Source organism: Nostoc spongiaeforme FACHB-130 (genome assembly GCF_014698475.1).
GTDB lineage: Bacteria > Cyanobacteriota > Cyanobacteriia > Cyanobacteriales > Nostocaceae > Nostoc_B > Nostoc_B spongiaeforme.
In genome coordinates, this window is the sequence record NZ_JACJTB010000004.1 from 115,343 (window position 1) to 173,013 (window position 57,671).

41 protein-coding genes and 1 tRNA gene (2 of these 42 running past the window's edge) are annotated in these 57,671 nt (G+C 38.8%); 17 read left to right on the forward strand and 25 right to left on the reverse strand.

Features of this window, described 5'->3' with window-relative positions:
* Together hpnH and H6G74_RS05860 are read left to right on the forward strand one after the other, a co-directional pair.
* Positions 1 to 630 carry the 3' portion of an adenosyl-hopene transferase HpnH gene (gene hpnH, locus H6G74_RS05855; RefSeq protein WP_190966784.1) on the forward strand. It extends 390 nt beyond the left edge of the window, so only the last 630 of its 1,020 coding nucleotides appear in the window; its start codon lies off the left edge, out of view; its stop codon occupies positions 628 to 630.
* Positions 631 to 738: 108 nt separating this feature from the next.
* On the forward strand, positions 739 to 1,110 hold the full coding sequence (locus H6G74_RS05860; RefSeq protein WP_190966785.1) for a DUF2237 family protein: 372 nt from the start codon (positions 739 to 741) through the stop codon (positions 1,108 to 1,110).
* A 207-nt stretch (positions 1,111 to 1,317) separates the two neighbouring features.
* On the opposite strand, the gene H6G74_RS05865 is transcribed toward H6G74_RS05860, so the two are convergent.
* From H6G74_RS05865 to H6G74_RS05880, 4 genes are all read right to left on the reverse strand, one after another.
* Complete coding sequence (locus H6G74_RS05865) at positions 1,318 to 2,148, reverse strand: squalene/phytoene synthase family protein (protein ID WP_190966786.1); 831 nt, start codon at positions 2,146 to 2,148, stop codon at positions 1,318 to 1,320.
* 670 nt (positions 2,149 to 2,818) lie between these two features.
* Positions 2,819 to 4,030 (reverse strand): aspartate aminotransferase, encoded by a 1,212-nt coding sequence (locus H6G74_RS05870; RefSeq protein ID WP_190587970.1) that lies wholly within the window; start codon positions 4,028 to 4,030, stop codon positions 2,819 to 2,821.
* Positions 4,031 to 4,191: 161 nt separating this feature from the next.
* Positions 4,192 to 5,379 (reverse strand): iron-containing alcohol dehydrogenase family protein, encoded by a 1,188-nt coding sequence (locus tag H6G74_RS05875; protein WP_190966787.1) that lies wholly within the window; start codon positions 5,377 to 5,379, stop codon positions 4,192 to 4,194.
* A gap of 794 nt (positions 5,380 to 6,173) precedes the next feature.
* The gene (locus H6G74_RS05880; RefSeq protein ID WP_190966788.1) at positions 6,174 to 6,695 is read right to left on the reverse strand and encodes a Ycf51 family protein; all 522 of its coding nucleotides are present in this window, start codon (positions 6,693 to 6,695) and stop codon (positions 6,174 to 6,176) included.
* A 1,430-nt stretch (positions 6,696 to 8,125) separates the two neighbouring features.
* Here H6G74_RS05880 and H6G74_RS05885 point away from each other — a divergent pair.
* Together H6G74_RS05885 and H6G74_RS05890 are read left to right on the forward strand one after the other, a co-directional pair.
* Positions 8,126 to 9,094, forward strand: coding sequence for a terpene synthase family protein (locus tag H6G74_RS05885; RefSeq protein WP_190966789.1), 969 nt, complete (start codon positions 8,126 to 8,128; stop codon positions 9,092 to 9,094).
* 105 nt (positions 9,095 to 9,199) lie between these two features.
* The gene (locus H6G74_RS05890) at positions 9,200 to 10,591 is read left to right on the forward strand and encodes a cytochrome P450 (RefSeq protein ID WP_190966790.1); all 1,392 of its coding nucleotides are present in this window, start codon (positions 9,200 to 9,202) and stop codon (positions 10,589 to 10,591) included.
* A gap of 10 nt (positions 10,592 to 10,601) precedes the next feature.
* Here H6G74_RS05890 and H6G74_RS05895 read toward each other — a convergent pair whose 3' ends face one another.
* Positions 10,602 to 16,265, reverse strand: a complete 5,664-nt coding sequence (locus H6G74_RS05895; RefSeq protein ID WP_190966791.1) for a trifunctional serine/threonine-protein kinase/ATP-binding protein/sensor histidine kinase — start codon at positions 16,263 to 16,265, stop codon at positions 10,602 to 10,604.
* A 446-nt stretch (positions 16,266 to 16,711) separates the two neighbouring features.
* On the reverse strand, positions 16,712 to 17,104 hold the full coding sequence (locus H6G74_RS05900; RefSeq protein WP_190966792.1) for an MAPEG family protein: 393 nt from the start codon (positions 17,102 to 17,104) through the stop codon (positions 16,712 to 16,714).
* Between the two features lie 191 nt (positions 17,105 to 17,295).
* Between H6G74_RS05900 and H6G74_RS05905 the strand changes: the two genes are divergently transcribed.
* The gene (locus H6G74_RS05905) at positions 17,296 to 17,697 is read left to right on the forward strand and encodes a nuclease A inhibitor family protein (RefSeq protein ID WP_190966793.1); all 402 of its coding nucleotides are present in this window, start codon (positions 17,296 to 17,298) and stop codon (positions 17,695 to 17,697) included.
* A gap of 158 nt (positions 17,698 to 17,855) precedes the next feature.
* Here H6G74_RS05905 and H6G74_RS05910 read toward each other — a convergent pair whose 3' ends face one another.
* From H6G74_RS05910 to H6G74_RS05920, 3 genes are all read right to left on the reverse strand, one after another.
* Positions 17,856 to 18,719 carry a DNA/RNA non-specific endonuclease gene (locus H6G74_RS05910; RefSeq protein WP_190966794.1) on the reverse strand — a complete coding sequence of 288 codons (864 nt, stop codon included), beginning with the start codon at positions 18,717 to 18,719 and terminating at the stop codon, positions 17,856 to 17,858.
* Positions 18,720 to 19,134: 415 nt separating this feature from the next.
* Positions 19,135 to 22,998, reverse strand: a complete 3,864-nt coding sequence (locus tag H6G74_RS05915) for a hybrid sensor histidine kinase/response regulator (RefSeq protein ID WP_190966795.1) — start codon at positions 22,996 to 22,998, stop codon at positions 19,135 to 19,137.
* A 345-nt stretch (positions 22,999 to 23,343) separates the two neighbouring features.
* Positions 23,344 to 23,562, reverse strand: coding sequence for a helix-turn-helix domain-containing protein (locus H6G74_RS05920; RefSeq protein WP_190966796.1), 219 nt, complete (start codon positions 23,560 to 23,562; stop codon positions 23,344 to 23,346).
* Between the two features lie 163 nt (positions 23,563 to 23,725).
* Between H6G74_RS05920 and H6G74_RS05925 the strand changes: the two genes are divergently transcribed.
* On the forward strand, positions 23,726 to 23,962 hold the full coding sequence (locus H6G74_RS05925) for a hypothetical protein (RefSeq protein ID WP_190966797.1): 237 nt from the start codon (positions 23,726 to 23,728) through the stop codon (positions 23,960 to 23,962).
* A 70-nt stretch (positions 23,963 to 24,032) separates the two neighbouring features.
* On the opposite strand, the gene H6G74_RS05930 is transcribed toward H6G74_RS05925, so the two are convergent.
* Both H6G74_RS05930 and H6G74_RS05935 read right to left on the reverse strand, forming a co-directional pair.
* The gene (locus H6G74_RS05930; protein WP_190966798.1) at positions 24,033 to 27,800 is read right to left on the reverse strand and encodes a hydantoinase B/oxoprolinase family protein; all 3,768 of its coding nucleotides are present in this window, start codon (positions 27,798 to 27,800) and stop codon (positions 24,033 to 24,035) included.
* Positions 27,801 to 27,919: 119 nt separating this feature from the next.
* On the reverse strand, positions 27,920 to 29,734 hold the full coding sequence (locus H6G74_RS05935) for a DUF1565 domain-containing protein (protein ID WP_190966799.1): 1,815 nt from the start codon (positions 29,732 to 29,734) through the stop codon (positions 27,920 to 27,922).
* Positions 29,735 to 29,976: 242 nt separating this feature from the next.
* On the opposite strand from H6G74_RS05935, the gene H6G74_RS05940 reads away from it, so the two are divergent.
* Positions 29,977 to 31,092: a thiamine phosphate synthase gene (locus H6G74_RS05940; RefSeq protein ID WP_190966800.1), complete on the forward strand. Its 1,116-nt coding sequence runs from the start codon at positions 29,977 to 29,979 to the stop codon at positions 31,090 to 31,092.
* A gap of 94 nt (positions 31,093 to 31,186) precedes the next feature.
* Positions 31,187 to 31,399, forward strand: a complete 213-nt coding sequence (thiS, locus tag H6G74_RS05945; protein ID WP_190966801.1) for a sulfur carrier protein ThiS — start codon at positions 31,187 to 31,189, stop codon at positions 31,397 to 31,399.
* Here thiS and H6G74_RS05950 read toward each other — a convergent pair.
* Positions 31,396 to 32,607 (reverse strand): glycosyltransferase family 4 protein, encoded by a 1,212-nt coding sequence (locus H6G74_RS05950; protein ID WP_190966802.1) that lies wholly within the window; start codon positions 32,605 to 32,607, stop codon positions 31,396 to 31,398. The two genes, thiS and H6G74_RS05950, sit on opposite strands and share 4 nt — an antisense overlap.
* 1,247 nt (positions 32,608 to 33,854) lie before the next feature.
* Here H6G74_RS05950 and H6G74_RS05955 point away from each other — a divergent pair.
* A complete protein-coding gene (locus H6G74_RS05955) occupies positions 33,855 to 34,832 on the forward strand; it encodes a DUF1517 domain-containing protein (protein ID WP_190966803.1) in 978 nt (325 codons plus the stop codon).
* A gap of 84 nt (positions 34,833 to 34,916) precedes the next feature.
* Here the strand turns inward: H6G74_RS05955 and H6G74_RS05960 are convergent, their stop codons facing one another.
* Positions 34,917 to 36,563 carry a mechanosensitive ion channel gene (locus H6G74_RS05960; protein WP_190966804.1) on the reverse strand — a complete coding sequence of 549 codons (1,647 nt, stop codon included), beginning with the start codon at positions 36,561 to 36,563 and terminating at the stop codon, positions 34,917 to 34,919.
* A 342-nt stretch (positions 36,564 to 36,905) separates the two neighbouring features.
* Here H6G74_RS05960 and H6G74_RS05965 point away from each other — a divergent pair, with 342 nt between their 5' ends.
* From H6G74_RS05965 to H6G74_RS05980, 4 genes are all read left to right on the forward strand, one after another.
* Positions 36,906 to 37,358 carry an SRPBCC family protein gene (locus tag H6G74_RS05965; protein WP_190966805.1) on the forward strand — a complete coding sequence of 151 codons (453 nt, stop codon included), beginning with the start codon at positions 36,906 to 36,908 and terminating at the stop codon, positions 37,356 to 37,358.
* A gap of 219 nt (positions 37,359 to 37,577) precedes the next feature.
* Positions 37,578 to 37,823, forward strand: coding sequence for a hypothetical protein (locus H6G74_RS05970; RefSeq protein ID WP_062297687.1), 246 nt, complete (start codon positions 37,578 to 37,580; stop codon positions 37,821 to 37,823).
* Positions 37,804 to 38,076 (forward strand): hypothetical protein, encoded by a 273-nt coding sequence (locus H6G74_RS05975; protein WP_190966806.1) that lies wholly within the window; start codon positions 37,804 to 37,806, stop codon positions 38,074 to 38,076. The genes H6G74_RS05970 and H6G74_RS05975 overlap by 20 nt, the downstream gene beginning before the upstream one ends.
* A 208-nt stretch (positions 38,077 to 38,284) precedes the next feature.
* A complete protein-coding gene (locus tag H6G74_RS05980; RefSeq protein ID WP_190966807.1) occupies positions 38,285 to 39,355 on the forward strand; it encodes an LOG family protein in 1,071 nt (356 codons plus the stop codon).
* 601 nt (positions 39,356 to 39,956) lie between these two features.
* Here H6G74_RS05980 and H6G74_RS05985 read toward each other — a convergent pair.
* The 5 genes from H6G74_RS05985 to H6G74_RS06005 all read right to left on the reverse strand — a co-directional run bounded on the left by H6G74_RS05985 (position 39,957) and on the right by H6G74_RS06005 (position 44,105).
* On the reverse strand, positions 39,957 to 40,640 hold the full coding sequence (locus H6G74_RS05985) for a DevA family ABC transporter ATP-binding protein (protein WP_190966808.1): 684 nt from the start codon (positions 40,638 to 40,640) through the stop codon (positions 39,957 to 39,959).
* A 33-nt stretch (positions 40,641 to 40,673) separates the two neighbouring features.
* A complete protein-coding gene (gene devC, locus H6G74_RS05990; RefSeq protein ID WP_190966809.1) occupies positions 40,674 to 41,846 on the reverse strand; it encodes an ABC transporter permease DevC in 1,173 nt (390 codons plus the stop codon).
* A gap of 128 nt (positions 41,847 to 41,974) precedes the next feature.
* The gene (locus tag H6G74_RS05995; RefSeq protein WP_190966810.1) at positions 41,975 to 43,162 is read right to left on the reverse strand and encodes an ABC exporter membrane fusion protein; all 1,188 of its coding nucleotides are present in this window, start codon (positions 43,160 to 43,162) and stop codon (positions 41,975 to 41,977) included.
* Positions 43,163 to 43,236: 74 nt separating this feature from the next.
* Positions 43,237 to 43,500: a hypothetical protein gene (locus tag H6G74_RS06000; RefSeq protein WP_190966811.1), complete on the reverse strand. Its 264-nt coding sequence runs from the start codon at positions 43,498 to 43,500 to the stop codon at positions 43,237 to 43,239.
* Positions 43,501 to 43,874: 374 nt separating this feature from the next.
* Positions 43,875 to 44,105: a hypothetical protein gene (locus tag H6G74_RS06005; protein ID WP_190966812.1), complete on the reverse strand. Its 231-nt coding sequence runs from the start codon at positions 44,103 to 44,105 to the stop codon at positions 43,875 to 43,877.
* Between the two features lie 789 nt (positions 44,106 to 44,894).
* On the opposite strand from H6G74_RS06005, the gene H6G74_RS06010 reads away from it, so the two are divergent.
* Complete coding sequence (locus tag H6G74_RS06010; RefSeq protein ID WP_190966813.1) at positions 44,895 to 45,191, forward strand: hypothetical protein; 297 nt, start codon at positions 44,895 to 44,897, stop codon at positions 45,189 to 45,191.
* A gap of 349 nt (positions 45,192 to 45,540) precedes the next feature.
* Here H6G74_RS06010 and H6G74_RS06015 read toward each other — a convergent pair whose 3' ends face one another.
* On the reverse strand, positions 45,541 to 45,807 hold the full coding sequence (locus H6G74_RS06015) for a hypothetical protein (protein ID WP_190966814.1): 267 nt from the start codon (positions 45,805 to 45,807) through the stop codon (positions 45,541 to 45,543).
* Between the two features lie 119 nt (positions 45,808 to 45,926).
* Positions 45,927 to 46,184 (reverse strand): hypothetical protein, encoded by a 258-nt coding sequence (locus H6G74_RS06020; protein ID WP_190966815.1) that lies wholly within the window; start codon positions 46,182 to 46,184, stop codon positions 45,927 to 45,929.
* 760 nt (positions 46,185 to 46,944) lie between these two features.
* Between H6G74_RS06020 and H6G74_RS06025 the strand changes: the two genes are divergently transcribed.
* Positions 46,945 to 47,592 carry a sigma-70 family RNA polymerase sigma factor gene (locus H6G74_RS06025; protein ID WP_190966816.1) on the forward strand — a complete coding sequence of 216 codons (648 nt, stop codon included), beginning with the start codon at positions 46,945 to 46,947 and terminating at the stop codon, positions 47,590 to 47,592.
* 196 nt (positions 47,593 to 47,788) lie between these two features.
* Positions 47,789 to 48,451, forward strand: a complete 663-nt coding sequence (locus H6G74_RS06030) for a hypothetical protein (protein WP_242051161.1) — start codon at positions 47,789 to 47,791, stop codon at positions 48,449 to 48,451.
* A 329-nt stretch (positions 48,452 to 48,780) separates the two neighbouring features.
* Here H6G74_RS06030 and H6G74_RS31065 read toward each other — a convergent pair whose 3' ends face one another.
* Positions 48,781 to 51,123, reverse strand: coding sequence for a sensor domain-containing diguanylate cyclase (locus H6G74_RS31065; RefSeq protein ID WP_313888459.1), 2,343 nt, complete (start codon positions 51,121 to 51,123; stop codon positions 48,781 to 48,783).
* Positions 51,124 to 51,542: 419 nt separating this feature from the next.
* Positions 51,543 to 53,381 (reverse strand): HEAT repeat domain-containing protein, encoded by a 1,839-nt coding sequence (locus H6G74_RS06040; protein ID WP_190966818.1) that lies wholly within the window; start codon positions 53,379 to 53,381, stop codon positions 51,543 to 51,545.
* 512 nt (positions 53,382 to 53,893) lie between these two features.
* On the opposite strand from H6G74_RS06040, the gene H6G74_RS06045 reads away from it, so the two are divergent.
* Positions 53,894 to 55,213 carry a D-alanyl-D-alanine carboxypeptidase gene (locus tag H6G74_RS06045; protein WP_190966819.1) on the forward strand — a complete coding sequence of 440 codons (1,320 nt, stop codon included), beginning with the start codon at positions 53,894 to 53,896 and terminating at the stop codon, positions 55,211 to 55,213.
* Positions 55,214 to 55,489: 276 nt separating this feature from the next.
* Here the strand turns inward: H6G74_RS06045 and H6G74_RS06050 are convergent, their stop codons facing one another.
* From H6G74_RS06050 to H6G74_RS06060, 3 genes are all read right to left on the reverse strand, one after another.
* Positions 55,490 to 57,199, reverse strand: coding sequence for an eCIS core domain-containing protein (locus H6G74_RS06050; protein ID WP_190966820.1), 1,710 nt, complete (start codon positions 57,197 to 57,199; stop codon positions 55,490 to 55,492).
* A 306-nt stretch (positions 57,200 to 57,505) separates the two neighbouring features.
* Positions 57,506 to 57,589, reverse strand: a tRNA-Leu gene (locus tag H6G74_RS06055).
* 60 nt (positions 57,590 to 57,649) lie between these two features.
* Positions 57,650 to 57,671, reverse strand: the final stretch of a protein-coding gene (locus tag H6G74_RS06060) for an alpha-hydroxy acid oxidase (protein WP_190966821.1). Its footprint extends 1,079 nt past the window's final position; 22 of the gene's 1,101 nt are visible here — the last part of the coding sequence; its start codon lies off the right edge, out of view; the stop codon is at positions 57,650 to 57,652.

Sequence of the window (57,671 nt, forward strand, 5' to 3'; positions counted from 1 at the left end):
TTAGATGGAATGCGCGAGTGGCATGATAAATGTGTTGATCGCAAAGGCGTGTTTGATACTGCCGTACAAGCCATTCGTGCAGCCAAAGCCAGAGGTTTCCGCGTCACCACCAACACCACCATCTTTGAAGGTGCAAATGTCAAAGAAATGCAAGAATTCTTTGATTTTCTCGAAAGTTTGAATGTTGATGGGATGATGATTTCCCCTGGTTACAGCTACGAATGGGCTCCAGATCAAGATCATTTCCTCAAACGCGAACAAACCCGCGCCCTCTTCCGGGAAATTCTCACACCCTACACATCAGGTAAGAAAAACTGGAACTTCAATCACAATCCCTTGTTCCTAGACTTTCTCATTGGTGAAAAAGACTACGAATGTACACCTTGGGGAAGTCCGAGTTATAGCGTTCTTGGTTGGCAAAAACCCTGTTATTTGTTGAATGAAGGACATTACACCAGCTTCAAAGAATTGCTAGACAACACAGACTGGAGTAAATACGGCCGCGCTAGTGGTAATCCCCAATGTGCTGATTGTATGGTTCACTGCGGCTACGAACCAACCGCCGCGATGGATGCAATGCAACCACAAAACATCGCCCGTTCCCTGAGTACGGTGTTTGGTAAGAGTTAGGTAAGAAGAAAAGGGTGTAAGGTTGTAAGGGTGTAGGGGTTAAAAGTGGGTTGGAACACCTTAACTCTTATACCCTTAAATATTTATTGAAATATTAAGGAATAGAAAATGGCAGAAGCTAAAAATGTACTCGGCACAAATTTAGAAGTTTGCTGTACTTCACCGATGACTGGTTATTACCGTGATGGTTACTGTAACACTGGTGGGCAAGATTTTGGAATGCACGTTGTTTGCGCCCAGGTGACAGCCGAATTTTTGGAGTTTACCAAATCACAGGGTAATGATTTGAGTACACCATTTCCTGAATATAATTTTCCCGGATTACGCCCTGGCGATCGCTGGTGTTTATGTGCAGCCCGTTGGCAAGAAGCAATGGAAGCTGGTTACGCACCCCCGGTAGTTCTAGAAGCCACCCACGCTAGAGCATTGGAAGTCTGTTCGTTGGCAGATTTAAAAAAATACGCCTTTTCTGCGCCTTAAGGGACTGTCATTCAGAGACAAGGGAGTTAGCAAAAAAGCTGAATTTAACATACAGACGCGATCGCTCACGTCTGTATTGTATGGTTACTTGCTTTTGAGATTTACGACGTAGTTAAAAATTTGGGTTAATAACCAAAATACACCACAGTCTAAAAATCAGCACTATTAAACTTGAACTTACTTAATCAACCGTATTGAAAAAAGTTATTAACTAGCTTTGACGTTAACAGCATTCAATTGCTCAAGCAAGGCGATAACTTCACTGCGACTGAGTTTCTCCTTACCATTGGCAAGAGCATCAATCGTACCATGTGCCAAAGTCAACGGAATTTGACAAAAGTTTAAAGCTGGGCCAGCAGGTAAAGCTTGAGTATAAGCATCGGCTAACGCTAAGTTGCGTAGGGCATACTCTTGCATTTCTGTTACTGTCCAACCATCTGGAAAGAAGTTGACACCGCGTCCCATATCTTCAATATGGTTGCGAAGGATGTTGACAGCTTGCAAGCCACGACCAAAACCAATTGCTAAAGTACGGTTGGTTTGCGTGCCATCATACCAAGTCCATAAATCTGAAAGTAACAACCCAACTGCGCCAGCAACCCCAAAGGTGTAACGATCTAAATCAGACTCGGTTTCAATTTTCCAGTTTTTTTCTGCCCAATCAGCCATCCGGTCAGCCATTGCTGCGGTTGCATCCCAAATCCGTGGTGCAATAGTCTCAGGGGCTAATAAAGACCATTCTCTGACTCTCAGAGTTACTTCTGCCAAAACATCCTCGTAGCCGCTAAACCCTACGGAGAAAGCGTCAACTGCAAAGCCATCTACTCCTGTTTGTAATGTCAAACTTATCTTGTGTAACAGTTGTGCCTTTGTTGAATTATCCAGGTCTGGATGATCTTCAATTTCATCAATGGCACGCATACACAAATATGCTGATGCGACGGCTTCTTGCAATCCTGACGGTAAAATACTAATTGGAATATAAAAAGTTCGACTAGTTTCTTTGAGGATTTGCAAGGCATCACCACGTAAATCCATGTTGTCACTCCCCTCTGAGTTTTTACACCACATGCAGTTGAAAGTTGTTTGATGATCTGGGATATACTTTTTACCTTGAGATGGGTTAGTATTTCATCTCAAGATTAATAGTCTTTGTATCATAATTAACGACAAATTCAAACCGATTAAATTCATGTCTAGTATATAAGACTTTGGTTACTGAAATTTGTTCTGTGTGATTTGATATCTGGAGTAAGCGCAATTTTTTGCGGTAAATATAAACAACTATGCTAAAATTCCGCAGTTTATCTAATTTGGCTTTTCAGTAGTGATGAGCGAATTGATACGGGCATATAGCCTCTAGTTCGGAAGATAGCGTAAAATTCCCAACCAGATTTCTGTATTGTAAAAATATTATGAAAAACCCAATAAAATTTCTCAAAAAATGCTTCTAACTATAAATATCAGCAATTAGCTCATTGCAAAGTAGGAAAAAACTTTAGCTATTGACCAATTAGCTTCGCAAATACAATATTGCAGCCTAGACAACAATTTTCGCAGCAAATTCACGCGATGAATCTCATTCGGCAAAGCACAATCTTTTTCACTAACTTGCCCAATTAAAACAGTAGTAATCAAATAATTTTCAAAGTTAACCCCCCACTGTAATGTAGCGGGGGCGTTAATAGTTAAAATCTCATGTCACTTATTAAAGTGGCACAGAAACTAATTTTTCCGATTGATAGGAGATGCCGGCTTGTTTAAAGCGGTGTAAAGCTTCACCCAAGCGATCGCAATCTGCAATTAAACTAATCCGCACATAGCCTTCACCCGCAACCCCAAAGGCATTCCCAGGAGTCACCACCACGCCTGTTTGTTGCAAGACATTCAAGGCAAAATCGGTGGAAGTTGTACCCACAGGACATTTAACCCAAAGATACATAGTGGCTTTGGTTTTAGGAATATCCCAACCCAACTCTCCTAACCCTTGAATCAAAAAGTCGCGGCGGGTGCGGTAACGCTGTTGGACTTCGTGTAAATAAACATCTGGCAATTGCAGGGCGGTTTCGGCGGCTGTTTGCAAGGCGGCAAAAATCCCGTAATCCAAGTTGGTTTTCAGCGTCCGTAAACCTTGGATAATTTGGCTGTTACCAACAACAAAACCTACCCGCCAACCAGCCATATTATAAGTTTTGGATAAGGTATGAAACTCTACGCCAATTTCTTTAGCGCCAGGAATTTCTAACAAGCTGGTGGGTTGATAGCCATCAAAAGCTAACTCGGCATAACACAAGTCATGCACCAACAGAATTTCGTATTTTCGAGCAAAGGCGACAATTTCCTCAAAAAATTCTCGTGGTGCAGTGGCAGCAGTGGGATTGCTGGGATAATTGAAATAGAGAATTTTGGCTTTTTGGGCAACTTCTTCGGGAATTGCGGCTAAATCAATCAACCAATCATTTTCCGGCTTGAGAATCAAATTATGGACTTGCGCCCCAGCAATTACAGGCCCGCGAAAATGGGCGGGATAAGCTGGTGAAGGTACTAAAACCACATCACCAGGGTTAATATAGGCCATTGCCAAATGCCCTAATCCCTCTTTAGAACCGAGTAGCGGTAAGGCTTCGCTATCGGGATCAAGCACCACACCATAGCGGCGATTGTACCAGTTGGTAATCGCACGACGAAAACTCGCAGTTCCTTCAAAGGGCGGATAACCGTGATTGGCGGGATTTTGCAAAGCGGCGATCGCGGCTTCTACGACTGGTTGGGGTGTGGGGCCATCCGGGTTCCCCATCCCCAAATCAATCAAATCCAATCCTTGTTCCCTTGCCTTAGCTTTGAGTTCATCCAGACGGGCAAATACATAAGCTGGCAGTTTCTGTATACGTTCTGCTGGGGCAATCCAATTCAGTGTCATTGATGTACCACTTCTTGATACAGTTGATTTGTGAGTAAAATTTCTCTCATACATCACAGTTGGCGGCTGTGGATCAATTTGAGAAGTTTATAAAGTGAGCAAAATCTGAGTTTGGTAATCTGGGCAAAAAATCAAGCGTTATTTTGCCAGCCGGAAGTTTTTTACTCTTCAATTGGCTGATCAATTGCCTTTACTGCCACCCGACTGCTTGAGTCTCGGCTGTCTGTAGGTGCAGTGGTGGAAACCATCGCCGCCATCAGTTGTTCTAGTCCTACCTTGAAAGGTAAACGGTGAATATCCGAATTTGGCGCGAGGGAAATTTCGGCGGCGGTTTTTAACTCGCTCAATTTAATGTTGCCTAATCCCAAATCATCTAATTGTTGGGGCAAGCCAATCTCTGCATAAAACTTCAACAACTGTTGCCTAGCAGTGCTGGCTAACTGATTACCCAGAATCATTTCTTCTAAACGCAGTTGCACCAAAATACCAAATGCGACTTTTTCGCCGTGGATGCTGGTGTGTCCGGCAATGTGAGTTAAGCCGTTGTGTACAGCGTGGGCAGCAACGGTGCGACACTGCGCCCCACCCAAGCCGCCAATGACTCCGGCTAGTAAAACGGTTGCATCCACAACTTCTTGCCAAACTTCACTGCCCGGTTTTTCTAAAGCGGCGGCTGATTTTTGGAATAAAATATCGCGTAAAACTCTGGCCTGTTGGACTGCGGCAATAATTAAAGTCTGTTGTAAATGTCCGCTACTCACCGAGGCTTCGTACCATTTAGCGATCGCATCCCCAATACCAGCTACTAAGGTGTGTTTTGGCGCTGTGGCAATCAAATCATAGTCCAGAATCAATAAATCAGGACAGCGAGACAGCGCCACATCATACAAAAAAGCCCCTGTCTCAGAATACACATTAGAAAGGGCTGTCCAAGCTGCACAAGTAGCGGCGGAAGTGGGAATTGTCACCACTGGTAACTGCAACTGAAAAGCAACTAGTTTTGCTGTATCCAATGCTTTACCGCCACCAACACCAATAATCATGTCGGCTTTGTGTTCTTTTGCCGCCTTCCTTAAAGATTTCAAAGTGGCTTCTGAACAATCTGCACCATAAGAAGCTTGAGCAGTATGCAACTGTTGTTGCTCTAAAATTGGTTGTAAAGTATTTTGAGTCAGGGCTAGAGTTTGATTGCCTGCGACTATTAAAGGACGACTGCCTAACAAGGCAATCTCCTCTGGTGCTGCTGACAATATTCCAGATCCACGGATGACTTTTGCCGGAGCGATCGCCAGTGCCGATAATGAACTAGATGTTTGAGTAGAAAGCGTAGTAGCTGATTGATGGGGCATATAATAACTAGTTAGGCAAAACCTGAATTTGTATTGATGCTAGTAGGATTACATAATATTTATAGAAGGCAGTCGCCTATCAACAAAACTCACCATCACTTACGAGCAGCACCCACTAAACATTTTTCCATTGATGAAATTAGTAAGTAATATCTTAATCTAAAAATAATCTCTATTGTATAGTCAAATACAAAAAAAAATCATGTCTTCCCTAACACCAAAATTAAAGTTTGCTGTTAGGGAATATACGTATAAATTAGCAGAAAACTGAAATAATCTAGTATAGGTCGGCGTAAATAAACAGACTATAAGAAATTACTAAAAAGCTTGTGGTACCAATATTCTTTACTTTTGCCTTTTTCCTTTTTACTTTTTCCTTGTTGTACTAGATAATTGCGATCGCTCCACACTCACCGTTAGAACTTACATAGTGAAAAGTTTTGGAAGAGGGTGTAGGAGTGAGTGAATGTGTTCAAAAGAGGATATTCACATATTGCACCTAGCTCCGACGAATTGAATTCGCGGCTATACAAATAAAGTCCGCGCAGGCGGACTAACAGAAAATCAAGGTTTTTAACCCAATACGGTTCAGTTAGTACTTTTTTCTTATCTTCGCGCTCTTTGCGCCCTTTGTGGTTCGTTAAAAAAATGACTTTAACAAAGAGTTTTAGTCTTAACTAAACTGTATTGGTTTTTAACCCGCGCAGGCGGGTTTAGTTTGTATAGCCCCAGACTTCAGTCTGAGGGCTATGTGCTGAAAGTGGATGCACTATTCCTTTTTGCGTTGGAAGTCCCTAAGCCGTAGGCTTTGGCAATTGAGCAAATTTATCTGTATAAATCTCAATTGACATATTCGCATCTTCCCGTGAAACCAAATTGCGTTTAATTTGACCAAGGTAAAGCGGTACAGAAACTCCAGGTTCAGGATGTACCAGAGTACGAGCGCGAATTATTAGATAATTGTCGCTTTGCTTACCTAAACGACCATAGGAATATAAATTACTGGCGGCTTGACGCAAAGTTGCTTCTAAAGCTGAAGGGGAAATTTTGGGATTAATGGAAATTACTGTTTGGGTGGAACCATTATCATAAACCAGCGTATATTTTTCGGCTCCCGGAATCACTGTGCGACTTAAAGGTACTAAAGATAGAGCAAATAACCCGCCTGTTAGCACCAGCATAAAGCCAGTTGTACCTACCAGCCGAAAGCGAATGCCCCATTTAAAAATAAAAGCCAGTATTGCTAAGGCAGCAAATACTAAGGTAGCAATACCCGACCACTGGGTGTATTGAAGAAAATCAGCTGTTGAGAACATACAGATTGGCTACTTCGGTGTCTTAACACGATTTACAGACACACCCATTTTACCGATTACTTACACCCTAAATAGCAGAAGGCAGGAGGCAGTGGTTCGGCTTCGCTCACCAACCAGGCAAAAGGGAAAATTTTGAATTAAGAATAAAGCCTTTTTGACTCGCCTATTTGGGTTTAATTCCCCCGCCATAAGAGGAGTGATTTGGTGGTCTACGATTAGAGGTGGGTTTAAATCCCCCTCTAATCAGCCTCCTGCCTTTCAACTCCTGCCTCCATTAATGTGCTTATTTGCTTGATGTTTATCGTTATATCTTATACTGCTAATAAGAATTTCTTTGATGTTGACCTTGATCAGCCAATGTTGGCGTTTAAAGAGAATCTTTTCTGCTAGATAATAGACCTATTCTATCAAGCTAAAATCAAAACCCTTGTAAACTGCAACTTTGAGCCATAAAAACTGACCTAGCCCATACTGCAACCTAGTAAATAAGACATACATAAAAGCTTAGATTTTTCAACTATCCTTTGAAGGAAAATAACTAATACTGAATGTATCTTTTTTAGCAGGTATTAATTAAAACTTTGTGTATTTATTTACCCTCATATTTACTATAAGCAAGAAAAATGTATAAAGATTAAGATATTTCATGATTTTTTGATACTTTTTAAGTAAGTATTACTTATTTCAATTAGTAATATGTCAGAGAATTATGACAATATCGTAATAATATTGAAAATATAAGTAACTTAAAATGCTGGTATTACTTGTACAAAAATAAAATTTTTATCAAGAAAATATATTTAATCAATTTATTTAAGCAATTCAGTAAATCAATTTAGAAATACTTAGATTAATACAGTGTTTTATCTTACGCTGTATCAAAAATACATAATTTGACTTAACTAATTACACAAAATTACTGTTATCTTTTATTTAAAAATATTAAAAAATGATGAAACAAGTTAAGTCTTGAGTTTAAAACTTCGTTAAACAAAGTCTCAAGATGGGTTCGATATAGTGTCATAGATTAACAAAAATAAGCTTTATACTGTGTTTTATACAGTATAAAAACCAAGGTGCTGTTCATTAAAGTTTCGACAATACTCTAGCAAATCTAATTAATTTGTGAGTTTATTTTGGTAGCTATTGCTGAATATTTAGCTACCTATCGCTCATAGCTAAAAGCTGGGTCTGCGTGAGACTATCTTTATATACGCAGATATCAAATATTTCTCTGCAAAATAAACCTTTATTTTGCAGCTATTTTGTTATAGCTGCAAAGTAAATCAAGCATCAATAAGAGTTAAATATCTGGTTTCTAGCTGCATAAATTAGATGCTGCAAGTATTGTGAGTGCAAGTGTCAATCTCCGAATTAGCCACTGTCTAAAGTTTCAGAAGCTGAGAATTGATTATAATTGCCGAGGACTTATGGAAAAGTTTGTTTTCCCCGATTTATACTGCCCATTTCCTTCTCAAACGAATAAATATGTAGATGTTCTAGAAAATTATTCTTTTGAATGGTTACAACACTTCGATTTACTAGCAAATAACTCCGCTTATCAACGTTTCTCCAACTCAAAATTTTTTTTACTAGCAGCAGGTACTTATCCCTATTGTGAACTTGAAGATATCAAGATTACCAGTGATTGGCACTCTTGGCTATTTATTTGGGATGATCAATGTGATATGTCTGATCTAGGCAAAAAGCCTGAAGCTCTAAAAACTTATCACCAGAGATTTATGGAAATACTGTGTGGTTCAGAACTCAGCAGCAAAGATATATCTTTAAGCTATGCCTTAAGAGATTTAAGACAAAGAATATTACAGAGGGGAAATACAAAATGGTTTGATTACTTTGTTCGCTGTTGTCAAGATTACTTTGATGGATGCGTGCTACAGGCTGAATATCGCGCTCAGGGAATTGTCCCTAACATTCATACGTATATCATGATCCGTAACTTATGTTCAGCCGTAGACAGTTGTCTTGCTTTAATTGAACTCGGATATAAAATGAATGTTTTTGAATCTATCCGAGAACATCAAATTATTAAGCAAATTAATATAACAACTAACAATATTATCTCTTGGTGCAATGATATTTTTTCAGCTCCTAGAGAGATAGGAAGTGGAGATGTTCATAATTTAGTTTTTGTCCTACACTACCAATATAAAATCACTCTTGAGAAAGCAATGCTTATGGCAGCAGAAATGCACGATCAAAAAGTAAAAGAATTAATTGCATTAGAAGAATTACTGCGATTTTTTGATAGAAAAATGAATCAAGAAATTATAGAATATATAGCAGGATTGCATTCATGGATACGCGGAAATCTAGATTGGTATTTTCAATCTAATCGTTATCAGAGCTTAATAAAACTTGAACTATCTCAAATCTAAGCTTTAGATAACAATTTGAAATAAAGTAATAATAGTGTCAAAAACAGCCAATTGACGGTATTTCTCTAGCAAAACGTTAAAAGGTGATGAAGGAAAAATAATAATATGCCATTACCAAATATTCTAACGACTCCTTCTTTGATTCAAAAGCTACAATGGATAGTTGATCCAGTGAGATATCTAGAAAATGCAGCAGAAAAATATCCTGATATTTTTACTGCTAATATAGTTGGTTATGGATGTCCAGTAGTATTTGTCAACCATCCCCAAGCAATTCAGGAAATATTCACCAATGATAGAAATAAATTTGCAGCTCTTGGTGAAGCCAATAAGATTTTTCAACCATTAATAGGCAATACATCAACAATTATGTTAGATGGCGATCGCCACAAAAAACGGCGACAACTATTGATACCTCCATTTCACGGGGAACGAATGAGGGCTTATGGTTCTTTAATTTGTGATCTTACTAAACAAGTCTTCAGTAAGTTACCCATAAATCAATCTTTTTCTGCTCGCACCATAGTACAAGAGATATCCCTATTAATTATCTTAGAGGCTGTTTTTGGTTTACATAAGGGAGAACGTTATGATCAACTCCGGCATTTATTAGGTTTGTTGATGGATGTCTTTCAGTCACCACTTACTTCTAGTTTTCTCTTATTACCTTTTTTGCAAAAAGATTTAGGCCATTGGAGTCCCTGGGGAAAGTTTTTACACCAACGCCAGCAGATTGATCAATTACTTTATGCTGAAATTGCTGAACGTCGAGAAAAGCCTGATCTCAACCGTATTGATATTCTTTCGTTATTGATGTCAGCTAGGGATGAAGCAGGTAATTCAATGACAGATCAAGAGTTGCGTGATGAGTTAATGACCCTATTATTAGCAGGACATGAAACATCTGCGACAGGAATGGCTTGGGCATTGTATTGGATTCATTACCAGCCGGAGATTCGTGAAACCTTGCTCCAAGAACTTGATAATCTGGGTAATAACCCAGATCCTATGAGTATTTTTCGTCTACCTTATTTAACTAATGTCGTCAATGAAACTCTGCGGATGTACCCTTTGTTAATAAATACCTTGCCCAGAGTAGCACAGGAACCAGTCGAATTACTGGGACATTCTATAGAAGCTGGAACTGTGGTAGTTGGTGGAATTTACCTCACTCATCACCGAGAGAGTTTATATGCAGAGCCTGATAAGTTTCGTCCAGAGCGATTTCTAGAATCCCAATTTTCTCCCTATGAATATATGCCCTTTGGCGCTGGCGCTCGTCGTTGCGTTGGCGAAGCTTTGGCATTATTTGAAATGAAATTAGTAGTAGCAACAATTTTATCTAAGTATCAACTAGATTTAGAAAGTAAGCAACCAGAGAAAGCTCAACGCCGAAGTGTTACTCTTGGGCCAGCTAATGGAGTCAGGATGTTAATAAAAGGGCAACGTATACGCCAAACTTCTCTAGTATCTGTGGTAAATACCTCTGCTTTATAGTCTAATAATCTCACTGCTTAATTGGTATTTCAATCACAAACTCAGTTCCTTTACCAAGAATAGAATTACAAGTTAACTGACCCTTGTGTTTATCTACAATCACCTGATAACTAATAGATAACCCCAATCCTGTACCGCTACCAACTGGTTTTGTAGTAAAAAATGGGTCAAAGATTTTCTTCTTAACTGCTTCAGTCATCCCACAACCATTATCAGCAATACGAACTTGCAAAGTATTTGAATCTTTTAGAGCAGTAAAAATCCGAATTTGAGGTCTATAAATATTAGCTCTTGAATCATTCACAGCATCGATCGCATTACTCAAAATATTCATAAATACCTGATTCAATTGACCGGCATAACAACTGATTTCAGGTATTTTTGCATATTCTTTAATCACTTCTATTTCTAAAGCATCACTTTTTGCTTTGAGTCTGTGCTGTAAAATCATCAAGGTGTTATCAATACCTTCATGAACATCAACAGTCTTCATTTCTGACTCATCTAGGCGTGAGAAGTTACGCAAACCTAAAACTATATTGCGAATACGAGAACTACCCACTTCCATAGAATCAAGAATTTTTAGCAAATCTTCAGATAAGAACTCCACATCAATTTCTGCGACTTTTGCTGTTAATACATCAGAAGGATGAGAACATTCTTGCTGATAAATAGCTACTAAATCTAGCAAATCTTTGACATATTCACTAGCATGAGCAATATTACCATGAATAAAGTTAATTGGGTTATTAATTTCATGAGCAATTCCCGCTACCATTTGACCCAATGAAGACATTTTTTCGCTTTGAATTAATTGGGTTTGCGTGCGTTGTAATTCTTGCAATGCCTCTTGTAGATGTTGATTTTTATTGTTTAGCTCTTGGGTTCTAGCTTCTACTTTTACTTCTAAGCTATGGTTATATTCCTCTAAGTTTTGATTTGCCTGGGCTAGATTATTGTAGAGTATGGCATTTTCTAAGGAAATAGCCGCTTGAGTGGTAAGTAGTTTTAAAACTTCAATGCGATCGCGGGTGAATGCTCCAGTAGTTAGACTATTTTCCAGGTAAAGAATGCCCAGCAATTTACCTTGATTTATAATCGGAATGCACAAAAGGCTTTTAGGCTTTTCACTGATAATGTAGCGGTCTTCAGCTAAGAAATCAACAGTCTTTGCATCATCAACTACAAACACTTCTTTGATCCGGTTAACATATTTAATCAAAGTAATCGGAATATCATTGCTAGACTCTGCATAAATTGATGGTAATTGTGTACAAATAGATGCAAGATTTTCACTAGAACTGAGAGCTACGACTCTTAATTCTGAGTTATGATTTCCAATTAAAATCAAAGCAGATTTAGATGCTCCCGCATTTTCCATCACAACTTGCATTAATTTAGACAGCAGTTGATCCATCTCAATTTCTCCAGAGAGTGTTTGAGAAGCTTTGATCACAGAAGCTAAATCTAGTGATTCCGAAATACTTGTTTTAGAACCAATGAATGTTGGATAATTACTTTGCGTTGATAGAGATTGATAAGTAGGAACAGTTATTCTTTCTGCTACTTGAAAACTCAGCTTTTCTTGCTGAAGTATGGGCATAAGTAATTGAGGATAGCGTGTTGTCAAATCATCTACTTTTGCTTTTGCTCCCCAACGAACATAGCAATAATAAGCATCAGTAAGATAGGTTTGAGCAATTTTCTCTTTACCCCATTCTAAATAGAATCTAGCTGCTAGTTCATTAGCCAGAGCTTCTTCATTGATGTACTCGTTTTCTTTAGCGAGAGAAATAGCACGTTCGTAAGATTCTATCGCTTCGAGATATTGATCTGTAACACGACATTTCTCTGCCTCCACTAAATAAAATTTATGCAGATAATTCATTGGGGCGTGATGCGCCCATTTCCGAATTTTTTCTTGATTGTAAATTATTATGTCAATAATAGACTTCTGCTCATGGTGTAATGCTCCGGGATAAGTGGCCAATCTTGTTAAGGAATCATAAAAATAGAAAATTGGAATAACTATTTGTCCTGTACCACCTGCTAAATAGTTACTTGCCAATATACTATTTTCAATTGCTTGAGTATAATTTTGGAATAAATAACACAGGTGTAGCTTACCTAAAAATAAAGCTAACAAACTGCCACCATCATTACTTTCCCTATGAATTGGCAACATGTTATCTTCATTGTAAGCTTCACCAACTAAATAACAGGAATTTTCAGCAGAACCCAACAAGTTAAGGACTATCTGCCTATAAATTTTACTCCAGTAAAATATTGTTTCTTGATTCATTTGGTGAATGGCATGATTATAGGCTACCATTTCACGTTCCAGTCCAGTTAGTTCCTTAGCAGTAAAATATGAGGCACAGCAATAATTATAAAGAGAATAAGCTGCAAATTCTAAATCTCCAGTTTCTAACCCTATGGAGTAAGTCTCTAGTAATGGAGCTAACATTTCTCTAGCGTGTTGCCGCCAATGCCTGATAACTGAATTAAACGCATTTATAATTTTAGCTTGAATTGCTTTAGTACTGAACTTATCTAATAAACTCAAAGCTAAATTACCAAATTTGTAGCCAGACTCTATGTCTTCTGTTACACAACAGAGAATCACTCCGTAATTAATATAGGCAAAGGGAGACAAGCAAGAATTACCATACTGAAGTGATAACTTAATTTGCCTAAATACTAACAACGGGAAAAGTGCAGGATGACTTTGATATGCAGGAGCAATTGTACTAACAATGATACGCATAACAGCAAGTGGTTGATCTGCCGTCATTTCTGGTAGGTTAATTAACTCTTCACTACATTTGCCACTTAAATCTGATGCTATTTCTGCCATTGCGATCTGAAAATCAGACTGACTAGGATTCTCAGGAAATTCTACTCCTAATAACTTTAAAAATGATAGAGCAATTTTGAGGGCTTCTAATGCTTTGTTTTGTGCGCCGTAAGCTTGAATTTTGACTTCATAGACTTTTACTTGCTCTAGAAGAGTTTTAGCTTGTGCTAATACAACATCAATTAATTGCTCCATCTGCTCAAATTCACCAGCTAGGTATGCTGCTTCTGCTGCGGTTTCATACAAAGCTAAAGAAAGTTCATATTGTGTTTGCCAGCTATCAGATGAGAGGAGTGTGATTCCTGTTGTTAAATACTTAATTGCTGCTGCATAAGCTGTTGCGGTTAAAGCTTTGCGTCCAGCCAAAAAATTCATTTGGGCTAGTTCATCACGCTGTTCCTGTTCGGTAATGAGTTCTAATGCAATATTAAATTGATTGACAATCTGAAAAATCTTATCTTCGCGCTCTGCTACTGGAATGCTATTGAAGAGTAACAAGCCAATTTTTAAATGAGTTTCCTGCTTTTGATTTTCCGAAATTAAAGAATAAGCAGCTTGTTGCACCCTATCGTGAATAAATTTGTATTTCGGAACTGCAAAACTATTGTTGAAAAGTTCTGGAGAGTTAGAACCTGAAGTATTTTCTCCTAATTTAGAATCAGTTTGAAACAACTTATAAACATCAGTTTGAGGCAAAATGATGCCTTCATGTAAGGCTATCCATAAATCTGAGGCTGTGTCTACTACAGATTTTTCATTGACGATCGCCAGAGTTTTTAAGTCAAATTCATGTCCAATACAAGCTGCCATTTTTAATATATTCTGTGTCAATGGTGGCAATTTTGCGATTTGCTGTGCCATAAAATCGACAACATCATCAGTCAGAACTAATGCCTGTATTGCTGCTAAATCATAGTCCCAATAACCCAAATCAAAGTTAAATTTAATTATGCTATCTTGATGCAGTGACTTCAAAAATTGAGTCGTAAAGAAGGGATTACCTTTGGTTTTAGCAAACACCATTTGACCCAGAGTTATAGACATTGCTTGAGGGCAATGTAAAGTATCACTAATCAAGGTATTTAAGTGAGTTTGATGGAGAGGATCTAGAGTAATCCGATTAATTTTTGCTCCTGCTTGTTCAATTTGTTGCAATGTTAAATAAAAAGGATGTGCTGGATAAACTTCGTTATCACGATATGCACCAATTAATAAAAAGTTTCCTTCTGTTGGGATAACTTTCTGGTCAGTATTATCTTCCCAAACTTCTTCCTCAAATACAGGCTTCCATAAGTTATTTGTGAGTTCTGATGTAACTAAATTCGACTCTTTATTACTGCTTGGAGTTTGACTCATTAAGAGTTGGATAAACTTCAAAGAAGCTGAGTCTGCCCATTGTAAATCATCCAAGAAAATCACTAAAGGATATTCTTTAGTGCTGAATACCTGAATAAACCTTTGAAATAACAAATTAAATCGATTCTGAGCAGCAGTTCCAGAAAGTTCTGTAACGGCTGGCTGTTTACCAATAATCTGTTCTAGAGCCGGAATTACATCGATAATTACCTGGGCTTGTTCACCCAAGACTGAAATAATTTTGTCTTTCCATTGACGAATTTGAACATCAGTTTCTACTAAGATTTGTCCTATCAAATCTTGAAAAGCTTGGACTAATGCTGATAAGGGAACATCTCGTTGGAATTGATCAAATTTACCTTTGATGAAATAACTACGTTGTCTAGCGATTGGTTTATGTACTTCATTGACTACGGCGGTTTTACCAATTCCAGAAAAACCAGCAACGAGAATCATTTCTGTAGTACCTTTAGCAACTCGCTCAAAAGCTGCAAGTAAGGTAGCAACTTCTTTCTCACGTCCATAGAGTTTTTCGGGGATGAGAAAACGGTCAGAAACATCTTTAGTTGCTAACTCAAAAGTGGCTATCTTACCGCTTGTTTGCCATTGCTGATAGCAAAGTTCTAAGTCATACTTGAGTCCGTACGCACTTTGATAGCGGTCTTCAGCATTTTTAGCCATTAATTTATTGACAATGGCTGATAAAATTGGCGGATGATTGGGCTTAATTTGATGTAAGCTTGGTGGTTGTTTCGCAATATGGGCGTGAACTAACTCCATCGGTTCAGTGTTGTTGAAGGGTAACTGTCCGGTGAGAAGTTCAAAAAAGGTGACACCTAAAGAGTAAAAATCACTGCGGTAATCAATGCCACGATTCATTCTACCTGTTTGTTCAGGAGAGATATAAGCTAGTGTTCCTTCTAAGACGTTGGGGTTTGTCAGGTATTGAACTTCTCTTGGTAGGAGGGTAGCAATACTGAAGTCAATAACTTTGATTTCTAAAGTCTGAGGATGAATCAGTATATTTGCGGGCTTGATGTCTTTATGAATAATCCGATGACGATGTAAACTTTCTAAAATAGATGCGATCGCAATAGCAATAGGAAAAAATTCTTGTAGTGTAATCCCAGACTCTTGTGCAGCTTTATTATACCTACCCCAATCTTTGAGCGATAGGCCGCCAAAGTCCTCCATAATTAAAGCGTAGCGATTGCGATAGTTTTCTAAACAAAGATGCTTGACTATTCCTGGTAAATTGAGATCCTTAGTAATTGTATACTGATTCCGAAATTGAGCAATTTCACTGAAGGTAGGATATTCATTTCGGATGAGTTTAATTACTACTGGTTGTTGGTTTTGTTCTTGAATTCCTCGATAAACTAGGGTTTTGCTACCACAATAGATTTGTTCTGAAATTCGATAACCAATTAAAGAGAACACCTTATCAGATAATGCTAACATCGCAGTAATAGTCTAAGTATTTTAACTGCGCTTAGTATTCCCTTAAACTTGCCTCGTTTAACATCAAAATATTTTTTTAACAATTGTAAGGCGCTTCTTTTTTTCCAGGATTAGAAGTTTCATTTAACTGGATTATGAGAATACTTATCAAGTACGAAGTTGTGTAAAGCTTTAGGTAAATACTTTAACGTAAAGAGACTTTACTGAATCTAGTACCTAATTTTCCTTAAGGGCAGAACCTAAAACTATTTGATAAATTTAGCGCAATTTTTAAATAGTCCATCATATCAGTTTTGTCCAGTATTAATATTTGATTTTTGCAAAAATTCAGTATCTTTAAGGTGAGCATTCACTAATATATTTTAGGTTTATCGAGATTTTTACTGAAAATGCCCACCCTAATTATAGTTCAGAAATTCAATCGGCTGATTACGCACTACAGTAGTTTATGACTTCATTAAAGTGAGAATGATGCCAATTAGCGAACCTAAAAGCAGTACCATCCCACTCATCGTAGTAATAGCAAAACCAATCATTCGTTTTTCTGCGGCCTGATAGTATCCCCAAGCGTAGACAATGCGACCTATTAGCCAAATAGCACCAATTACTGCCCCCCACAATGGGTTGACATAAAAAGAAAACAACCATAAGCCAGGGAGGAACAAAATAGTTTGTTCTAGAGTATTTTGCTGAACTCTTAGCACTCTTTCAAAGTTGGGGTCACCTGTCATTTGGGGAGGCATAACTTTATATTTTGCTCTAGCTCGACCAACGTTAATTGTGATAACTGAGTACAGCAGTAGTGTTAAAGCAGTGATCAGACTAGTCCAAGGTGACATATTCAAATCCTCGTTGATTATCAAAGTATAATTCTTACGTATGCTTTAGGGAGAGTCCCCAGGAAACTCAATATGCTGACATAAAAATTGAGCGATCGCCCCAGTTCTTAGAATAGTGTTAAAATTTGAGAAAATTTTTCTAAATATGTTCTAATTTTTAAGGTTTAATTTATTGTTACGTGCTTAAGTATATGACTAATAATGTTATGCAACAAATCCAGCAAACTTCTTATGGTTTGCTGATGATGAGTGAGTCAGAATATCCCTTTGAAGTTATTTTTTGGACTGGAGAAGGTCAAGAAAGTTTAACTAATCAAAAACTTCTTCAGCTAACAAATCACCCCTCAGAAACATCAATTGAAATAGTAGAATTAGATTATTTTTTTCGTAACTGTGCTGAAGCGAAGGAATGGCATGATGAAATTCAACAACAAGATGTACAGAAATTTAAATCCTTAGTTCAAATACTCAAAGAAAATCTCACAAATATCAAAGTTTATCGTTTAGGTACGATAGATATTGATGTCTATATTATTGGTAAAACTCCTACTGGTGATTTAGCGGGAATTTCGACAAAAGTTATTGAAACCTAATCTAGGTATAATTCGTAGAGCTAAACAAACTTCGCCAATAGTAAAAACCAAAATCATTATGTAGAGACGTTACATGTAACGTCTCTACTCCACTAATATACAAACTGCTGCAAATAATACACACTAAAACAACTGGGTATGAGTCCAACTAACTATCTTTATAAATTATCGACTCTAGCCTCAATTGTGTTTTCAACAGAGTCAGAAACTAGAGAAAGGAAGTTGTACCCAGTTCTTGCTTCTAGAGTATCAACACTCACTCTATAGTTTCTCCAATTTGCGTTTCTCACGCCCTGTGCATTGGGTATATCAACAGCAATTACCCTAGTAGCAGTAGTTACGCCACTAACTCCTAAACCTGGCCTGTCTAAAACTACAATAACTTTCCAAGTTCTGGCGGGAACTGTGATGCGACTACTATCAATAGTAGTGCGACTACCATTTGATCCTGTTCCACCAGTGCCGTAACCACCAGAAATAATGTAAAGTTCTTTACCTTGCCCAACTAAAGTTCTAGAATAATCTTCGAGATTTGCCCAGACACCCTGATTATTATCAGGAGCTTGAGGAATGATATTTGTCATTAAGAAGGTAGCAGAATTATTGGCAATTGTGTTAGTTCTATCGGCAGAAGGAGCCATGTGTCCTCTATCAAAGCCGCTACCTGTGTAACTATTGGTAGTAACTCGATAGCAGGCAGAAGGTAAGGTAGGTAAGGTAGTATCTGCACGAAAATCATCTTGGCGTGGCGCACTACCTAACCATGATGAGTTTAATTGCCAACTTACCCAATTTGGGATTCCTTTGGCACAGTTATGTGAGGTTGCATACTGAGGTTTAACTAATAATAAGTTATTGCTTGTGGTACCACTATTTGTCGCACCGCTTGGGTTCCCCATTGTTAAATGAACACTGGTTGAGCTTTGCGCTGTTAGAGGTTTTTGGACAGCATTCAACAAAGTGAAAACTAATGCTGGTAAAGCAATAGGTAGAAGAAGTTTGGCAAATTTAGACTTTTTCATTTGTGGTTATTTTTTTAGGCAGAACAAAATGATTTCTGTAGTCAATACAGAAATAAAAGAAGAGTTAGCGACTGAAATATAAATCCGGTTTAATAAGGAGAGATGAAAAAACCGTAAACCGGACATTAATCTTTGGTAATGATTAGTGCTAAATATAAGTACAATTTCTGAGCAGTAGTTTCCGCAGGAGTAGGTTGCGAAAAGAATTAAAATTTAGGCAAAGCCGATATTGTCATTGCGATGGGAACGAAGCAAAGAGAAGTAATCTCAGTGTCAGGGCAGATTACTTCACCATCGCTCATAATGACGGAGTTACATTATTTTTTCGTAAGTCCTGAGAATTCATCCCCCACTAATCGGCCTCCTGCCTCCTGCCTTTTAACTCCTGCCTTCTTCAAGGAAATGAGGGGAAGTGTCAAGTTCTACCTACTAAGCTGGCGACTACTGTAGCTAATTCAGCTGGTTCGATGGGTTTAGGTAGATGTAGTTGAAAACCTGCTTGAATAACACGCATTCGGTCTTCGCCTCTAGCGTAGGCGGTGAGGGCGGCGGCGGGAATTTTACCGCCTTGTTCTGGAGGTTGCGATCGCAATTGGCGAATCAATGAATATCCATCTTCACCGGGCATACCAATATCACTGACTAACACATCTGGTTGCCACTGAGCAATCATTTGTAAAGCTTCTGGGACTGAACTAACGGTTCTTACTTGGGCTTGACATTTTTGCAGTACTGTAGATATGTACTCCCTGGTGTCGGCTTCGTCATCTACAACCAGGACGCGCACATCAGCTAGGGAGAAAGACGGGGGTAAAACATCAGTATGAGCTTCAGTTAAGCTAACTGGCGGGGATATAGTTTCTTTATTGGGTGTTAGTAAGGGTAATTTGACTGTAAAGGTTGTACCTTGTTCTTCACCGGGACTATCGACAGTGATAGTACCACCGTGTAATTCTACTAAGTGACGCACAATTGCTAAACCTAATCCTAAACCACCGTGCGCCCTGGTGCTGGAACTGTCGGCTTGACGGAAGCGGTCGAATACGTAAGGGATAAATTCGCTGTTAATACCTATACCTGTATCAATGATTTGAATTTGGGCGTAACTGATAGATTCGGAATGATGACTAACACTTTTTGCAAGTTGAATTTCTACTTTGCCGCCTTGGGGTGTAAACTTAATGGCATTTGATAGCAAATTCCAGATGATTTGTTGTAAGCGATCGCTATCACCAGAAATTAAAAATTGTGACTCCTGATGATTTGCCCGCGCAAATTGCAACTCGATTTCTTTGGCTTGGGCAGCTAAAGTGACAGTTTCAATTGTAGATTCAATAATCGTGATTAAATTACAGGTAGCAACTTTTAGCCTTAACTTACCGCGAATCATCCGTGAGATATCGAGTAAGTCTTCAATCATTTGGGTTTGCATCTTTGCATTCCGCTCAATGGTTTCTAGCGCCTTACTAACTTGAGTTTCGTTCAGTTTGCGACTGCGTAGTAATTGCGCCCAGCCGAGAATTGCATTGAGGGGCGATCGCAATTCGTGGGAAAGTATTGCTAAAAACTCATCTTTCATCCGGTTGGCTTGTTGCAACTGCTCGGTTTGTTGCTGCAAGGAAGTAATTAAACTTGAGCGTTCCATTGCGATCGCAATTTGATCGCAAATCGCCTGCATCATACTTCTTTGATTTTCGGTGAAGAAATTGCGGCTACAACTACCAAAAGAAAGAGTCCCGAACAACTTACCTTGAGCGATTAAAGGGTAACTGAAGTAAGCCTGAACACCGAAAGAACGAATTAATGATGTTTTAACATCGGTTGATTGCTGGACATTTTCGACATAAATTAATTGACGATATTGGGCGACTGTACCACAAATTGCTTGACCAAATTCTAAAAACTCAATTTCTTTGGCGATTTCTGCTGTCACGCCTCCATAGGAAGCGAGACGCATTATTTGCGAATTATCCTCAATCAAGAAGTTGAAGTAAACATCTAAACTAATTTGTTCTTGAAGTTGGCGGAAAACATTGTCAATAAGTGCAACGGGTTGCTGGCTAGATAATAAGGCGCTGGCTGTACTAAACAGTAATTGCAGCCTTTGATTACCTATTGATAATGCTTTTTCTACTTGTTTGAGTTTAGTAATATCTTGGAATACAAAAATGCAGGTAGCTGGAAAACCGTGCATTGCTGGCAGTGTATCGGCAAAAATTAATAAAGAATATGTGCATGTGTTGGTATGCCAGTCTACTTCTATACCATCCAATCGTTCGCCACGGGCAACACGTACCCCTGGCATTTGCTTATTAGGGATGCGATCGCCTGTAGCATCTGTATAATAATATGCTGTGTGATATTCTTCAGCAGGTATGCCTTGGGGAAATTCGCCGCCTGCTAACTCATTGGCTGCACGATTAGCAAATGTCACCCTTGCTGTTCCTGGTTCAATTAACAGCAATGGTCTGGGCATAAGATTTAACACATCTTCCAGCCATTTTCGTTGCTTTTGCTGTAATTCTTCAGCTTGCTTGCGACTGGTAATATCTAAAAATGCGCCAATACAACCTCTGCTGTTGCCTTCTTCATCAAATAAAGGTGCAACATATTCTAATAACTTGGTGACTCGGCCATTTTCATGAACCACATCCAGTTCAAAGTCCAAAACTTCTACACCATGCTTCGCTGCATACTGCATTGGTAGTTCTTCTGGCAATAATTCTCGACCTTCGCGGCAAACTTTAAATGTGTTGGGTCTTTCTGCGGTAGGTGCGGACAGAGAAGCATTGATATTTGTTGAGATACCTAGTTGCTTGGCGAAACAAGGGTTAACGCGAATATTTCTGCATTCAGAATCTTCCGCAATGCCAATTCCTATAGGAATCACATCTAATAAGGTTTGCAGTTCGACAACTCGCCTTTGTAAATCTCGATTGAGTTGCAAAATTTGTTCTTGTGCTTGTTGGCGTTCGGTTAAGTCCAGAATAAAGGCTACAGATTCTTCCCGTTGTTTTCCTACGAGAACATAACCAACTAATACGGGTATGTGGCTACCATCTTTGCGAATATACACTTTGTTGTAAGGTGTGCAAGCGCCATTTTTCTTTGTTTTAGCTTCGGCGATCGCTTGTGCATCTAAATCCAGATATTCTGGTGGTGTAATGTTATCCCGCTTTAATTGACCTGCCAGTAAATCTTCACGGGTATAACCAACCATCCTGAGAAATTCATCATTTGCTTGGTGAATATTGCCATACACATCACCAAATAAGATGCCAATCACGTTTGCATCTACGAAACTTTTGAGTTTTTCTTCGTAGACTCTGAGTGCTGTTTGCGTGCGTTCGTTGTTGTAACAAAGCCGTTCGACTACAGCTGCACATTGCCAAATTAACAGGGCAAAAATAACAATCAAAATAAGTGCAAATACCGCTATGGCAAAAGCTGGGTCATAATGTCCAGCTTGCTGACCTTGAACAATTAACCAGCCTAATAATAAAGGTACAGCGATCGCACCTATTAATAAACGACGTGCCAGTAAACCGCCATAACTTTCACTAGTAATGACACGCATAAAGCCTTGGTCAGTATTTAACCAGAGAATTCCCATACACAGCACACTAAATATTAATACTGTGTGTAGCGCCATCGGTGTGCCTGTAGGGAAAAAACTGTAGAGAATTTTGATATTGTAGGTGTAACCGATGAATGCTTCTAAGGAAATTACGCCAGCCATGAGAGTTAGAATTTGACCATACCAATTGCGGCGTTCGCTTTTTGAATAAGTCAAAATTTCCAAAGCACAGCCTAAAAAGAAAAAGTTACAGGCTGTATTTAATCCCATCCGTCCTGGATAAAAGGAGAAAAAAAGAGTTTCTGAATCCTGAAACAGTAGCTCGTCAATCCCCAGATTCCAACCGCATAAATATTGAATAATTGTCAGTACGGCAATAGTTATTGGTAGTAAACAAAACACTCTCGCCGACCATAAATAAATTTGCTGTTTTCGCTTAACTGCTTGGCTTAAACAAACATCAATTCGCTGCTTTTTATTGATTTGTAATAGCCACAGCGACACACCTAATAAGATAAAACATAATGCTGTGTTCGCTTTCATCATGAACAAGCTGGGGTTGTTGCCCGTTTTGAGAAATCCAATGTTGAACATCCACCCAAGCATGACAAAACTGCCAGCAAGGAAGGCGATCGCTGCTGCAACCTTGACTACCATTGAATTCTGTACATCTTGCATCTGCAAGCGGTTGCTGTTTAACATTGATATTTTTTTTACCGCATATATAACTAGGCTAACTTGCTAAGATTTTAGTGTTTTGCGCGTTTACATCTTGTATTATTGTTTGTCTCAGATATAAGAATAAATTAATAATTTTTCACTTATATATAATAAAACTCTTATTTGATTTTGGCGAAGCTAAAAGGAACTCTGATTGCTGCTTGGTTTTTTCCTTTCTCTACAAGTAATGTATTCAGTTTAGAAAAGTATGAAATTTATCTGTCTTCTCTCGCAGGAGAGAGGAATCATTTATGTCTATTGTGAGATGATGCGATCGCTTGTTTATAAAAAAGCAACTTTCAAATTTCACATAATATCCCAGCAAAATTAACTATCTTCAGCCAACGTCGATTTTTTGGCTGCTTGTACTAATTCTTCTTCAGTGCATTGATATAAATCCCGCAAACGAAATACTTGCCATACTTCCATTTTGGGTGTTGTTCTACCTTTCTCCCAGTTGCGAATCGAAGATAAAGCACAATCTAATTCAATAGCTACATCACTAATTCTTAATCCTGTACGGTGTCTTAATGCTCTTAGATCCATATTTTTGGGCGTTAAAATTTGTTGGCGCTAAAACTTGGCGCTAACAATTGACAATTGACAAACGATATGGTATTGAGATTCAATTTTTGTTGAAGAGGCGTTAGCATCCCCGCCAAGAGACTCGCTAACGCCCTTTACTAAACTCCTTATGGATAGATTAATCATGCCACAAAACAGCAATTACAAAGATTTTGTCTCAGAAGCTCAGACATACGCTTACAAAGAACGTTTAAATTCTTGGATTGTTGCGCGGTTATTTCCAGATATGCAAAGGGTAACAGTTGCGAGATTTCGTAATCGTTCGGATGCAGACGGTCATTTACAAAGTTTACGTAAACTCATTCCAGATGCTAATTTTGTGGTGGTTTTCGACTGTCCACGTCAAAAAGCAGTGATTTAAATTTTACGAGAACTTTTAGATACCCGACTTCTTCAAGAAGTCGGGTATCTGGATTGAAAACTAGTATTTTTCATAAAAAACTAGGATGATCAGTAAAACCATAACCACCACCGCCAGGAGTTTCAATCACAAACACATCATTAACATTCATTTCCACCACAGCTTTACTACCTAAATCTTCAACAGTTCCATCACACCGTTCAACATAATTTTTTCCTACTTCACCGCTTGCGCCACCACATAAACCAAAAGGCGCAACTATGCGATGATTTGATAAAATTGCTGCGGTCATTGGTTCCAGAAAACGCAATTGACGGATGACACCATTACCGCCATGATGAAGTCCTTGACCACCGCTATTTTCCCGAATAGCAAAATTTTTTAACACAATCGGGAAACGCCATTCTAATACTTCGGGATCTGTGAGACGAGAATTAGTCATGTGGGTATGAACTGCATCTGTCCCATCAAAATCTACACCCGCACCAGAACCGCCGCAGATAGTTTCATAATATTGATAACGTTCATTCCCAAAGGTAAAATTATTCATCGTTCCTTGAGAAGCAGCGAGAATACCCAACGCACCATATAAAGCATCGGTAATAGCTTGAGAAGTTTCCACATTTCCCGCCACAACCGCTGCCGGATAAGCAGGATTTAACATACAACCTCCAGGAATGTGAATTTCTAAAGGTTTTAAACATCCAGCATTTAACGGAATATCATCATTAACTAATGTGCGAAAAACATATAAAACTGCCGCTTTACAAACTGCGGCTGGAGCATTAAAATTATTAGCTAATTGCTGGCTAGAAGTGCCTGTAAAATCAATTTTGGCAGTACGATTCTCTTGATTAATTGTAATTGCAACTTGAATCACGCTGCCATCATCTAAGGCATAACTAAAACTACCGTCTTTTAAAACCTCAATCACACGTCTTACAGATTCTTCGGCATTATCCTGGACAAAATTCATGTAAGCTTGGACAGTTTCTAAGCTGTAGTGGTCTACCATTTTTAAAAGTTCTTGCACACCACGTTCATTAGCGGCAATTTGGGCTTTTAAATCTGCTAAATTTTGCGGAATATTGCGTGCGGGGTAAGGTTCACTGGTGAGCAAACTAACTAATTCAGCTTCGCGGAATTTACCTGCTGCAACTAACTGAAAATTATCAATTAATATGCCTTCTTCAATTACATTTTTACTATTTGGTGGCATTGAACCGGGAGTAATACCGCCGATATCTGCATGATGTCCGCGTGAGGCGACGTAAAAAAGTGCTGAGTGCTGAGTGCTGAGTGCTGAGTGGGGGAAGACGGGGGTAATAACAGTAATGTCTGGTAAGTGAGTACCGCCGTTGTAAGGGTTATTGGAAACAAAAACATCACCAGGTTTGATGGTGTCGCCATAGTTAGCAATTAAAGCTTGCACACTTTCACTCATGGAACCCAAATGAACGGGGATGTGCGGTGCATTGGCGACTAATTGTCCAGCACCATCAAAAATTGCACAGGAGAAATCTAGCCGTTCTTTGATGTTGACAGAGGAACTGGTATTTTGTAGAGTTATACCCATTTGTTCAGCGATCGCGCGAAACAAATTATTGAAAATCTCCAACATCACAGGATCGGGTTTTTGTCCTTTGTCATTTGTCATTTGTCCTTTGTTTTGTGCAACCCCAATAGTAGACAACACAAGATGATTGCGTGCAGTTAACTCAGCTTGCCAATGGGGTTCAATCACATTTGTACCCGTCGCCTCGACAATAATGGCTGGCCCTGCTACACAATCTCCTGGCTGTAAATCTTGGCGTTGATACACTGGTGTAGTTTGCCATGACCCAGCCGTATACATCTGCACAGTTCCTACTGCTACAGGCTTATTATCATTCCTGCGTGTAACTACAGCTTCCTCTGGTGCGTCATGCTTCTCCACCACCTCAACCGCCACCGCTTCCACAATCAACCGCTTCTCAGGCGCAATAAACCCGTAACGCTGACGATGCAACTCCTCAAACTGACCCTGCATCATCGCCACATCGGCAAAATCCACAATCAACGGTGCATCAGTACCCTCATATTTGAGATGCACCTTGCGATAAATCTCTATCTTCTCTCCTCCCTCCGCGCCCTCCGCGCCTTGGCGGTTCGTTTCCCCTACCGCCTCCGCCACCAACCCCACAAACTCTAACTCCACTTCTCCCAACAAACCCTGACTCAAAACCGCTTCCACCGACCTCTCGCGGATGACCCGTACATCTGCCAAACCCATACCATAAGCAGACAACACCCCCGCATAAGGATGAATAAATACCTGCTTCATCCCCAAAGCATCGGCAATTAAACAAGCATGTTGACCACCAGCGCCACCAAAACAACACAAAGTATATTCCGACACATCGTAACCACGCTGGAGCGAGATTTTTTTGATGGCGTTAGCCATTTTATCAACTGCGATCGCCAAAAATCCTGTAGCGACTTCTTCAGGTATTCTCCCATCCCCAATTTCCGCCGCCAATTGCTGAAACTTCTGCCTGACTACCTCTGCATCTAAAGGTAAATTCGCATCCGCCCCAAACACCTTGGGGAAAAACTCTGGTTGCAACTTACCTACCATCACATTGCAATCAGTCACCGTCAACGGCCCGCCTTTAGAATAAGCCGCAGGGCCGGGATTTGCCCCCGCCGATTCCGGCCCCACCCGATACCGCGAACCATCAAACTGCACAATCGAACCACCGCCAGCTGCAACGGTATGAATTGCCATCATCGGTGTCCGCAACCGCACTCCCGCCACTTCGGTTTCAAAGGTGCGTTCATACTCGCCATTGTAGTGCGCCACATCGGTAGATGTACCACCCATATCAAAGCTGATAATCTTGTCAAATCCAGCCATCCGGCTTGTTTGCACTGCCCCAACTATCCCACCAGCCGGGCCAGATAAAATACTGTCTTTACCTTGGAAGTTCGCTGCATCCGCGAGTCCGCCGTTGGATTGCATGAACATCAGTTTGGGGGAGTGGGGAGTAGGAGGGGCAGGGGGCAGGGGTAATGATCCTTGTTGCTTGTTACTTATCTCACCAGTTTCTTCTTCCCGATTCCCCACTCCCGATTCCCTATTCCCTACTGCCAATTGATGGGAGACTTGATCAACATATCGCCGCAAGATGGGGGATAAATAAGCATCGACAACCGTTGTATCGCCCCGACTGACTAATTTCATTAAAGGGCTGACTTGGTGAGAGACGGAAATTTGCGTAAATCCAATACTGTTGGCTAAAGTTGCAACTTGTTGTTCATGGCTGGTGTAGCGGTAGCCGTGCATAAACGCGATCGCACAACAGCGAATACCATCATCGTAAGCTGCTTGTAATTGTGGGCGAACTGCATCGATATTTAACGGGGTTAATTCTTCACCTTGGGCGCTGTAACGTTCCTCTACTTCAATGACTCTTTCGTAGAGCATTTCTGGCAAAATTATTTGACGGGCAAAAATATCGGGACGGTTTTGATAACCGATGCGTAGGGCATCCCGAAATCCTTGAGTAATCACTAAAACAGTGCGATCGCCTTTTCTTTCTAATAAAGCATTTGTCGCTACAGTTGTTCCCATTTTAATTGCTGCAATGCGATCGGCTGGAATGGGCGCATCAGCAGCAATTCCTAAAATTTCTCGGATTCCTTGGACTGCTGCATCTGTATATTGTTCAGGATTTTCTGAAAGTAGCTTGTGAATTATTAACTGGCCATCAGGACTTTTTGCCACAATATCAGTGAAAGTTCCGCCTCTATCAATCCAAAACTCCCAACTTGCAGCCGATAATGATGCCCCATTCATTATGTATTCCTTAAGGTTTATTTTGCTACTTCTCAGGTATGATTTTTAAGTTATCAGATTATTTGCTACGTTGTATGATTCCCCAAAGTAGGGGCTAAAGGCTGTTAGCCCCTACTAATTTAATTCAAAGGTTCAATAATAGTTCTTAAACCATTATTGGTGAGATTTTTTAACATCTCATCAGCGTTATAACGATTACTAAATACTCCTGCTTGCATCACTCTGCGCCCTTTCCAGATGGTAGAAAATGCACCAGGGGCTACAAATTTTACTAGTTCCTGTTCTTGTTCGTTGGCTACTTCAACAATGACGCGATAACGTGTGTTGTTGGTAGGCGGTAAATAACTTTGAGTGTATGTAGTTGTATTGGTTTGGGGAAGTGGCACTTTTCGCAGGTTGGCAGTATTACCCAGGGGAACGTTACCATCAGGAACAGGTAACAAAGCTGCACTACCTGAAGAAATAGTTGTATTGGGTATTGGGGCTGGTTGGATGACAGAATCGGGTGCAGTAAATTCAATGGTGTTCCTGTCAATCTGCACGTAGTTGAACTGTGAGGATGCTGGTTGGGATGTAGGAGTCGTTGGGGTGTTTGTTGCTGGTTGGTTTCCTACTAAGCTGCTGGGAACTGGGAAGCCACCACGGGGAGGAGTTAGTTGTTGTTGGGGAGATTTGGGTTTGATGGTTGTAGTGGGTAATTTGGCGACGGGATTGGGTGTGGGAGCAACTTCAGTGGGAGAAACAGTAATTTCTGGATTGGTGGGAATAGTTGAAATAGTTGTGTTTGGTGTGGTTGGTTGGGGGTTATCTACAACAGTCGTAGCTGGCGCGTTCAGATCGACTTTACCTGTAATTTTGTTGCTAGTTAAAGTATTGCCAGTGGCAGCGATCGCCTGTTGAACTGCACTAGCATTAATATCATAACGGGCATTATTACGAAATTCGTTACCACCTGCTTCTGTAGTATTACCCAAGTCTGGCATAGCTTGGGCGATCGCTACTAAACCATCTTCTTTACTATCGGCAATGACATTATTGCGAATAATGGGACGCGCCTTGCCTTGGACTAAAATTCCTGAACGATTGTTTTGTATTTGATTACCCATGACTACAGGCGCGGCATTTTGGGTAATATTTACGCCATAACCTGTTTCTTGAAAAATATTTTCTTGCACTTTTGCCTGAGAACTACCACTGAGGGTAATACCATTAGCTCCATTTCGATAAAAATAATTTTTACTAATTGTCGGTGCGCCATTACCACTCACAGCTACACCATCTTGGGTACTTCCTGTAAATGTATTTTCCGACACTACAGGGTTAGTTGATTCAATCCACAAACCATAACCACGGGGATTAGCATTCGTCACACTCACCCCTGTTAACTCAGTTTGATTTGCACCCACAATCGTGACATTTTGTCCGCCATAACTGCGGCTCAAGTACAAGCCACCACCTTGAATTGTAATTCCACTACCTTTGTTAGCTGCATCACCTTGAATGGAAATCCCAGGGCGAAGTATTAAAGGAAATGTTTCTCCGGTTTCTTCACTGTAATTACCCGGAGCCAGCATAATGACTGTATTGCCTTGAGCAACACGCAAAGCTTGGGTAATAGTTTTTAACGGCGTGCGATCGCTGCCATTACCTGTAGTGTCATCCCCGATACTTGGGTTGACAAACAGTACATTAACCTGAGAAATTGGTCTTTCACCCAGGGGCATTCTATTTGGTAGAGATGGCATCTGAGCAACGGCACTATTATTGATTGCCAGCAAAGTTAAACTCGCCACTCCCATACCAAGCATACACAGCAAAAGTGAGTAACCAAAAGCTATCGGTATAGCTAAATTTAAAGATTGATGCGGTTGATCAAGGGTTATTAGCTTGAGCGCCAGTCTGTAATGTTGACCTGACACATTGGGGGACACCATTTTTACCATACTCCTAAGAAATAACAATAAAGTCTTATACCCTTAGACAGTAATATGTCGATAATGTTACCCACAATATTGACCTATTGGCTATTTTAAAGACAAAGTAATTAATGAAGAAAGTGGGGAGTCGGGAATAGGGAATGGGAAATTAGTTTTCTCAAGACCGAAACCCAATTTCCAGTACTCAACTCTTCATACCTCTTGCTTAGTAAATTAATGATGCTAAAAATATTGCATATATGAAAGAGGCTGACTATTATGAAAGCACTAATGGAGTTGTGGTAATGGTCGAGCCGTATAGCCAACAAGAGCAAATACAGCAAATTGTTTACCGCATATTAGATGCTAATTTAGACCGCACTCGTGAAGGTTTACGCATCATCGAGGAGTGGTGTCGTTTTGGGTTGAATAATGCTCAGTTAGCAGGAGAATGTAAATACCTGCGACAAGAGTTGGCAAAGTGGCATACAGCAGAAATACGAGCAGCGCGAGATACAGTAGGTGATATCGGCACTGATTTATCTCATCCCCAAGAAGAACAACGCGCTAGTATTAAGTCGCTGTTGCAAGCTAACTTTTGCCGTGTTCAAGAAGCATTGCGGGTGTTGGAAGAATATGGCAAGCTATATAGCTCCAATATGGGCAAAGCTTTTAAGCAGATGCGCTATCGGGTTTATACCCTAGAAAGTAGTTTGATGGGTTATCAACGCCATCAGTTATTGTGGCGATCGCATTTATATTTAGTCACATCCCCATCAGACAATTTGTTCGCCACGGTTGAATCTGCACTCAAAGGCGGATTGACGTTAGTCCAGTACCGCGATAAGAATTCCGATGATACTGTCCGGCTGGAACAAGCAACTATACTCAGACAGCTATGTCATGCTTATGGCGCTTTGTTGATTATGAACGATCGCGTCGATTTAGCCTTAGCTGTAGATGCCGATGGTGTGCATCTGGGGCAACAAGATATGCCAATTGGCTTGGCGCGTCAATTATTGGGGCCACAGCGCATTATTGGCCGTTCTACCACTAATTCAGAAGAAATGCACAGAGCCATTAACGAAGGCGCTGATTATATCGGTGTCGGCCCCATTTACGAAACTCCCACCAAAGCAGGTAAAGCCGCAGCCGGCTTAGAATATGTCCGCTACGCCGCCCAAAATAGCCCCATCCCTTGGTTTGCCATTGGCGGCATTGATGCCAATAATATCAATGATGTCATTGATGCTGGTGCAGAAAGGGTAGCAGTAGTGCGATCGCTCATGCAAGCCGAACAGCCAACTCTCGTTACTCAATACTTGCTGTCTCAACTCAATCGCGTCAGACCACAACCAGAAATCATTCAAAATTGATTACTGAGTCAATGGTCATTTGTCATTTGTCATTTGTCAAAAGGCAGGAGTCAATCAGATAAAATTTCATACTTCACACTTCATACTTGATTTTATGTCCGAGCAAATTACCCTTCAGGTAAATGGAGAAACCCGCAGTTGTTTATCTCCATCATTGTTACCCGATTTATTACAACAATTGGGTTTCAACCCGCGCTTAGTGGCGGTGGAGTATAACGGGGAAATTTTGCATCGCCAATTTTGGTCACAAACGATCGTACAATCAGGCGATCGCTTAGAAGTTGTTACCATTGTCGGCGGTGGTTAATTTTCTTGATAAAGCATCCGGTGAAGAGTTTTGCGCCTCGCTAATTCTTTACCTTTGCGACCAAGTTGTTCGCGCAATTGCTGGTTTTGACACAAGCGTTTAAAGGCTTGAAAGACTTCATACCCAGATTTTGGGTTGACTAAAATACCGTTCTCTTCGTGACTCACTACCTCAATCACAGAACCTAACCGAGAAGCAATTACAGGCTTACCAAAGTAACTTGCTTCTAAATATGTCACCCCAAAACCATCAATAAATCTCGCTTTGCTATCATTCACAGTCAGCATCGCAAAGATATCACAAGCCCCATAGTAACCTGCTAACTCGCTTTCAGGTACATAACCAGCAAAGTGTACCCGTTGGTCTACCCGCAAGCGTTGTGCGAGATTTTTCAATTCCGACTCACCCGCACCTTGACCACAAATTATATAGTGAACATCTATCCCAATAGTCAGTAATAAGGGGAGATTTTCAATCACTCGTTCAAAGCTTTTCTGTTTTACTAGTCTTCCCACTGAAAGAATGACAATTGCTGTTTCGGGAATGTTGTAACTTTGGCGTATCTTGACCCGTAAATCATCAAGATGACTTGAGTTTGTCCCGACGCTAAATTTTTCTGGTCTAACGATGGGATGAATGACATGGGTCGGAGTTTGTAACCGGAATGTGTTTCTAATGTAGTCTCTTGTAAAGGCGCTGTTACAAACAATGCCTGTGGCGCGGGATAATGTTAACTTAAAGAGCGATCGCCACAAAGGATTGCCTAAAATAGAGCGAATATCAAAACCGTGTAGATAAATAAAAAAACGGATTGGTAATAGATAGCTCAATAATAATAGTGAGGGAAACTCGTAACTGTGTCCCCATTCTATATAACGATAGTGATAGCGAAAATAAAGCTTAATTGCTAATACAAATGAGCTAAATAAATTCATCAAAGGCTGGAAAATATTTCCCCAAAATCTTCCTAGCCAGTATTGAGGATTAGGCCAGCGATAGACAGGAAAATGTTGCATCTCATCAAATTTTTTATCTCCTGCACAACTAGCCGCCAACACAATAATTCGTTCTGGATCTTGCACACAACGGTTATAGATATATTCGCTAATCACCGCCTCTTGTGGTAAAAATTGACGCGATATCACTAAAATATCTGGACATGATGTTTTTTCTCTAATGTTTGGCGCTAGTTGAGAAATATGTTCCATGTTAATCTTTGTAATTTGATTTAAATAATGTTTGAGTTTTGCATATTTAATTCAAGTAGATTGTTGCTAGTAAGTTAGTTCTGCTCACTAATAGTTAGCAACTGCTAATCATCACTTTTGAATTTCGATATCAGCCAAAATTCATCTCATACTTGATATTTCAGCAACATCAATTAATTATGGAATAGTAGTTATCATCACCAATAAGTTACTGAAGCTGCACAAGATAAGACCCACTAATCTAATACCAATTTGAAAAATAATTGTGACAGATGAAAGCCTGAAAAGCTTATTAATCTGAGCTTACACAATCTCAATGCCAAAATGGTATAAGTTGTTTTGCTAACAAGTTTGCTCGCCTAATTCTGATTAATCTTGGTGCTATTTATACTATATCTACATATATGTAGAATCGCAATTGATTTCTATCTGGTCAATAGATAAGTTAATAGTTATGTGTCTCACTTTTCCTCTTAGTATATTTTGGCCAATGGAGATTGTAAAAAAATGCAGTGGAATTTACTTGTAGCTAGAATCTGTAATTTTGGGCATTCTGTAACTGAACTTATTCAACGTTAAATAGCTATAATTTTTGTCAAAGTTTTTTACAAAAAGTTACCATTTGTGACAAATGCCAAATATCACCATTTTTAATTACCACTCCCTGATCCCAAGTTGTGAGAAACATAATTACCAATTCCTCTTGCTTGAGTGAATTTATTAACATCCTTTAAAAAATATTCTAGAGCATTAAATATAGAGATTCACTAGTTATTTATGTGAAGTGTTTGTTAACTATATATTTTTGTAATAATTGATGCTATTTGGTGAATGTATTGGTATCCATTTTGATACTGTAAATTATCCTAGCTACTAAATTTATTTGTGGAAAGAATCTCAAATTGTTTATTCAAGCTTCTGCCTTAAGGTATGGGGTGAATTTAGAATAGTATCATCTACCGATAGCCTGATTTGAGGGCAATTATTAATTGATCCCAAAGTTCCTACGCTTCAGCAGAAGTTCCAAGGTACGGTAATCTACTACAGAAATCCCCCCTCCGTCTGCTGTGTACCTGGGATAAGTCGCGGTAAATTGAAGATGTAGCAACAGTTAATGATGTTACAGAAAGCTACTGCCAATACAATACTCGCTTACTAGTCGCGGGCTGGCATCAGCTACATACCGCAAAATCCTATCAACAATAGGATGCAATCATCAGCAATAAAATTTTTCAAGCGACTGTGTTATGCGTAAAAAACTACAACAAACCATCAAACCACTGTTAAAAACCTTCTTTGTCCTCAGCTTAGTATTAGCCTTAGCATTAGGTCATGCTGACGGAGCCTTAGCGGCTCGCAGTGGTGGTCGTATCGGTGGCGGTTCCTTTAGAGTTCCTTCTAGCCGCACTTATACACCCCGTACCTACGCACCTCCTGGTGGTGGCGGATATTATGCACCTTATCCTGGCGGTGGTTTTGGCTTTCCGTTCCTATTACCGTTTTGGGGTATTGGCGGCGGATTTGGCGGTCTATTTACAATTTTAATTTTTATTGCGATCGCTAACTTCCTGGTTCAAAGTTTCCGTCGTGCTAACAGTGGCGGAATTGATGAAGTTGGTTATAACAGCAACCCCAATGTTTCTGTAACTCGCTTGCAAGTTGGTTTGTTAGCTCAAGCCCGCGATTTGCAACCCGCACTCAACAAAATTGCTGAACTGGCTGATACTAACTCTCCCGAAGGTAGAGCCGCAGTTGTCCAAGAAACTAGTCTAGCTTTACTCCGCCATCCAGAATATTGGGTCTATGGCGGCGGTGGTACACAACAAGCTAAATTAAATTCTGCGGAAAGCCAATTTAATCGTTTAGCATTGGCAGAACGTAGCAAATTTAGTGAAGAAACTCTTTCTAACGTTAATAACCAACTCAAAGCTGCTTTAGCAAAAGAAGCCTTACCTGCTAGTGATGAACTCGACAACCCAACTCGCCTCATTACTGAAGGCCCTGGGGAATATATTATCGTTACCTTGTTAGCAGCAACTCTCGGTAAATTTGAAATTCCTGCCATCAATTCTGCTGACGAACTGCGCCAAGCCTTGCGTCAAATGGGTAGCATTCCTGGTGAACAATTGTTAGCAATTGAAGTTTTATGGACTCCTCAAGCTGAAGGTGATACCTTAACTTCTGATGATTTGTTCGCAGAATATCCTGATTTGAAATTGATGTAAGCAGAAGTCAGAATTCAGAATTAAAAAAACCCGCTCAAGATGGTTCATCCATTCCTGCAAGCGGGTTTTTTCATGGGTATACTACTAGCCTTTATCCTTGAAAGAATCTAGCCACTCTTTAACTTGTTCGCGGGCGATATCGCGTCCACCCAAACCAAAAGCTAAAGCAATAGCAACAGCGATCGCACCGAGTAATAAACCAAATGCTAAATTGACAATATCGCTGGCAACCCCAATTTGTTGTAATGCCATTGCCGAAACTAGCGCAATAATAGAAATTCTGGCTACTTGGGCTAAAATTTTCGCTTGGCGATCGCCGGAACTGCTAATTAAATTAAAGGCGAGATTTGCCAAAAACAATCCGATAGCAAACACAATTAATCCGGCAAGAATCCGCCCCAAAATAATTAAAATGCCAGTTACCAATGTTGTCAGAGCCGGAATATTTAAAATATTCACTGCTGCCACAGTGGCAAATAGCAGAATGCCGACTAAAGTAATAATGCCAGCAATTTCTGATGGTGTGCGGAGTGGGGTTAATGGTTGTGTTTCGGTATGGACTTCTTGTCTAGCAGGTGAAGGTAAACCCAGTACGGCAAAAATATTATTAAAGCCCAAACTAGTCAAAACACTAGTAACTAAATCTCCGACAAAGCGCCCAATAAAAAAAGCGACAATTAAGATAGCTACGGCGGTGAAAATAGCAGGCAAACTATTCAAAATCTGTTGCAGCATAGTAATTGCTGGCACAGATATCGCCTCAATTCTTAAAGCATTCAGGGCGGCGATCGCCACAGGAATCAAAATTAAAACATAAACAATGGTACCGATAATTGTCGATAAAGACTGTGCGCCCATTGCTGATGAGAGTCCAAACCGACTACCTAAATAATCGATGCCCGTTGTGGCTAATAAATTAGTCACAATTCGGCGGACAATATTCGCTAAAAACCAACCCAATACCGCAATTAAAATTGCTGCCAAAATATTGGGCAGAATTGACAGAATTTCGGTAATTAAGGCTTGTACTGGTAAAAGTGCCTGTCGGAGTCCGAGAGTATCAAGAACTGGTGCCAGAAACAGTAAGAAGATAAACCAATATAAAGCACTGGCGATCGTCTCACTTAGAGAAATGCGATCGAGGCTGATAGTATCTTCTGGTGTTTCTTGATTTAACCGCTCATCCAATTTGAGTGCCTGCAATCCTCGCAACGTCACAAGTTTGACAATACTTGCTAAGACCCAAGCAACTCCTAACAAAATACCTGCACCTAAAACTTTTGGCAAAAAGCCAATTAGTTGGTCAAGGAAGTTATTCAGGGGTCGAGAAGCTACTTCTAGTCCTAGCGCCTGTAAAGCAGCTACTACCGTGATTAGAATAATGCTCCATAAGACTAAACTAGAGATGAACTTCTCAACTTGAGGAACATCTCTGCGTCCTGTCACCCCCGCCGCAATGCGATTATCAATGTCTGTGCGATTCAGGATGCTTCTAGTGATTGCCGCCATCACCAAAGCAACTAGTATCCCTACCAACAAAATCGCTACAGCACCGAGCAATCTTGGTGTATATAGAATTACTTGTTGTCCAATTCCTTGCAGATCCGCAATTCCTTGGTTTAAGTTTGGTTGATCTAACGGCAGATTAGGTGATTGTCCCAACAATTCCTGCCCTTTTATCGACAAACCCATGTCTATCAACCGGGTTATCCCTGGCCAAGTTGTGTTCATGGTTTCTTTGGTATTAAGTTTATGTGTTTGCCAAAAATACTTGTGAACTCAGTAGAGTAGATTTGAGGATGCCAAATTACACTCTAGTAAGTTTACGTGAATTTTGCGTATCAATTTACCAGTAAATATATCTAGACAATTGATAGATAGGCTAATTTGTTACAAATAACAAAATATTGACGCACAAAATTGTTGAGACTGGATGTAAGGATGTGGAGTGTAAGGGTTTTGTTGAGTTAAGACTTTGTTGGGTTACGCTATCGCTCCACCTGCCTCCTGCCTCCTGCTATAACAAGCCATTTTGAGTTAATCTAAGGGCAGCGACAGGATTGGTGAGTTGGCATGACCCAAGTTTTTGAACAATCAATTCAAATTAACGCCACAGCCGCAGTTGTAGAACGCTGTATTACCGATTTAGGGTTGATGCACCGTTGGCTGAATCCTGCGTTACGCTGTGAACCTGTAGATGAGGTTTGGAGTACGGATATAGGTAGTCAAAGCCGCTTTATTATTCAAGTTCCTGTGGTGCAACCAACTCTGAAGAGTGTTGTTGTAGACAGACAACCGGGTTTAGTGGTTTGGGAATTTCAGGGATTTTTTCAAGGACGCGATCGCTGGGAATGTCAACCAGTAGCAAAGGGAACATGCTTACTCAATCGCTTCGAGTTTGTGATTCCTAATCCCATAGTGAGTTGGGGATTCAATAATTTTGCCGCCTCTTGGACAAAACAAGATATGCAAGCCCAATTACGCCGCCTTAAACGGGTTGCAGAAGAAGTACAAATCAGTCAATAATCAATCTCAGTATTTCAGTAGATACTGTCCGTACTTAAGTATCATTGCGATTGACCGTCTTTGTTTATTCTGAAAAATTTGCGTATTCTTTCATCCGTCAATTACGCAAATGCGCTGATCCTTCAATTACCCATCTTCATAAATTCAGCAAGATCACGGTTACATTGAACTGGGGTTCTGATCAAAACTGCCAATATCCAGTTTATTAGGGTGCAACTTATGACTAGCCCTGCGATGAAATTTATTAGAGTCAATCTGGAAATGGCAAAAGAAGTAGCCCATAAATGGGAGCAAGCTTCATATAGTCAAACCAGTGCTTACTGTTTGGATATCTTAAAAGAACTAGGATTTCCTAGTACTGAACTACCTGTTAACTTGCAAACTCGTGAAGAACAGTTAAATTTCATCGCAGGCTTTGCTTCTTATGCGTTTGGGGAGGTTCAAAATGTCCAAGGCGCTAGTTGAAGACTTGTTTAATGAGCCAGAATGGGCAGAAGAAACCGCCGTACCAGCAACAGACCGGGAATTATTATTGCTGACAGAAAGAATTTCTAGTTTTGAAATTCCTATGCAAGTATTTTTGCAAGCTGTAGCGATCGCGGCTTACGATTGTGCATCCGCCTTCCGTTATGCTGATAATTATTTAACGACTCATCACAAGAATAAGCGAAAGAATCTGCGTTTTTTCAAGCCTTTGCGTAATTTTGAAAATAACTGAACTTATACATACCCAAATCTTGCCCCTCTAAGCGCCTCTTTAGAGGGGTTTTGTTTTTGCTTATAAGGGAGAGGTTAGAGGTTAGGGATTTTTCTAAAGTCCCTAGCCCCTAGCCTCTATTTCCCTGCCATTTCAACAAATTCTAAAAAAATTGTAAATATCGCTCCAAAATTAGATAGAATGTATTGCCACTCTGCCATCTGTTCTCATGACCTCATCTGCGTCGTTCGACACATTAGAGTCTCTGCAAGCCGATATTGTTGACTTAATCGATCGCCTACCGACGTTAAAAAATCGGCAATATATCCAACAGGCGCTTGCTACTATCATCCGTCTAGCCGATAGTGACATTGATCGTCTGGATTGGAAAATATTATCGGCTGCTTTAGCGGATATGGAGCGAGGCTTCGAGTTATTTTACAATTACCGACATGTACGTAAAGTAACTATATTTGGTTCTGCCCGTCTATCACCAGAAACGCCAGAATACAAAATGGCGTTAGAATTTGGTCGCGCTGTGACTCAACTGGGATTTATGGTGATGACAGGCGGCGGCGGTGGAATTATGCAAGCAGGTCATGAAGGCGCTGGGCGAGAAAATTCTTTTGGCTTAAATATTCAGTTACCCTTTGAACAGCAAGCAAATCCAATTATTGAAGGTGATCCAAAATTAATTCACTTTAAGTATTTTTTCACCCGCAAGCTGTTCCTGCTGAAAGAAAGTGACGCTGTGGCGCTATTTCCTGGCGGATTCGGCACTCAAGATGAAGCTTTTGAGTGTATGACCTTAAGCCAAACGGGTAAATTTGGCCCTGTACCTTTAGTATTAATTGACCATCCCGGCGGTGATTATTGGCGCTCTTGGAGCGATTATATTGATCAACAATTGGTGCAGAAAGGTCTTGTTAGCCCAGAAGATCCTAGTTTGTACACTGTGACAGATAACCTGGAAGTAGCTTGCAACGCCATTACAGGTTTTTACAAGGTTTATCACTCCAGCCGCTACGTTAGTAATCAGTTGGTGATTCGTTTAAGTTGCGATTTGTCAGATGCGGAAGTCGAACAACTGAATGCTGAATTCAGTGACATTCTAGTTAAAGGCAAAATTGAAAAAAGTCAAGCATTACCCCAAGAAGCTCAAGATGAAACTGCGGATTTACCTCGGTTAATTCTGCACTTCAATCAACGGGATTTAGGGCGTTTATATCAAATGATTGCCACAATTAACCAAATGGGTAGTCCTTCCCAAGAGGAAATAGCTCATCCTGAAAGGAAGTAGGGCAGAAAGCAGAAGGTAGGACGTAAAAGTCTTCCTTTGACTTTTTCAAACTACCTGACTGAATCAAGTTATTATTGCTTATTTGTTTGGAGTTTACCAGTGAAAATCTGTAGTTAGTATCGCCGGAAAAAATCTCAGAGTAATGAGTTTATTTGAATTGATGCGATCGCTTTTTTCAATAACAGTTTTTAAATCTCTATATCTCAGTGTCTCATAACTAAAGATAGAAGAAGTTGTAAATAGACCTTGTATAGTCTATTGTGTAAATTCTATTATCGTGGAAATTAAATGCGTAAGCACCTAAATAGTATGTATTACTAATGCTATTTACGCTATCAGTAATATTTATTAAATTAACATAGGTATAACCTCCCAATACAGCCTCACATTGAGATGGCATCAGACTGTACATAAATCCCCCTACATCAGTAGGATGAAAATAAGAAATTATGATACTAGCCATTATTTCGCTTTCTCCTTAGAAATTACAATAGCCTAGAAATTGAAGCATATTATTGGAATATATTTATTTTTTACTAAAAAATAGTAACATTTGTAGACTGATTTGATTTAAATGGTTTTTGGTCATTTTTTATAAATCCTAAAGTTTCTTAACTATTCGACCATCTTCTATGTGTATTATTCGCTCAGAAATATCTAAAATTCTATGGTCATGAGTAACCATTAAAATAGCAGAATTTTGTTCCTTAGCTAATAGTTGCATCATGTTAACAATATCTCGACCTGATTTACTATCTAATGCTGCGGTAGGTTCATCAGCTAGAACTAATTTAGGATGACTTACTAAAGCACGGGCAATTGCTACTCGTTGCTTTTGACCACCAGAAAGTTCAGATGGATAGCAATTAATTAGATTCCCTAATTTAACAGCATGAAGCATAGCTTCTGCTTTTTTACGAGCTTCCCATTTAGGAATATTATTGTCTAATTCAAGTGACATTTGAACATTTTGTCGAGCTGTTAAGAAATTCAGTAAATTATGAGATTGGAAAATATAGCCTATATGACGACGCACTTGTACTAATTTGTCATTACTAGCACCTGAGAGTTCTTGATTGAGAAATTTTAGGCTCCCATTTTGAACAGAACGTAACCCACCTATCAAAGTCAATAAAGTTGTTTTTCCTGAACCAGAAGGCCCAGTCATAGTTAAAATGTCTCCATGTTGAATATTCAAGTTTATATCAAACAAAACTTGGCTTTTTAATATTCTTTTTCCAAAATAATGATTGAGATTTTTAATGTCAACAATGAAATTTGTCATAACAACTTTACAAAAAACACTAAGTTAATTACATTAAAAAAAATCCGATGGGTCTACATTTCGCAATTTCTTTGTAGAGATTAAACCAGAAGCTAAACACATTAAAATTATAAAAAACAATACTATGCCTGCTTTATCTAAGCTCATACTGATTGGTAAGTTAGTAAAATCTCCAGCTACATCATACAAACCTATAGATATAGCAAAACCAGGTATGTAGCCAAAAGAAGCTAATATTAAAGCTTGTTGAAAAACTATAATTAGCAAGTATTTATTTTTAAAACCCATTGCTTTGAGAGTTGCATATTCAGCTAAATGACTAGCGATATTACTATAAAGAATTTGATAGACGACTACTACACCGACAACAAATACCATAGTCACCATCAATTGAAATACAAATCCAATCGGCGCTCTGTTCGTCCAATAGTTTTTTTCCAAATTAATAAAATCTTGGCGTGTCACTACTATTACATCTTTAGGTAATTGGGCAGATAAATTAGTCAAAACTTTCTGGATGTTAGCATCTGGTTTAAGGTTAATTAAGCCAATATCTACATTTTTTGCTGAACGACCTTGGAATATTTGGAAAAAAGTAGAGACACTAACAATTAAATTTCCATCAACGCCAAAAGATGGACCCAAGCTAAATAATCCACCAACTTTCACCTTATTTCCAATTGATGAATTGTAGTTAAATATTTCTAGAGTAACAGTTTTTCCTTGTTGAAAATCTTGAGTAATTGGCCCAAATTGTGAGCGAGATTTGCTGTCAAATAGAACTATCTTAGGTAATTGTAGTAAACTTTGATTTTGTTGAATATTTGGTAATTTTAAAATTGTGCTGTCTGGCTCAAATCCAAGTACATATATAGGAAACTTGATACCATTTATTAAATTTTTTAACTTGGCAAACTGCATATATAATGGGCTAACTGATTCTATACCATCACATCCTAATATCTGATATAAATACCAGCGAGGAAAACTTTGATTGAATGTCAAGGATTGATATTGAGTGCTGATTATAAATAAATCGCCTTTGAGATTATTATGCAACTGCGTAGCACTAGTGTATAAAGCATCTTGAAATCCAACTTGGACAAACATCAGTACTGCAATAAAAGCAATTCCAGTCGAAGCCACAAAAAAACGAGCTTTTTGTCGGGCTAACTGTAGCCAAGCGAGAGATATATTAATAATCATTTGAAAAACCTAAAGTGATAAATATGAGATAGATAACTGGTTAAAGTAAACCATTACTATCTAGTAGAAACTACATTAATTACAGGAAAATTATTACCTGGTGAGTTAATCAAGCTTTCTCTAGAACTTTAGATTAAAATGCGTACCATTACCTGTAAGTTAGTAAGAGCAGCAATTTCTTTGTTATCTTTCATATTGCTGATCCGAATTTTTACTTCAATTACTTTGTTATCTGTATCGGCTTGCAAATTATTAAACATATTTTGTTGACCAACTTGCAGGCCAATATCTGAGACTGTTCCTCGTAATTGCTTTGGTAAAGCATCACTAGTAATAACAACTGACTGACCTATACGTACTTTTTTAATATCAGTCTCATAAATTTCTGCTACTGCATACATCTGTTGTGTACGACCTAAGTCAGCTATTCCTGTTGAGCCAATAATTTCTCCAGGACGAGTATTAATTTTTAGAATTTGGCCAGCTACAGGCGATCGCACAGAACTCAAATCTAACTCTGCCTGAACTTGTTTAACTGAAGCTTTTGCACTCTCAACATTAGCTAGTGCTGCTTGCACATCAGTAGCACGGACTTCTGTAATACTTGCAAACTTAGCTTTGGCCTCTATCAACTGCTGTTGAATCGTTTCTACCGTTCGATTGTCAGAAGCTTTAGCTTCTTTATATCGCTGTTGCAGAATTTCGACTTGCAAACGTCTTGCTTCTGACTCAGAAGCAGAAATTGCGCCTACTTTGTATAGCTGCTGATATCGCTGATTTTCGCTTTCAGCATTACGTAATTCAGCTTCTAGTCGAGCAATTGTTGCTTGCTGTGCAGATATTGCTCCAGACAAATCAGCTTCTAGACGAGCAATTGTTGCTTGCTGTGCAGATATATCTCCAGCTTTAGCCCCCGCTTTGACTTGATTGAGATTAGCTTCGGCTACTAAGACTTGTTTTTGTGCTTTTTCTAAGGCTGTAAGACGGGGATAATAACTATCAAGAACAGCAATTATTTGTCCTTGACGTACCCAACTTCCTTGCTTGACAAGAAGTTTCGCCACTCGAACACCCCCTTGAGAGTTAGGAGCAGATAGACGAATTACTTCTCCTTCAGGTTCTAAAGCTCCTAAAGCAGTAACAGCAGTCATTATAGGAGAGCTACGAGGAGTAGGTGAGTCTAATTTAGGGGTTAACTGAAATCGTGAAAAGCTGTAGAGAGAAAGTGTACCAGGAACCACAGCCATAGCAGCAGTCAACATTATCAAATACCAACTTACAGGTTTTGTTAATGGCTGTCTTTGTTTGTATACCATAATTATCTCTTCCAAGTTAGGTTGCACAAGTTGTGCATGTTAATTCACTCAAACAGGTACAACAGAATTAATGTTTAAATCCCGTTAGTCCAACTTAGAACCTCTGGTAAGCCAGAAGGTAAGATTGCTACCAAATTAATAGTTAATCTTGAAAGGTCAATCGTAAAAAGCTTGTTGCCATCTAGGGAAAACAGGCTAACTCTATTTGAATAGTTACCTATACCATCTTGAATATTAGCCAAATCAACACCAGTAATACCTCCTAATACAGTAGCTAATTCTTCTGAAGAGGCTTGGATGAACAGTTCATTATTTTCGAGATCAGTAATTTGTAGCATATTGTATAATTAACAATATCAGTATTAAAAGTAAAGTGAAGCTAATTAATAGCGAAAAATAGGCACATCATTTCTTTTCACAAATCATATTAAAATTGATGCCTAAATCAATTGATTGAGTAAACTGTTTATTTCTATAAAAAGTCTAATAACGCGCCTATTAAATTTACTTTTAAGCAGTGGGATTTGCTTTGATCTAATTTATTGAAACTAAATAAAGACACGTTATTCACTTCAAATTATGGAAACAAGATTAGGAGATGAAATGGTTAACTGTGTTTTGCAACTTTTAGAAAATAATTGTCAAAGCAAGATTTTGAACCTTTAGTTTAATCAAGCTTTACAACTTTATTTCTTAATATTAACTAAAATTTTTAGCCCAAATCTAGAGATTGAGGCTGGGAAAGGCTTTCGGCGACTGGGTTATGAAACTCTGATCCCAGAGAGTTAACTCCGAGCGCAATTAACACAGCAAAAATCCCGGCGGTTAGTGCAGCCGCAAAGGCATAAGATGCAGTTAAACCGCCACTAACACTAGCAGATTCTTCATTAGAGATTTCGCTGAAAAGTTCGTTATTTTCGAGATCGATAATTTGCAGAAGCATATTATGTAATTAACAGCAACAGGGTCAAAAATGAAGTGGCGCTTTTCATAGTGAAAAGGTACACACATCATTTACTGTCACAGATCACATCAAGGTAAATATCCCAGTAAATTGTTTGCGGATAATCAAACTTTATTGTCTATTTACGAACTTAATAGTGAACCGTTCCTACTTCCTTTAACGTACACTCAATGCAAATTATTCCAAAATTTGATCTTCTTACAAAGTTGGAGTGGGATCAGCGAGCCTATCATTTGTTTTGACTTAATTTTCAGAAGCCTCACTATGCAAACTATAATCTTTATTGAAGGAACGATCGCTCACTATGTCCTTATCTTATATTGCTGTTTTTTCGTGATTTATCAAATAAGCTGTTAAGCATTTAATTTGCACATTGAGGCCCCAGGGGTCAGGGTGCAAGGGAGAGGGTTTGCAGCTTTCATTACCATTAACATGGTGTAATTTAAATGACGATTAGCTTACTAAAGCATACCTATTATTGATATGCTTGTTTGAGAGTAGAAGCCAAAATCAATATTTCCAGCTTGAATGGAAACTTTTTATACGCGAATGTAAGCATTAATTGATTAAATTTACAAATTTTAGAAGTAAAACAAAATTTACCTGAAATCTACTACCAAAGGTTAATGTTTATTTACTACTTTAGAGTAATTTAATTTTTATAAAATATTTTTATAAATAAAAATACTAGTCTAAAACACTTTTAGTTGCTATTAATTATGTGATTAATTTTTGTATAATGACTTAACAAAATCAAGGAGTTAGATAATGGCTGAAATAATAGATTTAGACAGTCATCAAACTGATACAGAGTCACTCATACAAGAAATAACTCCGATCCAAGCAGAGATTTTATTAGGAGGTTATTGTCAGCCTAATGAAGATTATCCTTATGCTTATATAATCAATATTACTAAAAATCCGAGTAAGCCCAAAAGTAAAGCTCAAAGTGCAGATACTTTTGACTATAGTGGGAAAAAGATTAATACTGTAGATAATTCTAGGAAAATTTACTTAAATGGAGTTCTGCTAAAAGGAGAAAGAAATATTATCATCATACCCTGATAAATTTTGCGATCGCTGAAAGTGTCCAATATAAATATTTCAAACTTTAGTATCAACCATTAATACATAGTTCTATAAATCGATTTAGTAAACAAACACACCGGATTTCTTACAAGTGAGAAATCCGGCTAAGTATTAAAAAAACTCTATCAACAATTGTTGGCGCTAATGCAATAAATATCAAGAATGCGTTTAAGTAGCATCCATACGATAACTTATGCTAAAGCCAAAAAATTAGCTTAAAGTAAGTACTATAGTACGTTAAGCATTGGCTAATTTTTGTGCTTTTAGCTAAAGTCGAATCATCAGCACGTATGTTTCTGTGCGATCGCTACTAAAAGTTCAAGCACTAATAAATAAATCTATTGTAGATTGACCTTGAACTTGTTATTGTATTGATATTATTATCATGATAATTGACTGAGCCTGCACCTCCACCATCAAATCTCACACTACTGTCAACAGCATTGATATAAGTCCTATCAGTAGTGTTCATTATGCGAAATCCATAGGTATAAGCACCTCCTAATATAGTTTCTGCTTGTTCTATATTTAGATTGTGGATAAATCCCTTAGTAGGATTACTATCTAATAGTAAAATTACGAGTTTAGTCATGATTTTAGTTCCTGAAAAGTAAGATGAATTGACTTATGATTTATTGAATCTCCGAACTGTTTTCTCTAAAAAAGCAGCTCGGTTTTAATTTTCAACAAGTGCTACTAAAAGACTAATGACTAATAAATGTATATTGACCTTGAACTGGTTCTTGCATTGATATTATTATCATGATAATTGATTGAACCTATACCTCCACCGTCATATCTAATGCTACGGTCAGCAGCATTAATATACGTCCTATCACTAGTATTCATTATCTCAAATCCATAGGGATAACCACTTCCTAATATAGTTTCTACTTCTTCTATATTTAGATTATGGATAAAACTTTCTATGGGATAGGAATGTAAGACAGAAATTATGATTTTAGTCATGATTTTGTTTCCTGCACAACAAGTAGATTGGTTTTTAATTTATTTCATTACTGAAATGTTTCCATTGAATATTATATTTAAAATTTTATGTTGACAAAATAAATACTGCTAAATTCATAAGACATAAAAATAATTTATGTCTTTAAAAAAGATATTCACGCTAGTACTGATTGTCTAATATATATAGGAATCCGATTTGATTTCTGAATCTATTTATGTAGGTAGGGAGTAGGGAGTAGGAAAGACGGCTGATCTGGGTGTACTGATTTTTTTCATAAATCAAATATGAGTCCTATATTGGACAAAAATAAGTACAAGTCTTTATATATAGCTCATCTATCGAATATCATAGACTAAATTATTTAAGTATTGTCTTACTAAATATTTTTTGGCTTTTAGATAACTCTTGATTCAACCATTCATAATTGAGTTGTAATCATTTTTTAAAAATATTTCACTCTAATAAATAGCATTTTTTATCTTTTTTTTATGTCTTAGCTAAAAAGCAAAAGCAATAATATATGTATTATTGTCTACTTTCCTGATTTAATCAGGTTATGGTTTTATTTATTCTGGTTAATATTTATTCTAGAAAGCTAAATTTATATTAAATTAATTTAGCTTTTCAAAATAAAACACAACTAATTAAAATTGAAAACATAATAGCTAACACAGAGCCTAGATATTTTTCATCATATAGTTAGTGTGTTTTAAGGTGTAAAAGCATTTGAGCTAGAAAATTTATTTTGCCTAATAACTTATGCTATTAGAACAGGAATTACTGTCTTCTTATGAGGAAACTCTGATCAACTTGGACTACCGTCAGAGATTAGAAAAAATTGCCCGTAAATACACTAGAGGAACAGGTTTATCTTGGGAAGATGCTTATCAAATCGCTTATTTAAAAATCTTTGTAGCTTTTCAAGCAGGAAAGTTTCGGCAAGGAAATAGAGAACAGTTTTATTACTGGGCTGTTGCTGTAGCTAGATGTGTAATTATTGATTTTGTTCGTAAAGAAAGTCTAAGGAAATGTCAGAGTTTAGACGATAATATCCCAGGAACAGATATATCTCTATTAGACACAATTCCTGATGAATTTAGCAGCTTGGATGCAATAGAACGTGCAGATTTAATTGTGAAAACACTAGAGTCTATTTACCAACTTGATAAATCCTATCCCCACCGAAATTATCTTAAATTATGGCAAGGAAAAGTTGATGGTAAAACCCAAACTCAAATTGCTGCTGAATTAAGCATTAGCCAGGGTGAAGTTTCTAAGCGATGGCAAGAACTCTCAGGGCGTATTGCTGAGTTATTAGGATTATTAGAACTTCAAGAGATGAAAGATAATCTGCAAAAAATTCGTCAGAAAAAGACGGCATATAATCGCTCAACAAAGCAATGGTAAGTCAGGACAATATTACTTTACAGCCTGATTATCAAAATTAGAAAAATCATCATAATTGACAAGTTCCAATTGTTAGTTAATAACTAATATATGGCTTTAATACCATCATGTGTTGATTTTTTGCTTATCAAGTCTCCTTGTAAAAAATAAATATATGCTTGTAAATTTAGGAAGATTCATTTTTTTTGATCGGAAGATGTATAATACTTTAATGCCGCAACCTGGAGAAATTTGGAAAGTTAATTACTTAGTCAGAAGTCCTATAAATTTCGCAAGTCAAGAACAACAAATTTTGTACTCTTCCTTAGCACGAAGTTTTTTAGCGGGCAACTCACCACCGCGCTATGTAATGATTGTCAAAGAACCTGAAATATCTGAAGAAATAGAGGATAATTGGTTGATTATTTATGTGATGTTGCTATCACTGGAAACAGATTATATTAGTAATAGAGATTTGCGGATTCCTGCCGAAATATCTGGGTTAGACCGAGATTTATTGGCAGAGACTTGGCATATTATTCCTGCTCTAGCTTGTAATTTACTACAGCCTGTTGGTAAACGACTCTCTCGCCAAATTTATGACTATTTACTAACAGTCAGAGACTATTATCATGGGTTAGTTTCTCATCTGCCAGCAATCACAGAAATTCAGCACCTAGGGTTAACACATGATAATTTATGCTCGACAAACAACTCAAAAATTCAGGATTTTCATAAAGCAGAACAAGCCTGGAGTGATGTATTAACAGTGCCAGTGGCAGCTTACTATACTTACTTGAAAGGTATAAACTTTACAAATGCAATATTAAATGAAGTATTGCAGTTAGAAAAAGACTTGTACCATGAAATTGGCGATTAAAAAAGCGATGTTTCAATCGTTTCAAGAAATTCCGTCAGAATTCTACAGAACCAGTTTTCATCACAACATATCACTTTCCATTGTTTCCATGTTTGTGCAACATGGTGATGGTATTGAGTCTGCGACCAACAACCCACAAGATGACCTGAAAAGGCTTGATTTTACGTTGTAAATAATGGCTTTTTTGACTGGGAAGTAACAAATTATTAAAACCAGACAGAACAAGGGTTTTCAAGCCATCTTGCAGAAACTAAAACCCTCTCTCCTTCTGTCTCCTACCTTTTCGCAACTACAAATATTTACACTGCTCTACTTATCCACCCTAACACTTACTGAGCATAAATTTGACTCACACAAAAGCGATCGCGCCCTTGGGCTTTGGCTTGATAAAGGGCTTGATCTGCGGCTTCAATTAAATCTAAAGGCAGCAAATCAGTGGTGGGAATTACAGTCGCAATTCCAATACTCAAGGTGACATATTCTTTGACTGCTGATGCCCGATGAGGAATATTTAACTGTTTAAAAGTTTGATGAATTGCTTGGGCAACCTGAACAGCACCTTGCTCATGAGTGTTGGGTAAGATAACAGCGAATTCTTCTCCCCCATAACGAGCTACTAAATCTGTATTACGTTTAATATTTTGTTGCAAAGCTTGGGCTACAAGGCGCAAACAATCATCTCCCGTCCTATGACCGTAGGTGTCATTATATTTTTTGAAATAGTCAACGTCACATAATAGTAGTGAGATACAACCTTGCTCTCTGATCAGATATTGCCAAACACTTTGCAGTTTGCTCTCAAAACAGCGACGATTGGCAATTTGAGTTAATGGATCAACCATCGCTATGTTTTCTAGTTGCTGGTTAGCAAGTCGTAATTTTTGATACAGTTCTGATTGCTGAATTGCGATCGCTAGTTGTGTCGCTAGTTGTTGCAGTAGTTCAATTTCCCAGGGTTGCCAATGGCGCGGGGCGCTACAATGATGAGCAATTAACAAACCCCAAAGGCGATCGCTTTGTAAAATTGGCACAACTAGTTTAGCTCTGACTTGAAATTTTTCGAGTAACTGCACATGACAATCAGTCATTCCGGCTGTGTAAATATCTGAAGTAGCTTTGATTTGATCTTGTTGGTAAGATTTTCCCTGTGTGTCTACAAAATATTGGTCTGTAATTTCCATAGTTAAAATCGCTTCCCAACCTGCGGCTACAGATTCAGTCACAACTACACCACTCCAATTGGACTGAAAACGGTATATAACCACGCGATCGGTTTGCAGAAATTGTCTAACTTCAGCGACTGTTGTGTTTAAAATTTCCTCTAAATCTAAGGACTGGCGGATGTGTTGGGCGATCACCGCAATCATCCGTTCTCGTTGGGCTTGCTGTTGTAGTGCTAGTTCAGCTTGTTTATGGGCTGTGATATTTGTAAATGATGCTACTGCTGCGTAAGGCTTTGATTGATGGGGATGAAACAAGGGCTGAGAATTGACTGAAACCCAAGTCAAACTGTTATCAGGTTTATAAATACTTACAATCACATTAAGCTGGGGTTGCCCTGTAATTAATGTGATCAAAGCCGGACTATTTTCACGAGAAAACAGTGAACCATCTTCATAAATCGCTCGCCATTTTGGATCGATAGCAGTCTGCCCCATAATTTGCTCAGATGTCAAACCCAAAATTCTTTCGGCACTTTCGTTACAAGCTGTAATGCTACCATCGGCTTGCTGTAATATAATGCCTTCTGCCATTATGGTAATTACCGAGCGATAGCTTTGTTCACTATCTTTGAGTGAATTTTCTGTATGTAGGCGATCGCTAATATCTTCAAAAACATATAATCGCCCAAAGTATTGATCCTGAGTATCTCGAATTTGGCTAGAAAAGCGCCGAATCGTCCGTCCATCAACAAACAAAATTTTATCTTCCACTACCGCACGATTTTCCTCAGACTGTAACGGTTTACAAGATTCTATAAATGCAGGTAAATCGGCAATCAGTGGTATGCACTCAGGGATAATATCATTATTTTTCAACAAGCCAAGGAGCATTTGCGCTTCTAAATGCTCCAGCCCCCAAATTTTACAGAAGCGTTGATTGAAATACAAAATTTCGTCGGTGCGATTGTCAACTACAAAAAATCCCAGTAAAGATGTGTCTGTCCACGAACTTAACAATGCTTCCCGCCAGCGCAACTCTGCTTCGGCGCGTTGGCTTTTTTTCCAAGCAACTTGCGGCTGATTAGCCAAAATAAGGGAGTTCTCGATCACCGACTCACTGGTGCATCTTATGTCTATCTCTATTGGATGGCTGGATTCTACAATTCCTTCAACCAACATTGCCATCCGTCCTGGCTTTATTTTAACCCCAGAACAAAGACAACGCACAGCCACAGGTTGCCCGTCTCGGTAAAATGTCCAGTTTTCAGTGATGGTTTTTCCCTGTTGAAATTCTTGCAAATAGTTTTTCCGAGGTATCCACCTCAGTTCGGGAACATTACTGAAGTTGCGATTGAGCAATTCTTCCTGAATTGGAATGTTCCAAAGATGAAGTGATGCTTTATTTGCCCACCACATCTGCATTCTTTCCAAATCATAAATCCAAATAGGAGTTTGTAATCTCTCAAATGCCCTCAATTCTGCGACAGAGATATGTTTTGGCAATGCCACTTGTCTTGATAATGGTTAATGGATACTTTTTAAGTCAAGTTTTTGTTATGTTTATTGGTGACTAAATTAGGTGTGAGAATTTGTTTTAAGTTAACTGCAAAGCTTGAATAGATGCTGAGAGTTATGAATATATTACATAATTTAGCTAATTAAGTAAATTGGCTGAATGTACTTGTATGATAATTATTATAAAAACAAGATACATGAAGTAAAAGTTAATTTCAAGCTGATATTTGATAGTTCGTAAAAACTTCAAATGCCGATTACCAGAGCTTGTAAATTTAAACTATGTCCCTATCATCTAGATACAAGTAAGACAAGGAAGAGAAGGGAGATAGAAATCTTGTTGAGTAAACGAATTGGATGATTTATTTTTTGTATTACCCTAACGGCGTTTCTTTATATTTCATGATTTTTAGTTACGAAATTTTATTTAATGCTTGTTGAGCAATTTTACGAACCACAGAGTTTTCGTCTGCTAAACATAGATTCAGTGCTGCTACTGCTCGGAAATTTCCTAAATTACCTAACGCCAATGCGGCTGCACCACGCACATGATCATCTTCATCTTTGAGCATTGCAATTAAAGCATCTACAACCCTAGAATCATCAATTTTTTCTAAAGCTTGAACAGCAGCTAAACGTAAATCTGCATTTGGATTCTGCAAAATATTGATCAGAGGTTCAACAGCTTTAGTTTCTCTTCTGTTTCCGAGAAAAGAAATACTCATTTGACGTAGCCAGTTATCTTCACTGGCTAATACTAAAATCAACAAATCAACTATTTGCGGATTGACAATCTTAGCGATCGCTGAAATTGTGTTAACTTGGATGCGACTTTCAGAATCTTGCAGCAACTGGGCTAAAATGGCGATTAAATCAGGATATTGACGAGTAAGGAGTGTTTCGATCACTTGCTTAGTTGCTTGCTCGGAGCGTAGCCAATCTCTGTTGATGGCTTGTAATAAACCTTCCCGATCTCTGAGAAATTCCACCAAAATATCTGTAGTTCTAGAATCATCAATAAGCTGTAAAGCATGAACCACAGCTAATTTGACGTGAGGGAAACTAGAAACATCTATGAGAAAACTACCATTGCTGCGAAACACTGCAATCAGAGGTTCTATAGCTCTGACATCGCCAAACTTTCCTAATGCTGAGGCGATCGCACTACAAGCGGTAGAATGATTTTGATAACTCAATACTTCAATTAACGGTTCAATCGCTTGAGGCTCGCCAAATTCAGCCAGCGCCCATGCTGCGTCGGCTCGCACAAAAAAATCTGAGTCTTGCAAACACTGAATTAGCGGTTCAACGGCTCGACTATCTCCCAACTTTACCAATGATTTAATTGCATTGGTTCTGACTTTACTAGAGGGATGGCTTAAAGCTTGTAACAGTGGCTCAACTGCTCGAATATCGCCTAATTCACCTAACTTTTTTGCTGCCAGAGCATGGCCAGCATTGTCATAGAGTATATTTTGTAAACCAATTACTAACGGTTCCGCACCAACTAAATTAGCTAAACCCGAATTTACTAAATTATCTAACGTATTAGCTGCCATTGCTTGTAATATACCAGCATCAGGATTCAATGGTGCAGCTTGCAAAGCCTGAATTAACTCTTCTAGGGCATTTGGATGAGATAAATTAACTTCACTCGCAACCGTTTGCGGCTCAGGATTGTATGATTCATTCGTAGTTGATTTTACGCTTCCTCGATAGTTATATTTACGGTAAATTTCTGCAACTTTTTGTTCGTCTGCCTCCATGTATCCTTCATCATCAAAATAATAAGCACCAATTTCGTAACACTCTGCTGTCGCCAACATTAAATCTGTTAAACTATCCCAGCGAATTTCTTCAATACAACCCTCTGGATCGATGAACCAAAGCGGAGCAGTTTCCTCTCCCACAACAACAGCGTATCTATAATCACCATTAAAATCTAATATTGGTAGCCAGTGCTGATTCCAATCAAAGCCCCAACTTAAAAAGTCTGCGTACCATTTCAAAGCCTCTTGCAAAGAGAAAAAATTGTCAAACTTAGGAACTACATAGCCACAACTTAAACCTCGGCAACTATTATGCCACCCGTAAAGCTCGTATAATTCTTCTGGCAAGCGATAAGGAAAATTTTCAACAATTGCGTCTATTTCTTGGCGAGTTAGTCCAGGCGCTAAACTCAAGGCAAATTCAGGTTGATGACTCACTAACCAAGTCTCAATTCTATCCAGCGCATCTGTTAAAAGAGACATAAAAATTCCAATGATTGTATCTTTATAATTCCCAAATTCACAAGACTAAAAACTTGCATAAGATAAACTAATTAGGTAAATTTTCTCTAGAAAACTTTGCGATTAAATTGTTTAAGTCTTGCTACTATAAATGTTTAGTATTTGCCATCTATAGCAATCCTCAATGATTCACAAAAATTTCTCCCTTGTCTACTTTCTCTCTCTGGTTCATATATAAAATAGAGCCGCGATCGCTTAGAAATCAAAGCACTCTAACTATGGTCAATAGGACTTATGCAAGAAATTTCTCAAACTCTAATAACTTTGTGTCCTTTGCGTCCTTTGCGGTTCGTTTTTATATACTTTTGAGTAAGCCATAGTCAAGTCAAATAAGTAACAAATAAAAATTTCTTCTACCGACTACCCGATTAGGAATAGACCAGTTATGATTACCCAATGCTGATGAGCATAAAAAAGTTTGTATATTAGCAAAGTAAATCACAAATCACATCGTAGAACTTGGGGAGTAAGAAATGCTGGAATTATTAAGTTCGGGTTTGGTTTCTCTGTGGCTGGAAATGGCTGGGGTGGAAATTAAGCCTTCTGATGCTTTAGAAGCATTAGCTGGGCAAGCAAACCCTGGCTTGGTTCTGGCTGCTGATCCCAACCCTACCAGCGTAAATACCGTCCAGCAATACTTACAAGGACTAGTTAAATCTAAGTTGGTTGCCCAAAATTTAGCCGAAAGTCAAGGAGTTTGGTTACAATCTGGGCCAATACTCATGGCTAATCATCAAGGTACAACACCATTACCGGCTGCTTCATTAACCAAGATTGCCACTTCCCTAGTTTCTTTAAAAACTTGGGGGCCAGACCATCAATTTGAAACTTTAATTGGGACTACCGGGCCTGTAGTCAATGGTGTAGTGCAAGGTGATTTGGTCATTGCTGGTGGTGGCGACCCGATGTTTGTGTGGGAAGAAGCGATCGCCTTGGGCAATACACTCAATAAAATGGGCATTAAGCAAGTAAAAGGGAACTTGCTAATTACAGGCAATTTTGCCATGAATTTCCAACGTCATCCCCTACTGGCTGGTCAGATGGTGAAGCAAGCCCTAAACCATAAAACTTGGACTCGTCCAGCCAATTACATCTACTCCATCATGCCCAAAGGCACACCCAAACCGGAAGTTGTGATTACAGGTACTATCAAAGCTACCCCTCAAACACCCCAACAAACCTTGCTAGTGCGTCACAAATCTTTGCCCTTGCGCCAATTGCTGAAAGAAATGAACGTTTACAGCAATAACGAAATGGCAGAGATGCTGGCAGAATCAGTAGGCGGTGCAGGCGTAGTGCAATCAACAGCAGCTTATCTGGCGCGAGTACCTGAGTCAGAAATTCAATTAATTAATGGTTCTGGACTCGGCCCAGAAAATCGGATTTCTCCCAGGGCTGCTTGTGCGATGTTAATGGCAATTCAACAGCAAGCAGCAGCACATAACCTGAATTTAGCAGATTTGTTTCCGATGTCTGGGTTTGATCATCGGGGAACATTACACAGCAGACACATGCCAGTCGGGACTGTGATGAAAACTGGTACACTCCGCGATGTGAGTGCATTAGCTGGTGTTATACCAACACGCGATCGCGGTTTGGTTTGGTTTGCTATCCTCAACCGTGGCCCCTTCGTCTCAAATTACCGCATAGAACAAGATAAATTATTGCAAAGTCTGGTTAAAGAACTAGAAGTAGTTCCTGCAATTCCCACTGCTATTACTCCCCACTCACCCGCTAATTCTTTGCCAGAACTAGGCGCTACTAGCCGCAACGAAATTTTGTATAGAGGTTAGTAAAGTAGGTTAAAGGTGACAGAATTAAAAGTATTTTGTTGTCTGTTAAGGTCTTAACTATAAAACTCACATTTGATTTTTGAAATACTGGCGTGGCAAGACTAAAATAGTGCATTAGTGAAAAAGTGGTAAACATGGATTTATCTCAATTTCATCCAAAATCTATTGCAACATTTTAGTCATGTCACGCCACTACAAATACTGAGTTTTTTTCAAAAATCAAATCGGATTTTTATAGTCCTGGATAGATAGCAATTTTTTCTAACTCTACAGGCTTTATTGATTCTCATTACCAGCCCATGCCAGAATTTTCTTGCCATAAAGATATTTCTTATACCAATTTTCGTTATCATTAATTGCTTTCTTAAGAGCTTGGAATTTTTCTGGCTGATCTTTTACTTGGTCTTGCAACTGTAATGCTCTCCCAAGAACTGTCTCGATTGTCGCTTCCATCGGATCGTGTTTACCACTTGAGTACCCACCATCTTCTTTGAGTTCCTCCCACTTACCATGACCACCCTTCATCTGTGGCAAAGCATTAACTTGTTGGATGAGTCCATCTACATTTTTGCTTCCAAATTTACCATGAAGCTTGTCAACATCTTGGCCTACTCTGACAAGATCATTTTCCTGAGAACTGCCGCCAATTCTAATCTGTTGTAGTTGACTAGTAAAGTGAATAGTTACGTTTTGCTTGTTGAGATATTCAACAACATCTTTAGGAGTGTCTCTATAACCACCTGTTGCCTTAACACCCCCAGAAGCTATATAAGCATTAATATTTCCAACGACATTACCAATCTGAGTGGTCATATCGTTGATCATGCCATCGATCACACCCTTAATGTCATTATCTCCATCTATGTGTGTGAGAGCATATATGGTTTCACCATCTGCGTTACTAGCAGACATAGCCAAGCCAGTGCAAGTTGCGGCTCCTGTTGTTACCAACCCATTGATTTTATCGAAGCTTTTTGTGACATGATAATAGCTTTGCGGCACGACTATATCGTTAGTCATATCTTGTTTAGCCTTATCAGTCAAAGAGCCTTCTGTTTTATCAGCAATTTCACAGTCTGCTTTAAATTGCTCTAGCGTTACTTGATTTCTATATTCGTTATAGTCATTATATCCTTTAAGTTTTGCCATCCTCTCAAGGGCTTGTTTGATTCCAATCTGCTTTCTTCCATATTTCTTTAAAGCTTCATTTGCAGCATCATCCTCAATTCTTTGAATTTGCTTTTCGGCTCTAACAATAGATACTATTTCTCTATCTTCTGATTTTTGGACTTTTCCTGAGCCAGTTTGCTGCACTACATGAGTCAATTCATGGGCGATTAATTCCTGTCCACCTCTACTTCCAGGATCATAAGTTCCCTGGCGAAAGAATATATCTTGTCCTGTTGTAAATGCTTTGGCTTGAATTGATTGGTTCATCTGGTCAGACTGAGCATCTGTATGAATTTTCACGCTACTGAAATCAGCCCCAAATGCTTGTTCCATTGGTGTTTTGATAGTTTCTGCAAGCGGCTGTCCACTACCTTGCATTCTTTGGATGGAGGCTTCTAAATCTGGTGTTGCACTCTTTTCATCTATATTTGATAGCCGTTGTATGAAAGATTTTTTTCTTATTTCTTCTTCTGGTTGTGGTTGTGGCTGTATTGGTGGAGTTTCTGAAGAATTGATTCGCTGCACTACATCTTTTGCTAGTTCGTCAGCTTCTTGTTCATATTTATCCCCTGGTTCACCAATGCTAAGTTTCATCTGGACTCTTGGTGGTGGCGGTGGTTGATAGCCAGGTGGAAAAATTGGAATATTGGCAGGATGGTTAATAGGTGTTGTTTGTGATTTCGCTTGTAAATCTGCTGGTGTTTGTTCTACTTCTTCGGTTTGGGGTTGGATGACAAAGCGACGGGGTGCAAATTGATTTGCTGGTACATCATGATTTGTAGATGATTGACCTTTACTGGGTTGTCGCTTATACATTTTTCTCCTCCAGATATTTTTTGCCAACGCAAAATCTACCGTGTTTTTGCGGCAGAAGGTTTGTCAAAATTTGGCACTATCTTACTGAAGAAAAATTGCGATCGCCAAAATCGATACTATTGTTTATATAGGAATTTGATTTGATTTCCGAATTTAATTGTGTGGGCAGGAAGTTGGAGGAAAAATAACGATGTCTTCTCTCGGAAATTGGATAATTTATTTTCTGGAAGTCAATTAATTTTGTTATCTATGACAAATAATATATCAACGCAGATACAAAATCAGGGGCAATATATACTTTAACAATGGGCAGGAGGAGAATCGAACTCCTATGACCGCAAGGTCGCCACATTTTGAGTGTGGTGCGTCTACCAGTTTCGCCACCCGCCCTTGGGTGTAACTTTCCTAATATAGCATATCTATTAACTGCTCTGCAAGTAATTTTGCGGGTTAGTGTTTGAAAGTCACTAAA

What these genes read in the sequence shown, in the direction of transcription:
- H6G74_RS05860 (WP_190966785.1), top strand. Translation starts at nt 739, where the DNA reads ATGGCAGAAGCTAAAAATGTACTCGGCACAAATTTAGAAGTTTGCTGT.
- H6G74_RS05865 (WP_190966786.1), bottom strand. Translation starts at nt 2,148, where the DNA reads ATGGATTTACGTGGTGATGCCTTGCAAATCCTCAAAGAAACTAGTCGA.
- H6G74_RS05870 (WP_190587970.1), bottom strand. Translation starts at nt 4,030, where the DNA reads ATGACACTGAATTGGATTGCCCCAGCAGAACGTATACAGAAACTGCCA.
- H6G74_RS05875 (WP_190966787.1), bottom strand. Translation starts at nt 5,379, where the DNA reads ATGCCCCATCAATCAGCTACTACGCTTTCTACTCAAACATCTAGTTCA.
- H6G74_RS05880 (WP_190966788.1), bottom strand. Translation starts at nt 6,695, where the DNA reads ATGTTCTCAACAGCTGATTTTCTTCAATACACCCAGTGGTCGGGTATT.
- H6G74_RS05885 (WP_190966789.1), top strand. Translation starts at nt 8,126, where the DNA reads ATGGAAAAGTTTGTTTTCCCCGATTTATACTGCCCATTTCCTTCTCAA.
- H6G74_RS05890 (WP_190966790.1), top strand. Translation starts at nt 9,200, where the DNA reads ATGCCATTACCAAATATTCTAACGACTCCTTCTTTGATTCAAAAGCTA.
- H6G74_RS05895 (WP_190966791.1), bottom strand. Translation starts at nt 16,265, where the DNA reads ATGTTAGCATTATCTGATAAGGTGTTCTCTTTAATTGGTTATCGAATT.
- H6G74_RS05900 (WP_190966792.1), bottom strand. Translation starts at nt 17,104, where the DNA reads ATGTCACCTTGGACTAGTCTGATCACTGCTTTAACACTACTGCTGTAC.
- H6G74_RS05905 (WP_190966793.1), top strand. Translation starts at nt 17,296, where the DNA reads ATGACTAATAATGTTATGCAACAAATCCAGCAAACTTCTTATGGTTTG.
- H6G74_RS05910 (WP_190966794.1), bottom strand. Translation starts at nt 18,719, where the DNA reads ATGAAAAAGTCTAAATTTGCCAAACTTCTTCTACCTATTGCTTTACCA.
- H6G74_RS05915 (WP_190966795.1), bottom strand. Translation starts at nt 22,998, where the DNA reads ATGTTAAACAGCAACCGCTTGCAGATGCAAGATGTACAGAATTCAATG.
- H6G74_RS05920 (WP_190966796.1), bottom strand. Translation starts at nt 23,562, where the DNA reads ATGGATCTAAGAGCATTAAGACACCGTACAGGATTAAGAATTAGTGAT.
- H6G74_RS05925 (WP_190966797.1), top strand. Translation starts at nt 23,726, where the DNA reads ATGCCACAAAACAGCAATTACAAAGATTTTGTCTCAGAAGCTCAGACA.
- H6G74_RS05930 (WP_190966798.1), bottom strand. Translation starts at nt 27,800, where the DNA reads ATGAATGGGGCATCATTATCGGCTGCAAGTTGGGAGTTTTGGATTGAT.
- H6G74_RS05935 (WP_190966799.1), bottom strand. Translation starts at nt 29,734, where the DNA reads ATGGTGTCCCCCAATGTGTCAGGTCAACATTACAGACTGGCGCTCAAG.
- H6G74_RS05940 (WP_190966800.1), top strand. Translation starts at nt 29,977, where the DNA reads ATGAAAGAGGCTGACTATTATGAAAGCACTAATGGAGTTGTGGTAATG.
- thiS (WP_190966801.1), top strand. Translation starts at nt 31,187, where the DNA reads ATGTCCGAGCAAATTACCCTTCAGGTAAATGGAGAAACCCGCAGTTGT.
- H6G74_RS05950 (WP_190966802.1), bottom strand. Translation starts at nt 32,607, where the DNA reads ATGGAACATATTTCTCAACTAGCGCCAAACATTAGAGAAAAAACATCA.
- H6G74_RS05955 (WP_190966803.1), top strand. Translation starts at nt 33,855, where the DNA reads ATGCGTAAAAAACTACAACAAACCATCAAACCACTGTTAAAAACCTTC.
- H6G74_RS05960 (WP_190966804.1), bottom strand. Translation starts at nt 36,563, where the DNA reads ATGAACACAACTTGGCCAGGGATAACCCGGTTGATAGACATGGGTTTG.
- H6G74_RS05965 (WP_190966805.1), top strand. Translation starts at nt 36,906, where the DNA reads ATGACCCAAGTTTTTGAACAATCAATTCAAATTAACGCCACAGCCGCA.
- H6G74_RS05970 (WP_062297687.1), top strand. Translation starts at nt 37,578, where the DNA reads ATGACTAGCCCTGCGATGAAATTTATTAGAGTCAATCTGGAAATGGCA.
- H6G74_RS05975 (WP_190966806.1), top strand. Translation starts at nt 37,804, where the DNA reads ATGTCCAAGGCGCTAGTTGAAGACTTGTTTAATGAGCCAGAATGGGCA.
- H6G74_RS05980 (WP_190966807.1), top strand. Translation starts at nt 38,285, where the DNA reads ATGACCTCATCTGCGTCGTTCGACACATTAGAGTCTCTGCAAGCCGAT.
- H6G74_RS05985 (WP_190966808.1), bottom strand. Translation starts at nt 40,640, where the DNA reads ATGACAAATTTCATTGTTGACATTAAAAATCTCAATCATTATTTTGGA.
- devC (WP_190966809.1), bottom strand. Translation starts at nt 41,846, where the DNA reads ATGATTATTAATATATCTCTCGCTTGGCTACAGTTAGCCCGACAAAAA.
- H6G74_RS05995 (WP_190966810.1), bottom strand. Translation starts at nt 43,162, where the DNA reads ATGGTATACAAACAAAGACAGCCATTAACAAAACCTGTAAGTTGGTAT.
- H6G74_RS06000 (WP_190966811.1), bottom strand. Translation starts at nt 43,500, where the DNA reads ATGCTACAAATTACTGATCTCGAAAATAATGAACTGTTCATCCAAGCC.
- H6G74_RS06005 (WP_190966812.1), bottom strand. Translation starts at nt 44,105, where the DNA reads ATGCTTCTGCAAATTATCGATCTCGAAAATAACGAACTTTTCAGCGAA.
- H6G74_RS06010 (WP_190966813.1), top strand. Translation starts at nt 44,895, where the DNA reads ATGGCTGAAATAATAGATTTAGACAGTCATCAAACTGATACAGAGTCA.
- H6G74_RS06015 (WP_190966814.1), bottom strand. Translation starts at nt 45,807, where the DNA reads ATGACTAAACTCGTAATTTTACTATTAGATAGTAATCCTACTAAGGGA.
- H6G74_RS06020 (WP_190966815.1), bottom strand. Translation starts at nt 46,184, where the DNA reads ATGACTAAAATCATAATTTCTGTCTTACATTCCTATCCCATAGAAAGT.
- H6G74_RS06025 (WP_190966816.1), top strand. Translation starts at nt 46,945, where the DNA reads ATGCTATTAGAACAGGAATTACTGTCTTCTTATGAGGAAACTCTGATC.
- H6G74_RS06030 (WP_242051161.1), top strand. Translation starts at nt 47,789, where the DNA reads ATGTATAATACTTTAATGCCGCAACCTGGAGAAATTTGGAAAGTTAAT.
- H6G74_RS06040 (WP_190966818.1), bottom strand. Translation starts at nt 53,381, where the DNA reads ATGTCTCTTTTAACAGATGCGCTGGATAGAATTGAGACTTGGTTAGTG.
- H6G74_RS06045 (WP_190966819.1), top strand. Translation starts at nt 53,894, where the DNA reads ATGCTGGAATTATTAAGTTCGGGTTTGGTTTCTCTGTGGCTGGAAATG.
- H6G74_RS06050 (WP_190966820.1), bottom strand. Translation starts at nt 57,199, where the DNA reads ATGTATAAGCGACAACCCAGTAAAGGTCAATCATCTACAAATCATGAT.